The sequence below is a fragment of the Actinoallomurus oryzae genome, from assembly GCF_039541955.1.
Lineage (GTDB): Bacteria > Actinomycetota > Actinomycetes > Streptosporangiales > Streptosporangiaceae > Actinoallomurus > Actinoallomurus oryzae.
Genome location: NZ_BAABHF010000009.1, coordinates 470,291 through 526,617, shown reverse-complemented (window position 1 = coordinate 526,617; position 56,327 = coordinate 470,291). Strand labels below are relative to the sequence as shown.

Below are 56,327 nucleotides of genomic sequence, written 5' to 3'. Positions count from 1 at the left end.
ACCTGCCGTCCGAGGCGAGGGCCCACATCGGGAATTCGGCCGTCGGACTCTGGGGTGGTTCTTCGCACTGCCGACGGCGCTGGCGGTCATCGGTGTCGGCATCGCGGCGCTCGCCACCGCCGACCGGCACTCGTCCCGAACTCCGGGTACCTAGTCCGCGTCGGCGGCGATCTCGACGAGCCGGGCGACCACGAGCAGGTCTCGCACGCGGTGGTGGGCCGCCCGGTCGTTGCCCCACGGGCCAGGGTCGCTCCGCCGGCGCAAAAGTTCGGTGAGGCAGCCGGCGAGCGCCCGCCGGTGTCCGGGCGTCAAGGGGCCGCCCGACTCGAGTGAGGCGGCCACGCAGGAGTCCAGTTGTTCGGTGAGCCGGTCGGGTGGCGTCAGGAGAGGCGGCAGGCGGTCGCGCCGCCAGGCCTCCAGAGCACGCACCGCCGCCTGCCGCGCCACGCCGTACCAGTGTTCGGGGCCCCGGTTCGGGTTCGGATCTCCCGGGCGCGGACTCCGCCGGCCGTGGCGCTTCTCTTCCCGGCGTACGGCGGCGTACGCGCGGACGTGCTCCATCCAGCGCTCGCGGCTCGACTCCAGCACCTCCAGCGCCCGCAGGAGGCACGTCTCATCCCGCCGGATGGGGCCCGTCAGACCCTCGAGCACCCTCCAGGTCGCCTCGTAGCCGGCCGGCCGGTACATCTCCACGCACGAGCTGAACGCCGACACCCGCCGGCCGTACGGCAGGGAGCCGTTCCGAACCTTCCGGGCGTACGTGCCGAAGCTCACGCCAGGAGGCTAACCCTCCCGGCGTCGCCGGGCACGGCCGTTGAGGCGACCGCCAGGGCGGCGACGCGAGCCCCGCCATGACGCCTCCGGACTCTAGAACCGTGTTCCTCGCCAAAGCACGCCTCCGTGTGATCAGCGGCGACCCGCCGGAGGAGAACGCTGCTGCGGATCCCGCTGCCGGCGGTGACAACCCCGCAGGTCCCGAGCGTCGTACCGCGAGCGACGCCTCACCCGTCTTGCTTGACCGAGCAAACCACGCTACGGTCTTGCTCGTGCAAGCAAGAATTAGCGCAGCCAAGCAAAGAGAGCGCCGGGGCGGGCCGTCGTTCACTGAGACGGGCCGCCGCGCCCAGATCGTCGCGGCGGCGATCGACGTCATCGCCGAGGCCGGGTACCGCCGGGCCTCGTTCGCGAAGATCGCGGAGCGCGCGGGGCTGAGCAGCACGGGGATGATCTCCTACCACTTCGACGGGCGGGAGGACCTGATGCGTGAGGTCGTCGTCGAGGTGGTGCGACTCGCGGACGAGTACGTCCGCCTCCGCGTCGAGGCCCACGAGAGCCCCGCAGCACGGCTGCGCGCCTCCATCGAGGGCGAACTCGACCTGATCGCCGAGTACCCGAACCACCTCGCGGCGATTCTCGAGATCATCGGCAACCTCCAGAGCGGCGACCCCGGCATGGTCGACTTCTTCGACAAGAGAGAGGCGACCCGCGCAATCCAGGTGGAGCAGATCCGCAAGGCGCAGGGCGCGGGCGAGTTCTGCGATTTCGATCCGTGGGTGATGGTCCGGGCGATCCGCGCCGCCCTCGACGACGTGGTCCGCCACGCGGCCCACGATCCCGACCTCGATATGCGAGCCGCAGGCCGGGAGCTGGCGGACCTGTTCGACCGCGCCACCAGGAGGACGTCATGACCGCACCGGAGACAAGGACACACACCATGGAAACGCGCCGGGCATCGCAGACCGACACGGACGAAGCCGCCGTTGCGTCGGATCGCCGCCGCCGCACCGCGGCGCTGCGCCGGCAGCTCGCCGCACAGTTGCTCTTCGAGCTCGTCCTACCGCTCGGCTCCTACTACGCGCTGCGCGCGGCCGGCGCCGGCCAGTGGCTCTCGATGGTCATCGGCGGTGTTCTGGTGCTGCCGTGGATCGCCTACGGATTCGTACGGCACCGGCGCCTGGAGACGATGGCGGTGTTCACACTGAGCGTCGTGGTGGTCGGGACACTGCTGTCCTTGATCACCGGCAGCCCGCGGGTACTGATGATCCGGGACAGCTGGCTGACCGCCGCGGTCGGCCTCTGGATGCTCGGCACGCTGCTCACCCGGCGTCCGTTCATCATGGCCGCCTCGCGCGGCATCGTCATCGCCAAGGTCGGCGAGGCCGGACTGGCCGACTGGGAGGCGAGCTGGGACACCGACCCGACGTTCCGTCACCACCTGCGGCTGGTCACGACGGTGTGGGGCGCGGGCCTCCTGCTCGACGCGGTGCTGCGAGTGGTGCTGGTGTACACGATCCCCCTGGACGCCTTCCCACTCATCAGCACCCTTCTCTTGCTGGCGCTGCTCGTCGGGCTCAGCGCGTTTAACAACTGGTACTACAACCGGCACGGTCTGAAGCTGTAGGACGGCAGTGGACACCGGCTTCGAGGTGCTGATCGCGGGGGCGATCCCGACCGGCCTGCTGCTCGCCGAGGAATTGCGCCTGGCCGGGCGCGCCCGGGGCGGACGGATCGAGCCGGCGCCGCGTGCGCCGGCAAGGCGCAGCATTTGGAAATGCCTCGGCCGTTCAGGGCGGAAACAAGAGGAACAGCAATGACGTACACAGGGGTCGCCGGGCGTACGTACGTCGTGACCGGCTCGGCGTCGGGCATCGGGGCCGCGACCGCGGCGCTGCTCCGCGAGCGCGGCGCCGAGGTCATCGGTTGTGACCTCGGCGAGGCCGACATCCAGGCGGACCTGTCCACGCCTGCCGGCCGGCAGGCGTTGGTCGACCAGGTGACCGAGCGTGGGCCCATCGACGCGGTGCTCGCCATCGCCGGGGGCGGCAGGACGGGGCTACTCGAGACGAACTACTTCGGTACCGTCGCGACGCTCGAAGGGCTACGACCGCTGCTCGCGCAGAGCGAGGCACCCCGGGCCGTGGCCGTGTCGTCGACCGCTTCGCTGGACCCTGCCGACGAGCGCGTGGTTCAGGCATGTCTCGACGGTGACGAGGCCGCCGCCGTCGCCCTCGTCGAGGCGGAGCCGTCCATCGGTGGACCCACCGGCGCCTACGGCATCGCCAAGCGCGCGTTGAATCGCTGGGTGCGCGGAGCCGCACCGACGCCCGAATGGGCGGGGGCCGGCATCGCCCTCAATGCGGTCGCACCCGGCGTCGTCGACACACCTGCCGCCGCCTGGATCCTGGCGAGCGAAGACGTGCGCACCGCCGTGGAGACCGCGGCGCCGCAACCGTTCGGTGGTTTTCCCGGGCGGCCACAGTGGGTCGCCGAGCTCATCTGCTGGCTCGCCGGCGCGGACAACCGCTTCGTCACCGGACAGATCATCTTCGCCGACGGGGGTGCGGAAGCCACGATGCTAGGAGATCTTCATTGGCGCTGACCAGCGGATGGGTCGCACTGCTCGCCCGATCACGAACGTCCAAAGACGAATCGGCGGCCCGCGCATGGGGCGGCAGTCACGTTGACTCCTGAGGCTGCCGCTGTCGGGTGCGGGTGACCGAGCGTCAGCTCATTAAGCGCCGGTGCGGGACGGTGACGAGGGCCGAGCCTTCGGCCGGGGTGGAGGCGCCGGTGCAGTACGGCCCGGGACCGGGCGAGCGGCAGCGTTGACGGTGTACGCCGCCGACCCGGCGCCGTCGGAACCACCGCTTCAGGCCGCGAGACCGATGACCAGGGATCCGACGACCGGCGCCACGTACATCAGCGGGAACGGGATGTGGGAGAACCAGCGCGCCCGCAGGACGGTGACGACGGCGCCGGCGAAGTACAGCACGAGGCAGATCCCGGCGGCCGTGCCGATGGCCGGGACGAACAGGCCGGCCAGCAGGCCCACCGCGCCCGCGGCCTTGGCCGTGCCGAGCCAGGGCCGCCACGAGCGAGGGATGCCGTAGTCGGCCAGGGGCTTCACGACCCACGCCGCGCCGGCGAACACCGAGACCGCGGAGAAACCGACCATGGCGGCGGCCAGGATGGTGACGACGATGTGTGCGATGGACATCGCGGATGCTCCTCCCGTACGGATGCCGGAGCGGGTCCGCCCCGGCCGAGCGTGTCGCGCTCGTCACGAACGCAGACGGATCGGAAGGAACGGTTTGTGACATGACGGCCGGCGCCCGGACGGCCGCCGTCGCGCCTTCGGACGCGGACCGGCCCTGACCTCGGTGGTCAGGCGTGCTCCGGCGCCTCGCCGGTATCGACGACTCTGCGGGCGATCTCGCGCAGCTTGACGTTGCGCCGCTGCGACGCCTGCGACAGCATCGCGAACGCCTGGTCGGCGGACAGCTTGTGGCGCTCCATGAGGATGCCGACGGCCATGCCGATGTCCTGGCGGCTGGAGATCGCGATGTGCAGGTCGGCGTCGGCGCGGGCACTGGCGAACGCCACGGCGGCGTGGGAGGCCAGCAGCCAGCCGATCCGCTCGGAGTGTTCGGTGAGCGCCCCCGGCCTGGAGGAGTACAGGTCGAGCGCGCCGAGGTTCTGCTCCTCGGTGAACAGCTTGAACCCGAGCATGCTGCCGATCCCCAGCTCACGCGCGCGCGGCGCGTAGCGCGGCCAGCGCTCGGCCTGGTCGTTCAGGTTCTCGATGCGGTAGGACTCCGCGCCGGTGCGGGCCGCGTCGAAGCAGGGGCCCTGTCCGACCTCGCCCTGGATCCGGTCCGAGGTGAGGACGACGTCGTCGGTGGCGGCGAGCGTGCGCACCCGGCCGCCCTGGAGAATCATGATGCCCGCGCTCTCGCAGCCCTGGACCAGGTCGACCGCGTGCCGCACGATCCGGTCGAGGGTCTGCTGCAAGGAGCCCTGGGCCAGCAGGTCACGTGCCATTTCCGCCAGTGCGGTGGCCAGTTCGGCCGACACCTCGTCATTCGTCATGGGCACCTCTGTTCGTCACGACCAATCAACCTCATACCGCGTGACTCCGGCCGATAACCATGAGGAACCCTAGGGTGGGTCAATCCACTCTTCAGGAGCGCGGCGTACGGCCGGGTTACGGTGGCGACATGCCGTGGTCGTCATATGGGTCCTTTCTGGTATTCGCCGTTGTCCTCGTCCTGATTCCGGGGCCTGACTTCGCGGTGGTGACCAAGAACACGCTCGCGGCCGGCCGATGGCGCGGCGCCTGGTCCGCGGGCGGTGTGGCCGGGAGCAACGCGGTGCAGGGCGCCGCGGCGGCCACCGGCCTGGGCGCCTTGGTCGTACGGGCGCAGCCGCTCTTCATGGCGATCAAGTGGGCCGGCGTCGCGTACCTGGCGTTCCTCGGCGTGCAGGCGGTCCGATCGGCGATCCGCGGCGACTACCCGCCGCTCGGCGGCGACGCCGGCGACCGGCGCGCGGCCGGAGCGGCGTTCGGGGGATGGCGGCAGGGGTTCCTGTCCAACATCACCAACCCGAAGGTGCTGGTCTTCTACCTCGCCGTCCTGCCGCAGTTCATCGGCGACGGCGAAGGGCTGCCGGTGCTGTTCGTCTTCGCGCTCAGCCACGCTCTGCTGTCGCTGTCGTACCTGCTGGTGCTGACGGCCTTCCTCGACCGGCTGCGCGGGGTGCTCACGCGCCGGCGCGTACGGCGCGGGCTCGACGCGGTCACCGGTACGGCGCTGCTCGGCTTCAGCGCGCGGCTGGCGGCGGAACGCTGACCTCGAGCAGCGTCTTGCCCACGGTGGCCCGCGACTCGATCGCCGCATGCGCGTCCGCCGCCCGTTCGAGCGGGAACCGCTGCCCGATGACGGGGCGGAGCCGCCCGGCGGCGGCCTCGGCCAGCGCGCTCGCGGTGAACGACCGCGCCTGCTCCGGCCTCATCCGGGGCCGTACGAGCGTCACCCCGCGCGACGCCGCCAGCTCGTCCGGAATGTCCGCCCACGTGCCGCTCGCGAGGCCGTACGTCAGCATCCGGCCGCCACGGTCGAGCAGTTCGAACGCCGACCGGGCCACCGAGCCGCCGACACCGTCGAAGACCACATCCACTCCGCCGACCGCCTCGCGTACGCACGCCTCCCAGCCGGGCTCGCGGTAGTCGACGCTCACGTCGGCGCCCAGGTCGCGGGCCAGGGCGGTCTTGCGCGCGCCGCCGGCGACCGCGACCACCACGGCCCCGGCCGCGTGCGCGAGCTGGACCAGCAGCGTCCCCACGCCGCCCGCGGCCGCCTCGACCAGCACCCGGTCACCGGCGGCCGGCCCGGCCTCGTGCAGGAGGAACGTCGCGGTCCGCCCGTCGGCCAGCAGCGCCACCGCGGCGTCGAGGGTGAGGCCGGAGGGCACCTCGACGAGGGCGTCGGCGGCCACGACGGCACGCTCGGCGTACCCGCCCGAACCCCCCAGACCGCCGACGACCCGGCGCCCGGTCAGGTCCGGTGAGACGCCGTCACCGACGGCGGAGACGACGCCGCCGACGCCGTTCCCCATCACGATCGGCGGCCGTATCGGGAACGGCCCGCCGCCCCTCCGCATCTGCGTCTCCACGAAGGTGATGTTGGCGTACGCCACGTCCACCAGCACCTGCCCGGGCCCGGCCTCCGGCTCGGGCGCGTCTCCGGCGACGAGCACCTCCGGACCACCGAACTCCCGCAACCACACCGCGCGCATGCGACCCCTTTCGACGGACACCAGACTGGGACCTAAACCTTGGTTCAGGTCAAATCGCCGGCGTGGGAGAGGCGCTCGGCCTCGGTGACCGGGTCGCCGGTCAGTAGCCGGGCGCCGGCCGCCCGGGCCGTCGCGGCGTCCGCCCCGTGGCCGCCCAGCGCGAGCGGTGCGACGCCGGCCAGCCGCAGCAGGTCGTCCTCCAGCCCGGCGAACCGCCCGGGGTCGACCGCCGACAGGACGATCAGCTGGGGCGGCGACGCGGTGGCGGTGCGCAGCAGGTCGGGCATCGGTGTGTCGGCGCCCAGATAGCTGACGCGCCAGCCGTTCCGGTAGAGGACGACGCCGAAGGTGAGCAGCGGCAGGTCGTGCAGCTCTCCGGGTGCGCAGGCGAGCAGCGCGCGCGGACCCCGGCCCCGGCCCCAGCCGCGGCCGAGCGCGGCGATGCGGGCGCGCAGGACGTTGCTGGCGAAGTGCTCCTGCGCGACGGTGACCTCCCCGCGCTCCCAGCGCTCGCCCAGCTCGTGGAGGTAGGGCAGCAGGACGTCGCGCAGCACGGTCTCGGGAGTGAAGTCGGCGAGGAGCCGGTCGAGCGTCGCCTGTGCCGAGGGTTCGTCGAACCTTTCGAACGCCTCGGCGAGCGCGCGGTCGACGCCGGACAGCGCCGGCGGACCCGCGGCGGGCTGCGGACCTGGGGACCGCGGGCCAGCGGCGGTCTCCCGGAGGGTGGCGCGTGCCGCCTCCGCCGCGGACAGGCCGTGGGCGAGATGCGCCTGCATGACGCGTACGCGGTGCTCGTCGGCCTCGGAGTAGAGGCGGTAGCCGCCGGACGATCGCTCGGGCTGGAGCAGGCCGTAGCGGCGCTCCCAGGCACGCAGGACGTGGGCGCTGACCCCGAGCCGCCGGCTGAGCTCGCCGATCCGGAGCATCGCCGACCCGGGTTCCATGCTTCCCAATGTACAGACCTTAGACAGACATTTGACAATCCTGAGGCGCGTGCATAGCGTCGCAAATGAGGCCTGAACAGGGGGTTTGCCGGAGCTGGGCGTCGCGGCGAGCATCCGGTCACCGGGGGCACACACCGGAGGCCGCGGTCCATGAGCTCGGCGCGCTTGCTGAGGCCTCGTGGGGGGAACCGGGGGAGGCGGGCGGCGTAAGCCGTCCGTCTCCCCTGCGGGAGGAGAGCGCGCCCCGGCCGCTTCCAGACCCGGAGCGGTCGGGGTGACCACCTCTCATCTCCACACCGGTGCGCGCGCGGATCGCGCCGGCGATCGCGCGCGGAGCCCGGCACGTCGCCTCCCGCGAGGGGCGGCCTCGGCCGACGGCGATGTCCGCGGGAGCGGGGCGCCGGCGGCGGAGGCGCGTCCGAGCGGCGGGAGGCCGGGCGCGACGAGCCGGGCACGTGGCCAGACGGGGTTCCCCGGCCGTGCGGACGGGCGCGGTTCCCCTCGGCCTCGCCTGGCCACCAACGACTGGACGGCGCCGGATGACCGGGGGCTTTTCAGGCCGCCTCAGGTCGCGGCCAGCGCCGCGTCCACGTCGTCGTACATCGGGAGGCGCTGCGCCAGGCCGGTGATCCACAGGACGCGGGCGCTGCTGTACTGGGCGCCGGCCAGTACGAGCATGCCGTCCTCGGTGGACGAGAGGCGCTTCCAGTACGACACGACGGTGCTGAGGGCACTGGTGTCGATGAAGCTCAGGCCCGAGAGATCAAGGATGATCTTGCGGCCGTGCTCGCGGATGACACGGTCCAGATGAGCGGTGAACTGGGTACGGCTGATGATGTCCAGCTCGCCCTTCACCGCGACGACCGTACGGTCGCCATGGCGAGTGGAGCTGAGTTCGAGCGCTGCCACGGTGACCTCCACGGAAACTCAGGACGCCACCGTACAGGTCAGGCGTAACGCGGTGGGAGGGGCATCTCAAGTCGGACGATCGTTCCACGTTCACCTGCGATGATGTGAACGGCCGAGCAGATCTGGCGCGTCACCCACAGGCCCATGCCGCCTTCGGCGTCCGTGGACGGGGGCGTCTCGCCCGCGTCCGAGGGTACCCAGTGACCCTCGTCGCGCACCTCGGCGTACACGCGTCCGTTCGAGGCCCACATACGCAGCTCGGCCTTGGGGGATCCGTGCCGGACGCCGTTCGTGGCGATCTCGTTCACGGCGATCACCAGGTCGCCGACCGAGTCCTCGTCGAGTCCGCACTTACGGGCGTGCGCCGCGACGAACCGGCGTACCCCGGGTAGATGGTCCACGGTGAAATGCATCTCGTCTACCTGATCCCCCGTCTCCTCCGGCATGGGCTGGCGGTGCCGCATGGTGGGGTACGGAGGCGCCATGCGAAGAGTTACCACGTTGTCCCACCTTGCTCATCCGTCGCACGATCAGGCTGCCGTCCTGCTTGTCGTCGTCCGTCGCAGTGCTACGTGTGGTGTCGTACCCATTTGCCGCGCTTTGTTGCATCTTTGTGGGCAAGCCGACGGACTCGATACATGTTCGGTATAAGAGGGCAGCGTGGACCGCGGACGCGCGTACGCGTGAGGGGGCCCGTTCACCGTACGGCGGAAGGCCTCGCGCCGCAGCGGAAGCGGCGGCCTGGGCGACGTGTTTGTCGTGGTGAGTCGCAGGCAGGGCGAAATGTCCGGTAACCCTGGCGACCCGTACGGGGTCGCCAGGGGACCTTCGCGACGGTCAGCGACCGACGCGTACCTGTCCACGCGCGTCGGCTGCGAGGCGCAGGGAGTCGCCGTCGCGCAGCGACGTCTGCTCGCCCGGCTGCAGCCGCCGGTCGTTGACGAACGTGCCGTTCGTGGACCGCTCGTCGCGCACCCACGGCTGGCCGCTGTTGTCGATGCCGAGCGTCGCGTGCCGGCGTGAGACGTTGTCGAAGCGGGAGAACGTGCTGGCCACCGGCGAGTGCACCGGGTCACGGCCGAGCACCAGCTCCTGTCCCGGCTGGACCTGCAGGTCGCCCGAGGAGAAGGTCACCGTGACGTTCACCTGCTGGGGGCCGCCGGCACCCGGGCCGCCCTGGTCGTGCAGCGGGCGCAGGCACTGGACGCAGACCGGGTTGCCCACGTCGGGGATCTCGGCGCCACAGTGCGGGCAGAACGGCGTGAACGCCGCCGTCGACTCGCCTCCGGATCCGGTCATGGTGGGCTCGCGCGGCGGCGGGGGCACGTGCGGAGCGCTCGGCGAGCCGTAGCCGCCGGTGTTGTACCCCTGCTGTTGCTGGGGCTGCGGCTGGTACGGCTGCTGCTGCCCGTAGCCCTGGTCCTGATGCTGCGGCGGCGGGTAGCCCTGGTCCTGTTGCGGCGGGTAGCCCTGGTCCTGCTGTGGCGGGGGCGGGTAGCCCTGGTCCTGATGCTGCGGCGGGTAACCCTGCTCCTGCTGCGGCGGGTAGCCGTGCTGCTGCGGAGGCGGATACCCCTGCTGCTGCCGGTCCTGCGGCGGCGGGTAGCCCTGGTCCTGCGGCGGCGGGTAGCCCTGGTCCTGCGGCGGCGGGTAGCCGCCCGGCCGCTGCTGGTCGTGGGGCGGCGGGTAACCACCCTGATCGTGCTGCGGCGGGTACCCCTGCTGCTGCGGGGGCGGGTAGCCGCCCTGCTGCCGGTCCTGCTGGGGGTAGCCCTGCTGAGGGGGGTACTGCTGGTAGGGCTGTTGTTCTTGGCCCTGGTACCCCTGCTGCTGAGCGTAGGGAGACTGGTCCTGTGGCGGATACCCGTGCTGCTGGTCCTGCTGCGGTGGGTACCCCTGCTGCTGAGGTGCCTCGCGCCTGGCGAGGTTGGCCCCGCAGTTGATACAGATCAAGTCTCCCTGTCGTACCGGAGCGGCACAGACCGGGCATGTCAGGGACGCCATGACACCTCCCCGCCGTGGACTCCGGAGAGCGAGAGTCGCTCTGTCAGCCGCTCCATGTCGCCCCTCCGTGGAATCCCGATGTAGTAAACACGATCGGCTTCAACCGATATCTGCATGTGCGGCCGCGTTTCGCCGCCCTCCGCGTCACCATAGCGTTTCTCGCCTAGCTCACTAACAGGGATGATGCGCTGATTGGCCGAGCCGCGCCAGATGTGTCCGGAGTCTGGGGAGTTCAGGCGGTCGATGTACGGCCCCGTGACCACGGCGTCGCACAGCGCGAGAAGTTCGCGTGACCATGCGGAACCGCGCAGCCGTGACAATGCGTATCCGCTGTACACCAGAACGTCCACCTCCGGCGGTGCCCAGGCACGGATTCCGAGGAGCAGCTCGCGCAGCGCCTCCGGCTGCTGGAACGGCTCTCCCCCGGAAATCGTCACGCCGTCCACCCGGTCGAGCGACCTGAGCCAGCCGAGCACGGCCGAAACCGGGATCGCGGTGTCGGGGTCGGCGTCCCACGTGTCGCGCGACAGGCAGCCCGGGCAGTGCAGAGTGCACCCCTGGGTCCAGATCCCGGCCCGCCGTCCGGGCCCGAGCGTCGTCACCGGATAGTGCGCCTTGGCCAGCAACAGCTCACTCGTGCCCGCCCAGCCCCCTGCCGGCTGCTCGCCCTTCAGCTGCTGGCCGGGCTTACCTCCTCGCTCGCTCCGCGGACGGCTCGTCCCTCGCCGGCCGCTCCACTCGCTCCTCGGCTCGCCCTTCATCTGTTGGCCGGGCTCACCTCCTCGCTCGCTCCGCGGACGGCTCGTCCCTCGCCGGCCGCTCCACTCGCTCCTCGGCTCGCCCTTCATCTGAGGTCCACGACGGTGATATTTCCCTCACGGCGGATATCGGTGACGGTCACCTCGGCGGCCGGTCCGCGGTCGAACAGGGCGCGGGCGAGCGGGTTGATGAAGAACGACTCGAGCGCCATGCCGATGCCCCGGCCGCCCTTGTCGAGCTCGCTGGTGCACCAGTCGCGGAGCGTGGCCGTCACCTCGTCCGACAGCAGGAGCTTCATGTGGTGTTCGTCGCTCACCCGCCGGCAGATGTTGGCGAGTTGGAGGTCGAAGATGCGCCCCGCCGCCTCCGGCCCGATGAAGTCGAAGATGACGATGTTGTCGCCGAACCGGTTGAGCAGCTCGGGGCGGTTCAGCTCGGTCGTGAAGTGCTCGGTGACGGCGCCGCGGATGGAGCTCTCCAGGTCCTCGTACGGCATGCCGGGCCGTACGCCGCGCGTGCCGAGGTTGGAGGTGAAGACGAGGACCGACTCGGAGAAGAACGCGGTGTTGCCGCGGCCGTCGGTCAGCCGGCCGTCCTCCAGGATCTGCAGGAACTTGTCGAGGATGCGCGGGTGCGCCTTCTCGATCTCGTCGAAGAGGATGACGCGGAACGGGTCCTCGCGCACGGCGTTGGTCAGCTCGCCGCCGGCCTCGAAGCCGACGTACCCGGGCGGTGAGCCGATCAGCCGGTCGCCGGCGTGCTCGGCGGAGAACTCGCTCATGTCGAAGCGGAGGTAGGCGTCCTCGTTGCCGAAGACCAGCGAGGTGATCGCCTTGGCCAGCTCGGTCTTGCCCACGCCGGTCGGCCCGGCGAAGAACAGCACGCCGCGCGGGCGGCTGGAGGCGCGCGCCGCCTGGGCGCCGGACAGGCCGAGGACGGCGCGCTTGAGGATGTCGAGGGTCTTGGTGACGGCCTGCGGCTGGCCGACGACCCGTGACGGCACGCGCTGCTCGCCGTCGACGATGCGCCTGCGCAGGTGCTCGCGCTTCCACGGGTTGTCCAGCACGCCCAGCTTGTAGGTGCGGACGGCGTCGGGCAGGTCCTCCAGCGCGACGTCGCGCTCCTTGGCGAGCCGGGTCACCTCGATCATCGCCTGGAGCGTGAGGCCCTCGGCCTCCTGCGCGAAGTCGTCGGTCACGTCGACCAACGGGTCGGTGGCCTCGAACGCGCGCGCCAGCAGCCGCGCGGTCTGCTGGCGGTCGCCGAGGTGCGGGCGCGGCACCGAGATCTCGCGGACGGCGTCGTTGTCGGCGGTCAGCCAGGGCGGCAGGTCACCGGGACGGCGTGCGAGCCAGATCACCGGGTTGTAGAGCGGCTTGGGGCGCTCGCCGTCGGTGCGCACCGGTGTGGCGGTGCGCGAGAGCTTCTCGCAGAAGACGAAGAAGTCCTTCTCGGCGGGTTCGAGCTCGGTGGGGTTGCGGGCGATGCGCGAGGCGTAGTCGATGACGAAGGCGGCGCGGATCGGACGGGTCGGCCGGGCGAGTGAGCTGAGGTAGGTGCGCAGGCCCTCCAGCGAGGGCACCTTGCGCTCGTCGACCCGGCTGCCGAACAGGCTCGCCGCGGCGTCGGCCGCCGCGCGGTCATCGGCGGGGTGCACGCGCATGCCGTCGACCTGGTCGTACACGATCATGAAGGAGTAGCCACTGCGGCGCAGCGTCTCCCAGAGCAGGTCGCGCAGCGGGAACAGCCGGCCCTCCTGGGGCACCAGGAAGCTGTCGTGCAGGTTGCCCCACAGGACGTACTGCGGGTGCACCGAGAGCGTCGCGTCGAGCTCCCGGACGAAGGCGGGAAAGCCCGCCAGTCGCGTGTCGTCTGGTGGGCCCGGCTGCGTCGTCACCTGATGAGCGTAACCGCAACACGGGTCGGGTTTCGGAAGGACGACGACCGCGTGACCGCCCGGCGCGGGCGGTCACGCGGTCGTGGCCACGAGCGGTCGTCAGCCGCCGATCATGTTGCTGGGGACGTTCTTGTCCTTGAAACCGGCGCCGGCGCTGCCGGCCGTGCCCCGGGTCTTCTCCAACGCGCCGGAGGCGGCGCCGATCGCCGTCGGGTCGGCGCTGCCGCCCTTGAGCCTGTCGACGGCGTTCTTCATGACGTTGCTGAGGTTCTGCAGGGGGGCGGACAGCGTCCTGCACAGCGTCGGGTCGGCCTGGGCGTTCGCCTTGGCCCGGCGCAGCTGGTCGAGGGTGAACAGGCCGGCGGCCGCGGCCTTGACGATCGCGCGCTTGTGGCCCTTGGCGTCGCTCTTGAACGCGCCCTTGCGGAACGGGTCGTAGATGTAGCGCTTGAACGCGCCCGCCGCGAGGCCGGCGTTGGCGACGAAACGGGTCTTGGCGAGCTTACGGGTCTTTCCGGTCGGGCACGCCTGCGGCGATGCCGTGGCGGCCGGCGCGCCGCCCGGAGCCGCCGGGGCCCCGATGCTGGGCGCCGCACCCGTCTGGGCGGTCTCCTTGGTCTTGGTGTTGCTGCACCCGGTGAGTGCGAGCAGGACGATCGGAATGATGACGAATGTCTTCCGGAGCATTGAGCTTCCCCCGATACAATGCCACTGTTTCGGACAATTCCTCTGCGAGTTTACGAGCGTCGGCCGCATCGCTCTTCTTTTTTACCCTGCGGAAGGCGCTTGAGGTTAATTCCGATGAATGATTTGCGCAGCGTACCGGGCCAATAGTGCGCTATCGTCATTCGGTATGACATCGCGGAGACTGATCGTCGCTGCGGCCTTCCTGCCCCTGGCCGCGGTCGTGGGCTGCGGTGGAGGCGGCGGCGACCGTGCCGTCAACGGCTCCAGCCCGTCCTATGCCGCGCCCACGCCGGGCTCCTACAACGCCGACCAGCTCACCCAGGCGCTGCTCACCGACATTCCCGGATACGTACGGTCGGGCGCGCCCCAATGGGGTGAATACGGATCGCTCGCCGCCGTACAGAATCTCAATCAAATGCAGCAGGCGGTCAAACTCGACAAACCACAGTGCGCGTCGTCGACCCATGCCGTGTCGCAGGAAAAGGCGGTGCAGGCCGCGCCTTCCGCGCTGGTGGCGTTCACCAAGGGCGACAAGCAGAGCGTCACCGAGACGCTGATGGCGGTCGGGCCCGACGTCGCCGCCCGGCAGGTCAAGGTCCGGGCCCCGGCGGGCTGCCGCAGCTTCCGCGTGAAGGTCGGCGGCTCCTGGGTCTCCGACCGGATCTACGAGCCGTCGGGCACGCGCATCGGCGAAGGGTCGCGTACGGCGGGGATTCTGACGTCTTCGGGCACCACGAGCGTTCGTACGTGGTTCGTCGTGTTGCGCTCGCGCGGTTACCTCGCGACGATCACCTTGTACGGACCGGGTGCCACCCGGGTCGAGGCCGAGCGGTTCGCGCGCCAGGCCTATCAGCAGGCGGAGCGGATCCTGCCCTGAGAGAGTGGGTGGCGCGCGCGTGGGCGAAGGAGGACGCCGTGGTCGGCAGGCAGGGCCGGGTCACCGGCAAGATCGGACCGGGCCTTGTCGGCGAGGTGATGATCCCGATCCGGGGCGGCGTCGAGGCGTTTTACGCCTATTCGGCCATCCAGGGGGAGGAGATTCCGGTGGGATCTCTCGTCGTGGTGATGGATTACCACCCACCGCGAACCGTTTACGTCTCCTCTGCGTCTATTTGACGTCATCATCCCTGCATCCGAGGAGGAGCGATGCCGATAGTCGCCGTGGCGATCGGCGCCGTCGTCGCGATCATTGTTCTGATCATCATCTTCAAGGCGATCTGGCGCGTCGCCGAGCCGAACGAGGCGCTCATCATCTCCGGCCTCGGGGCCAAGGCGCACAACCGGGACACCGCGGAAAGTCTCGGATTCAAGATCACCACGGGCAAGGGCACGATGGTGCTTCCCGGGTTCCAGACCTGCCGCCGCCTCTCCCTCGACACGCGTGTCTCCGGCCTGGAGGTCACCTGCGTGACGTCGCAGGGCATCAAGGTGCACGTCCGGGGCGTGGTGATCTACAAGGTCGGTGACGACTTCTCCTCGATCGCCAACGCCGCGCGGCGCTTCCTCGATCAGCAGAAGATGATGGACGACAAGACCCACCAGCTCTTCGCCGGCCACCTGCGGTCGATCGTCGGCAACCTGACCGTCGAGGACCTCCTGCGCGACCGCGACCGGCTCACCAACCAGGTGCGCACCTCGTCCGCGGATGAGATGGGCAAGCTCGGCCTGGTGGTCGACTCGCTGCAGATCCAGGACATCGAGGACGAGGTCGGCTACATCGACAACCTCGGCAAGCCGAACTCCGCCGCCGTCGCGTCCGCCGCCCGGATCGCCGAGGCCCAGCGTAACCAGGAGGCGACGCAGGCCGAGCAGATGGCCGAGCAGGCCAACGCCGCGCAGATCCGCGACACCGAGATCAAGAAGCGCCAGTACCAGGGCCAGGTCGACCAGGCCGCCGCCGAGGCGCGCCAGCAGGTCATCACGAAGGAGACCAAGAACGCCGAGCTGGAGGCCGACCGCCGCGAGAAGGCCCTGGAGGCCGAGGTCCGCAAGCCGGCCGACGCGAAGGCGTACGAGCGGGTCACCCTCGCCGAGGCCGAACGCAAGGCGGCCGTCGCCCAGGCCCAGGCCGAGGCCGAGGCCACGAAGATCAACGGTCAGGCCGAGGCCGAGGCGACCCGCATGAAGGGCATCGCCGAGGCCGAGGCGATCAAGGCGCGTGCCGACGCGCTCGCCGAGAACCAGGAGGCGGTCATCGCCCAGCAGCTCGCCGAGCGCTGGCCGGAGATCGTCGAGGCCGGGGCGGGCGTCTTCGGCAACGTCGACAACATGGTCGTGCTCAACGGCGCCGAGGGCGTCGAGGACATGCTCGCCAAGGCGCTCACGCTCGGCGGCACCGGCCTGGGCGTCGCCCGGCAGCTCCTGTCCACCATGAACGGCCAGCGGTCCGCCGACGCCTCGGCGAGCAACGGCAAGCTCGTCCCGGTCGAGTCGGATCCGGACACGAAGTAGCCGCGAACGGAGGAAGGGCCCGGAGCGCTCGCTCCGGGCCCTTCGCGGGTCCGCGGCGGGTGACGCTAACGTGCGGGGCATGACCGTTGCGCGGGTTGCCGTCACCGTCGATCTCGTCGTTCTGACGGTCCGCGAGCAGCAGCTGTCCGCCCTCGTATGGTGGCGCGACCGTCCGCCGTACGCGGAGAGCTGGTCGTTGCCCGGCGGGTTCGTCCAGCTCGACGAGGACCTGCCGGTCGCCGCCCATCGGCTCATGGCCGAGCGGGCCGGCCTGGCCGACGTGCGGGTTCACCTCGAGCAGCTCGCGACGTACGGCTATCCCGACCGGGACCCGCGCCAGCGCGTCGTCAGTGTCGCCTACCTCGGACTCGCCCCCGACCTGCCCGCCTCGACCCGCGCGCAGGTGATGTGGCGGCCGGTCGCCGACCTGACCGAGAAGGGCCGGATCGCCTTCGACCACCGGCGCATCCTGCTCGACGGCGTCGAGCGCGCCCGCGCCAAGCTGGAGTACTCCCCGCTGGCGGCGGCGTTCTGCCCGCCGGAGTTCACCGTGGCGGAGCTGCGCCGGGTCTACGAGATCGTCTGGGGCCACCCGCTCGACCCGCGGAACTTCCACCGCAAGGTCACCGGCGCCGAGGGTTTCCTCGTCCCGACGGGACGGACGACGACGCGCGACGGCGGCCGGCCGGCCCGGCTCTACCGCCGCGGGGACGCCGAGTCGCTCCACCCCCCGATGATGCGCCCTACTTGGTAAGGCAGCCTTCGTTAGATAGCTCTGCGCTATGTACTGTTAGTCGTGGCTGTGACCTTCCACTCCAACGGCGACATCACGTTCCAGTGTGCATTCCAGGTGGTGTGGTGCCCCAAGTACCGTCGCCGCGTGCTGGCTGGCCCGATCGAGGCACGACTGAAGGAGATCGTGCGGGAAGTCGTCACCGAGAAAGGCGCCTGGCTGGTGGAGATGGAGGTTATGCCCGACTACGTGCACCTCTTGGTGGAGGTGGACCCACAGTTCGGTGTGCACCGGCTTGTTAAGGCGATTAAAGGATGTTCGTCCCGCGTGCTACGCGAGGAGTTTCCGGCGCTGAAGTCTCGACTGCCGACGCTGTGGACCAACAGCTACTTCGTCGCCACCGTTGGTAGCGCACCACCGGAGGTCATGAAGAAGTACGTCGAGGACCAAAAGAGCCGTTGAGGGGAGGGAACATGCTGGCAGGCCGCAAGTACCGGCTGAAGCTCACCGATGCGCAGGCCGAGATGTGCGAGAAGTTCGGCGGCATCTGCCGTGCCGTGTGGAACACCGCGCTGGAGCAGCGGCGCGAGTATCGCAGGCGTGGGGCGTGGATGAATTACGTGCCGCAGGCCGCCGAACTCGCCGACGCCAAACGCGAGCACGAGTGGCTGCGCATCGCGCCCTCCCACATCCTCCAGCAGACCCTCCGGGACCTGGATCGGGCATGCCGGACCCACGGCACGTTCAAGGTCCGCTGGCGCTCCAAGACCCGCTGGGCCCCCAGTTTCCGCTTTCCGGTAGGGAACCTCATCGTCGTGGAACGGGTGAACCGCAAGTGGGGTCGTGCGAAGCTTCCCAAGCTGGGCTGGGTTACTTTCCGCTGGACCCGGCAGCCTGGCGGTGAGATCCGCTCTGCGACTGTTTCTCGCAAGGCCGGGCACTGGTATGTGTCGTTCCTGGTCGAGGACGGCGTCCTCACCCCCGGCCATCATGCGGGTACGCCCGTCGGTGTCGACCGGGGCGTTGTTGTCGCGGCGACAACCAGCGGCGGTGCGTTCCACGACCGCGAGTTCGCCACTGCCGGGGAGACGACCCGGTACCGGCGTCTTCAGCAGCGGCTCGCCCGGTCGAAGAAGGGCTCGGCGAACCGTCGTAAAACAATCGCGGCGATGAACCGGATCATGGGCCGGGCCACCGACCGGCGCGGCGACTTCACCGCCTGGACGGCGAACCGGCTCGCCACCCGGCACAGCGTCATAGTGCTGGAGAATCTTCGTACGAAGAATATGACTGCCTCCGCCAGGGGCACCGTCGCCAGACCTGGCCGGAACGTCCGTCAAAAGGCCGGGCTGAACCGGGCCATCTTGGGTAAAGGCTGGCACCGCATGGAGCTGGCCATCCGCAACGCAGCCAGACAGACCGGCACCGAGGTGGTGTTGGTCAATCCCGCGTACACCTCGCAGATGTGTAACCGGTGCAAGCACGTGGACGGGAAGAGCCGTAAGAGCCAAGCGGTCTTCGTATGCACAGCTTGCGGCCACCGAGACCATGCCGACGTGAACGCAGCCAAGAACATTCTCAGTGCCGCAGGGCATGCGGTGCCAGCCTGTGGAGACCTCGGGGTTACCCGGTCTGCGAAGCAGGAACCGGCGGCCTCGCGAGAGGTACCGCACCAACTAGCCTTCGAGCTGGTTTGAATCTCCGGGCATTGGCCGCGGGGAGGAAGCCAACCCGTAAGACGTCACCAGGGAGGACAAGGGTGTCCGAGCAGCGCAGTCCCCGCTTCCGTTCCGTGCTCGACGAGTACGTCGCCTACCGGCCCGGCAAGGTCGCGCGCTCGCCCGAGGGCCGGTCGTACAAGCTGTCCTCGAACGAGTCGCCGTACGGCCCGCTGCCGTCGGTGCGTGAGGTGATCGCCGACGCGGGCGGCCTGGTCAACCGCTATCCGGACAACGGCTGCACCGCGCTGATCCAGGCGATCGCCACGCGGTTCGGCGTGCCGGAGGCCCATATCGCCGTCGGCTGCGGCTCGGTCGGCGTCACGCAGATGCTGCTCGAGTCGATCGGCGAGCCCGGCGTCGAGGTCGTCTACGCCTGGCGCTCGTTCGAGGCGTACCCCACCCTGGCCGACCTGTCCGGGGTGACCTCCGTACGGGTGCCGCTGACCGACGAGACCCACGACCTGGCGAAGATGGCCGACGCCGTGAGCGACCGCACCCGGCTGGTGTTCGTCTGCAACCCGAACAACCCGACCGGTACGGTCGTCCACCGCCGCGAGCTGGAGGCGTTCTTCGACCGCGTGCCGGAGGACTGCCTGATCGTGCTGGATGAGGCCTACACCGAGTACGTCCGCGACCCGGAGGTTCCGAACGGGCTCGACCTGTACGCCGACCGGCCCAACCTGGCGATCCTGCGGACGTTCTCCAAGGCGTACGGCCTGGCCGGGCTTCGCGTGGGCTTCATGGTGGCGCCCGAGCCGATCGCCGCCCAGGTGCGCAAGACCTACCTGCCGTTCACGGTGAGCTCCGTCGCGCAGGCCGCCGCGATCGCCTCGCTGCAGGCCGAGAGCGAACTGCTCGATCGTGTCGAGTCCACCGTCAAGGAGCGTGGCCGGGTCTACGACGCGCTCGTCGCCCAGGGCTGGACGGTGCCGCCCGCCGAGGCGAACTTCGTGTGGCTGCGTCTCGGCGAGGACACCATGGCCTTCTCCGCCGCCTGTGACGCGGCGGGCGTCAGCGTACGCCCGTTCGCCGGGGAGGGCGCCCGGGTGTCGATCGGCTCGCCCGAGGAGAACGACGCCTTTCTCGCCGTCGCCGAGGCGTACCGGGCGGCGCGGGAGCGGTGACCTCCCCGCGCGGGCGGCGCTCGGTCGAGACGACGAGCCCGACGCCGAGGATGATGATCAGGCCGCCGGCGACGATCGTCCACGTGGCGTTCTCGCCGGCGAACGCCACGCCGAGCAGCACGGCCACCGCCGGGTTGACGTAGGCGTACGTGCCGACCAGTGAGATCGGCGCGTTGCCGAGCAGCCAGACGTACGACGTGAAGGCGACGAGCGACCCGAAGGTCACGAGGTAGGCCAGGCCCAGCCAGGACGCCTGCGAGACCTCGTGCAGGTGGAGCCGCTCACCGCGCCCGAGCCCGATCACGAGCAGCGTCACGCCGGCGGCGGCCATCTCGTACACGCTCGCCACGAACGGGTTCGCGGGCATCGGCAGCCGGGCGGACAGGAACGACCCGACCGACCAGGACAGCGCCGCGCCGAGGACGATCGCCACGCCGAGCGCGCTGCCCGACCCGCCGCCGCGCGTGAGCGTCAGCAGCGCCAACCCGCCGAAGCCGACGAGGACGCCGGCGATCGTGCTCACCGCGGGGCGGTCGCCCGTGGCCCACCGGAACACCACCAGCCACAGCGGCACGCTCGCGACCAGGAGCGCGGCCAGGCCGGTGGACATGTGCTGCTCGGCGACACCGATCATGCCGTTGCCGCCGGTGAGCAGGAGTACGCCCGCGAGCGCGGCGGTGCCGAGCCGCCGCCACGGCACGCGCAGGACCCGTACGCCGCCGCTCCGGATCGCGAGCACCGCGGCGAGCAGCACGGACGCCACGACGAACCGGATGCCGGCGCCGACCATCGGCGGGATGGTCTCGATGAGGTAGTGGATGCCGAGGTAGGTCGATCCCCACACCACGTAGACGATGGAGAGGGCGACCCAGACGAGCGAGGGGCGGGAGTCAGCAGTCTGTGAGCTCATGGCTCATTACACGCTAGATGATTCGTGCCGATTTCGCGCGGCGATTTTTCACCGGCACACGTAGTCGAAGGCGGCCGACGCCGTGCCGTCCGGGCCCGCCGGTGAGACGACCTCCAGCGTCGCGACGGCGTGCAGGGCGCCGGGGCCCTGGACCGTCCAGCGCAGCGGAACCCGGATCGAGCGCCGCCCCCGCGACATGCCGTCGGTGAAGACGCCGGAGTTCTGACCGTCGCTGCGCTTCCAGCGGTACGACACGTCGCCCGCCCCGCCGTTCGTGTGGATCACACCGACGACGGTCGCCGTCGTGCCGCAGCCCTGCACGCCGGTCGGCGCGGTCACGGTGACGCCGGTGACCTGGACGGACGGACCGCCGCGCAGGAGCCACCAGACCGCCAGGCCGGTCAGCACCGCCAGCCCGAGCGTCGCCAGCCCACCGGCGATCCGCCACGGCAGCGGGCGCCCGCGCGGACGGCGGGACCGCCAGACCTCCGCCACGCCCGGCGGTACGCCGGGCCCGAACCGCAGCGTCACCTCACCGGCGGAGGACCGTCCCTCCGGCCACGTGTCCGCATCGTCCTGCGTCCCGCGGCCGCCCGGCGCGCTGGAGCCCCGGGTGCCGGAGCCCTGTGTGTCCGGGCCAGGCGTGCCGGCGTCCCGGGTGCCGGCGTCCCGCTTCGTCTCGTCCATGGCCTACTCCGGCTGGCAGGTCGTCTTCGCCTCGGCGGTGCCGCCGAGTGACGTGGTCACGGTGACGCGGGCCGCGGGACACCGCTCGCCGTAGTCGTGCGTGAATGTGAGGTCGTGCGGGCCGCTGCCGCTCACGGTCTGCGCACCGGGGTCGCCCGCGGTGGCCACCTGCGCGGCCGGAGTGTCCTCGCTGAAGTCCGCCGACACGGTCACCGTGCCGGGGCCGCTCAACGTGACCGTCACCTGAGCGGTCGCGACCGTCCCCGCGAGCGTGAACGAACCGATCTGGAGTGCGGTCACCTTCGTGGGCGGCGTTTTCGGTGGGTCCTTGCCGACCAGCGGCCGGGGGAGCGTCGTCGTCGGCGACGGGGCCGCGGACGTGCCGCCGGTCGGGGACGTCGTGGGACCGGTCGTCTCCGGACCGGCGGAGGCGCTCGGTGACGCGCTCGGCGAGTCCGCCGGAGGCGTGCTCGGCTCGGCGACCGGGACGGGGCTGGACGTCGCGCTCGTGTGCGCGCCGATGCCACGGTGGACCCCGGCGAGCACGGCCGCGCCTCCCCCGCCCGCCACGACGGCGGCTACGAGCGCTCCCGCCGCCATCGCCACACGCCGGCGGCCGAGCCGGGTGAGGGCCAGCGCGGTGCCGGCCCGCGGCGGTGAGCCGGCCAGCGGGAACAGCGAGGCGAGCAGGGCGGCCAGCGCCGCGAGCCGCACGCGCCCGCGTTCCTCCCAGCCGGGCCCGTACGCGGCGAGGGCGACCTCCTCCAGTTCCTCCAGGAACACGGCGGCCGAGCGCGGCCGGTCGTCGGGGTTCTTGGCCATGCCGTACGCGATCAGCTCGCGCAGTGGCCGTGGCACCCGCTCGACCGGGACCGGGCCGGAGCGGTGTGCGGCGGCCAGCGCCCAGTGCCCCTTCACCGGAAACGGCCGCTCGCCGGTCAGGCACTCGTAGCAGACCGCGGTGGCCGCGTAGACGTCCGTGGCCGCGCTGACCGCACCGGTGGTCCACTGCTCGGGAGCCATGTACGCCGGAGTGCCGGACGCGCCGGCCTCCTCCCCGGCGCGGACGGCGATGCCGAAGTCGGCGAGCTTGCTGTGCCCGTGGTCGTCGACGAGCACGTTGGCCGGTTTGTAGTCGCGGTGCACCACCCCGGCCCCGTGCGCGGCGGCGAGGCCGAGCAGCGACCCCTTGAGCACCAGCAACGCGGCCTCGGGGCCGGTCGCGCCCTCGGCCCTGATGACGTCCTTGAGCGTGACGCCGTCGACCAGCTCCATCACGAGCGCCGCGGAGCCCGGCCTCTCGGCGTACTCGTAGAAGCGGACGACGTGGGGATCGTCCAGCCGCGCCATCAGCCGGGCCTCCGCGCGGAACCGCCGCAGGAAGTCCTCGTCGGTGCGGAGCCGCTCGGAGAGGTACTTGATGGCCACCGGAGCGCGCGTCGCCTCGTGGACCGCCAGCATCACCTTTCCGGAGGCACCCTCGCCGAGGGGACGCACGTGCCGATATCCCGGAACCGTCCAGTCACCATCCATGGCGATACTCCTCAAAGCGACGCATGCGTCGTTCGACCTGAGCGACCGCTATGTGTGCGACGCCTGAAGAGGGAAACTGGTTGGTGCCCCCCGCCGCTGTGACCGGATGCGGCCACGTTCCGTGACGATCCGGACACAGCGACGGAGAAAACTCAGTTCGCGTTCTTCGGCCCGAGCTTCTCGACGATCAGCCGGTAGAGCTGCCGTGGACGGCCCGGCTGAGGGGTTCGGTTGGGCGGTAGCGGCCAGGCGAGACCCTCCTCCACGAGGGTCCGCAGCAGCCGTCGCGCGGTGCGCGGGGTCACGCCGAGCATGTTCCCGGCGTTCTCCGCGTCGACGATGAGCGGCTGCTCCTGGTCGCCGAGCCGGTCGGCCAGCCGCGCGAGGATCTCCAGGCCCTTGGGCTTGGCCGGAGACTGCGCGCGCGGCGGGGTGCGGGGCGCGGGCACGAGCGCCCGCCCGTCGCGGTCGAGTGCGAAGCCCTGCGCCCGCTGCGAGGTCTGCGACCGTGCCAGCGCCGCCCGCGCGTGGCTCTCGGCCTCCTGAGCCGTACGGCCCATGCCGATGCCCACCTCGATGGACAGGCCCAGCTCCTCGCGTACGCGCTCGACGAACGGCGGGGTGCGGAAGCCCTCGGTCGCCGCGGCGATCGAGCCGCGGGTGGCGGTGACCAGGTAGCTGTGGTCGTCGAGCGGCCACACCGCGGCGCTCATCCGGTGCGCCTCCTGGAGCAGGAGCCGCTGGAGCGACAGCTTCAGCTCCTCACGCCAGTAGCGCGGAGTGACCCGCCGGGGCGTCTCGCGCAGCGTCGGCACGTCCACCAGGACGACGACGAGCTGGGACTCCTCCAGGCGATGGTGTGCCCCGAGCAGTGCCGACGTCTGCAGCGCCGACCGGATCGCGGCGCCCGTCGGCCGGATCCGCAGCGTCGGCACGCCGGCCAGCTCCAGCCGCTCGGCGGTCGCGTGCACGCAAGTGAGCGCGACACTTGTGGCGCCGCGCCGCCACAGACGCTCGTGAAACGCGGCCAATGTGCCCGGCCCGGCAGCTTCCTCACGCAAGTGCACATGATCGGTGTTGAGGTCGATCTCGCTGAAGGCCTCTTCGACCTCGGCGCGGGTGAGCACGTCGATGCTCACCCGCTCGGGCTCGTGCCGCTCGTCGAGCGACGCCCGCAGGAGCGCGCCCTGCAGGGCCGCCCCGTTGAGCGGCACGTACGTCGCGGGCATGGTGAGCACGCCCGCCTTACGCGCGAATTCGTACGGCACCGGGCTCGCGAAGAGGCAGACGTCCACCCCTGACCCGAGCCGTACGACCTTGTCCGCCGCCTCCTGCTCGTCGCGGTACGCCGCCGCGACGAGCCGGCTGGGCACCGATGTCGGGCCGTGGCCCATGAGCATGACCCGTTCGACCAGGTCATGAGGACCGACGACCCCGATTGTCAGATCCGGAGTTACCGAACCACTCCGCGGACCGCTCATGTAAGCCCCCTCCTGGCTTCGAGCGATCGTGGGTGGTCCCCATCCGGTGAGGCCTGTCTCTCGCCCCCATTAGCGTCCGTCCTTGGACGGCCTCCACCCAACGCATGACTCATACCTTTGACGCCCCTGTCCGGTCGACAGCCCCTGCCTCCGTGTACTTCGTTCCTCCATTGGGCAGATCGGCCGGAGACCACGAGATGTGACGCCTCTGAGCAAAATCGGTTAAGAGCACGTTGAAAAACTACTAGTAGGGCGGATCCGGTGAGGAACTTATTACTAACCGGACAGGTAACAAACCGTCGGGTATCCGTCTGACAGATACCGGTCAGTACGCGTCAGGCGATACGTTCAATCTCCGCGCCGAGCGCCGTGAGCCGCTCCGCGACGTGCGCGTGGCCCCGGTCGATGTAGTAGCCCGACGTGATCGTGGTCTCGCCCTCGGCGGCCAGGCCGGCGAGCACCAGCGCGCTGCCGGTGCGCAGGTCGTGCGCGACCACCTCGGCGCCGCGCAGCGGGGTCACTCCGTGGACCTTCGCACGGTTGCCGTTCACCTCGACGTCGGCGCCCATGCGCACGAGCTCCTCGGCCAGCCTGAACCGGCCGTCGAAGATCCGCTCGTAGATGTAGCTCTCCCCCTCGGCCTGCGACGACAGCGCCATGATCGGCGACTGCAGGTCGGTGGCGAAGCCCGGGTACTCGTCGGTGATGACGTTGATCGGCCGCAGCGGCCGGTCGCGGTGGACCTGGAGCACCGCGCCCTGGGAGTGGAACTCCACGCCCATCTGCTCCAGCTTGTCGCCCGCCACCCCGAGGTGCTCCAGCGAGGCGCCGACGAGGCTGATCTCGCCACCGGTGATGGCCGCGGCCATGACCAGCACGCCGGTGTCGATCCGGTCCGGCATGACCGTGTGCTCGACCGCGGTGAGCCGGTCGACGCCCTCGACGGTGATGAACCCGGTGCCGCCACCGGTGATCCGCGCGCCCATGCGCTGCAGGAGTGTGATCACATCGAGGACCTCGGGCTCCAGCGCGCAGTTCTTGATCAGGGTGGTGCCGTGGGCCAGCGAGGCCGCCATGAGGAGGTTCTCGGTGCCGGTGTGCGACGGCGTGTCGAGGTAGAGCGTGCCGCCCTGCAGGTGGCCCGCCTTGACGTGGATCGAGCCCCGGCCGTCGTCGGTGACCTGCTCGGTCACCGTGGCGCCCATGCGCTTGAAGCCGTTGTAGTGGAAGTCCAGGTTGCGGCTGCCGAGATTGCAGCCGCCGACACCCTCGATGATCGCCTCGCCGAGCCGGTGCAGCAGCGCCGGCACGAACAGGAACGAGCCGCGGAAGCGGGCGGCGATCTCGGCGGGCAGCACCGGGCTGGTCAGTGTCGAGGCGTCGATCACGAGAGTGCGCTCGGCCTCGTGCAGCTCCGCCTTGGCTCCGATGGCCTGGGCCAGCTCGACGGCTCGCCGTACGTCTTCGATGATCGGGACGTTGCGCAGGACCGTACGGCCCTTCGTCGCCATCAGCGACGCCCCGATCATGGGCAGGACGGCGTTCTTCGCGCCCTGCACGAACACGGTGCCGCGCAGCGCGCGGCCGCCTCGTACGCGGTAACGGACCTCGTGGCCCAAGCTCATAGCGCCGATACTCCTTTGATGCGGGGATTGACTTGACCTGCCCGCTCTTGTGTCGTCAGCGGGTCACGAGTGCCCACACACGGTGTGTGCCGCGTGGGGCACAGTATTCCACCGGGTCTGCTGTGGCATGACCGAAACATCCGGTCTTGTGCGCCCACTCGATCTTTTAGAGACGCCCCGCCGGGGATTGGTTCGGACCCGGTGGCGGCCGTCTCAGGCGTCGTCGGCGGTTCAGCATGTTCTCCGAGTGTCTCATGTGGGCGAACGTCGCGTAGAGCCCCATACGGCGTCACCTGGGCAAATGTTGTTAAACGTGCGTGGGATGCCGTTCTGGCGGAAGGAACGTCGCAGGGCTCGGGGCGTCCCTGCGATCGAAGCGGTGCATGACGAACCTGCACAGGCGGCCCTCGTACGCACGCCGTCCGAGGCGAGTGGTAGCGGTCACATCCACGGCCACGAGAGGCACGGCCGGAACGCCTCCCACGGGCGCGTACGGCGCAGGGCTCTGGCGTCGCGGTCACCGAGGCCCGTACGGGTCGTCAGGGCCGTACGCCGGGCCGTGATCTTGCCGGTGTCAGAGTGTGCGCCGGGCCGAGGCTCGTACGGTGTCCCCTACGCGAATGGTGCCGAACGCGCGCGGGATGGCGTTCTGGCCGAAGAACACCGCTTGGCCGCCGCCGTCCTTGGGCATCGTGCGGTACGTCGCGAGCGTGCGCAGCGGCTCCCGGCCGCGCAGGCCCGTCTCCTGGTCCGTGGTGGTGATCACGCAGCGGTCGCAGGGCTTGACGATCTCGATCTCCACCGGGCCGATCCACAGCCGCTCGACCCGGTCCTCGCCGAACGCTCCGAGGCCCTCGACGACGAGGCTGGGGCGGAAGCGGTTCATCGGCAGCGGCTCGTCGAGCCGGGCGTTCAGGTCCGCCAGCGACTCGGCCGAGATCACGAGCAGCGGGTACCCGTCGGCGAAGGCGACCGTGCCGCCGCCGCGCGAGGTCTCCCGGCGGCCCGTGAACCGTACGAGGCGGCACTCGACGTCGAGCAACGCTCCGAACCAGTCGGCCGCCTCGTCACCCTGGTCGACACCCTGGCACATCGTCGCGGGCAGCCGGACGTCGCGGACCGGCCCGTCGGAGAACGCCTCGTGGACGAGCGGCGTCACCGCGTCCACGGAGTCCACGACGAGCTTCTGGCCGTCGTAGGAGGGCCGCAGCCGCGCCATTCGCGCCACCTCGCGCTGGGAGAGCCGCGCTCCGTCGGGCCGGATGAGGACGAACTCACGGTCGTGCCGGATGCCGGTCGGGGTCACCTCGGCGCTCGTCAGCGCCGTTCCCCCGCCGCTCTTCAGCGGATAGACGTTCAGCTCCCGGACGACGGCTCTCACGTCAGGGCCGCCAGGCGTTCGAACATCCCCGACAGGCGCTCGACGTAACGCTCCGGCCGGCACACCTCGTCGAGCCGTGCCTCGTCCAGGGTCTGCCCGGCGTCTGAGGCGTGCCGGCGCAGGGTCTCCCGGAACGGCACCCCGGTCTCCCAGGTCTCCATCGCCGCGCGCTGGACCAGCGGGTACGCCTCGTCGTCGCGTGACATCCCGGCGTTCACCAGTTCGAGCAGCACCGTGCTCGTGTAGATCAGGCCGCCGGTGGAGTCGAGGTTGGCCCGCATCCGCTCGCGGTCCACGACGAGGCCGGTGACCAGCCGCTGCGTCAGGTTGAGCATGTAGTCGAGGGCGATCGAGGCGTCCGGCAGCGCGATCCGCTCGGTGGAGGAGTGGGAGATGTCCCGCTCGTGCCACAGCGGTATGCCCTCCATCACCGGGTTGACCTGGGCACGCACGATCCGTGCCATGCCCGCCAGCCGCTCGGACATGATCGGGTTTTTCTTGTGCGGCATGGCGGAGGAGCCCTTCTGCCCCCGGCCGAACGGCTCCCACAGCTCGCGCACCTCGGTGCGCTGGCCGTGCCGTACCTCCAGCGCGATCGCCTCGCACACGGTCGCCATGATCGCCAGCGCGGACGTCCACTCGCTGATGCCGTCACGCATCACCACCTGCGTGGACACGTCCGCCGGACGCAGCCCGAGCGCCTCCGCGACGTACCGCTCGACCTCCGGATCGATGTTGGAGTACGTGCCGACGGCACCGGAGATCGCGCACAGCCCGACGGCCTCGCGGGCCCGCCGCAGCCGGTCGCGCGAACGCGCCATCGCGAACGCGAAGTCGGCCACCCGGTGCCCCCACACGTCGGGCTCGCCGTGGATGCCGTGCGTACGGCCGACGCGCAGCGTGTCGCGGTGCTCCAGCGCGTGGTCGCGCAGCGCCGCCACCAGCGCGTCCGCCTTGGCCAGCAGCAGGTCGGTGGCCTCGGTGAGCTGGAGCGCCAGCGCGGTGTCGAGCAGGTCCGAGGAGGTCATGCCGAAGTGGACGTACGCCGCGGCCTCGCGCGGGGTGGTGTTGTCCGCCCAGGCGCTGAGGAACGCGATCACATCGTGCTGGGTGGTCGCCTCGATCTCGGCCACCCGCTCGGGAGCCGGCGGCGGAGCGGACCGAACCGGCTCGACCGCGTCGGCCGGGACGGTGCCGGCCTTGGCGTGCGCCTCCAGCACAAGGGTCTCCACCTTGCACCACAGCTCGTACTTGTGCGCGTCACTCCAGACGCGGCCCATCTCCGGAAGGGTGTAGCGCTCGATCACAATCCACAGTCTCCCAGGTCCGACCCGGGAGCCGGTCAGCGCGGTCAGCCAGAACGCCATGCCCCGGCGTCGGGATCCGGCAGCGGAAGTGGCGCCGCAGGCCGTGGATGACTCAGGCGCGTGCCGCGATGTCCGTGCGGTGGTGGGCGCCGCGGATGCGGATGCGGTCGACCGCCGCGTACGCGCGCGTGCGGGCGGTGGCCACGTCGGGGCCGGTGCCGACGACGCTCAGCACCCGGCCGCCGCCGGTGACCGGCAGGCCGCGTTCCAGCTTGGTGCCGGCCTGCAGGACGTACGCGCCCTCGACCTCGGCGGCCTCCTCCAGTCCGGCGATCGGGTCGCCGGTGGTGGGCTTGTCGGGGTAGTTCTCCGCGGCGATCACGACGGTGACGGCGGCGCCGGGGTGCCACTCGATCGGCGCAACCGAGCCAAGGGTGCCGACCGCGCAGGCCTCCAGCAGGCCGGCGAGGGGCGTGGCCAGCCGGTCGAGCACGACCTGGGTCTCCGGGTCGCCGAACCGGGCGTTGAACTCGATCACGCGCGGTCCGTCGGCGGTCAGCACGAGGCCCGCGTACAGCACGCCGACGTACGGCGTCTCGCGGCGGCGCAGCTCGTCGACGGTCGGCTGAATGATCTTCTCGACCACCTCGGCGGCCAGGTCCGGCGGTGCCCAGGGCAGCGGGGTGTAGGCGCCCATGCCGCCGGTGTTGGGGCCCTCGTCGCCGTCGCGGGCGCGCTTGAAGTCCTGCGCCGGCAGCAGCGGCACCACCGTGACGCCGTCGGTCAGCGCGAACACCGAGATCTCCGGCCCGTCGAGGTACTCCTCGACGACCACCCGGTCGCACGACTCGGCGTGCCGCTCGGCCAGGGCGCGGTCGTCGGTGACGACGACGCCCTTGCCCGCGGCGAGACCGTCGTCCTTGACCACGTACGGCGCGCCGAACGCGTCGAGGGCCTCGCGTACCTCACCGGAGTCCTCGCAGACGCGCGAGGCCGCGGTCGGGACTCCCGCCTCGGCCATGACCTCCTTGGCGAACGCCTTGGAGCCCTCGATCTTCGCCGCTTCGCGGTCGGGCCCGAAGCACAGCAACCCCGCCTGGCGTACGGCGTCGGCGACCCCGTGGACCAGCGGAAGCTCGGGTCCGATCACGACCAGCCGGGTGTCGAGCCGCTGGGCGAGCTCCACCACGGCGACCGGGTCGGTGGGATCGAGGACGTGGTTGTCCGCGAGAGCGGCCGTACCGGGGTTGCCGGGGGCGCAGTGCAGCGCGGTGACGTTGGGGTCGAGGGCGAGGGAACGGACCAGCGCGTGCTCACGTCCGCCCGAGCCGAGAACGAGGACTCGCACGCCCAGAGCCTATCCAGAACCGCATACCCCGCAGCGCGCGGTCACCGGAGGGAAGTGATGCGACGATGAGCTTGTTGTACGGGGGGTATGCCGGTCGGCCGGTTCACCGACGGGGACAGGGAGCCGAAAAGTCACCGGTAAAAAAGTTGAGGAACATGTGAACCAGGTGCCCCACATGGGCGTCTTCCTACCCGGTATAGCCTTGAGCTCGGGCTCTGGCGCCAACGGACCTAAGGAGGTGGTTGTGATGAGTCCTGGTGATCCTTGCGGAAACGCCGAGATTCCTCCTAGTACCACCCCCTCTACTCGGCGTCCGGCCGCTCGCGGCGCGCGTTCCCCGTTCTAGCTCGGGCCGACGCGCGAGCACGCGCGTGTGCCGGGCCGGGGAAGGACCCCCGATGGCCATGACAAAGGTTCGTCCGACCCGCGCTACCCGCGTTCTCCTCAAGCCCCTCGCTCGTCCCGGCCGCGGCGCCCCGCGCGTCGCCGCCCGCCGGAGCTCGGCCGTCATCGACTGGGGCGCCTACATCGACGGCAAGCGCGTCGACACCCCCGACGTCGCGGACGCCGTGCAGCTCGTACGCGCGCCGGACTCCTCCGACTACGCCACCAACCTGCACACCGACGCCGACAGCCGCTTCGTGTGGGTCGGCCTGCACGAACCCGACGCCTCCGAGCTCGAACGCCTGGCCGAGATCTTCGGCCTGCACCCGCTCGCCGTCGAGGACGCCATCCACGCCCACCAGCGCCCCAAGTTCGAGCGCTACGACGACGTGCAGTTCTTCGTCATGAAGACGGTCGGCTACGTCGAGCGCGGCGACGCCGACGTGGTGCAGACCGGCGAGATCGCGATCTTCTGCGGCCCCGACTTCGTCGTCACCGTGCGCCACGGCGACCACGGCGCCCTCGGCCCCGTGCGCATGCGGCTGGAGGAGAGCCCCGAGCGGCTCGCCCTGGGGCCGGCGGCCGTCCTGCACGCCATCGCCGACCGGGTGGTGGATGAGTACATCTCCGTCGCCGCGGCGGTGCAGGAGGACATCGACGACGTCGAGGAGTGCGTCTTCTCCGCCGACTCCACCAACCAGGCCGAGCGGATCTACCGCCTCAAGCGCGAGGTCATCCACCTCAAGCGCGCCGTCGGGCCGCTGGCCGGCCCGATGCGCAACCTGGCGAGCCGCCGGTTCGTGCCCGCGGAGATCCGGGAGTACTTCCGCGACGTCGACGACCACCTCTCGCGCGTGCGCGAGCAGGTCGAGTCGTGCGACGAGCTGCTCACCCCGATCCTGCAGGCGCACCTCACGCAGGTGACCGTGACCGACAACCACGACATGCGCAAGATCTCCGCCTGGGCGGCGATCCTCGCGCTGCCCACCGCGATCACCGGCATCTACGGGATGAACTTCTCCCACATGCCGGAGTTGCACTGGAAGTACGGCTACGCGCTCGTGCTCGGCATCATCGCGGCCTCCTGTTTCACCCTCTATCGCCGTTTCCGGCGCACCGGCTGGCTCTGACCACGACGGCGGGCTCCGGATGACACTCTGGGCCTGTGTGGGAGAGCGTCACGATCGGCCGCGGCGGGGCGCGGGTCAGCCGCCGCGGCGGGGTCTACCGCAAGGAGTCCGACGACCCGCGGATCGATCTCGTCGCGGAGGGCGAGCGCCTGACGTGGCTGCGGCGGCAGGGCATTCCCGCCGCCGAGGTGCTCGACTGCCGGCCCGGGCTGCTGGTCACCGCCGAGGTGCCGGGCCGGTCGGCGGCCGAGCCGTGGCCGGTGGCGGACCGTCCGCGCGTCGTCGACGCGCTCGCCGGCCTGGCGCGTGCCCTGCACGCCCTGCCGGTCGCGGACTGCCCGTTCGACCGGCGCCTCGCCGTGACGGTGCCGCGGGCGTCGGCGGCCGAGGTCGATCTGGACGACCTGGACGACGAACGCCGCGGCTGGACCCGCGAGCGACTGGTCGCCGAGCTCCTGGCCACCCGGCCCCGCGAGGAGGACCTCGCGGTCTGCCACGGCGACCTGTGCGTGCCGAACGTGCTGTTCGATCCCGACACGTGCCAGGTGAGCGGCGTGATCGACACCGACCGCCTCGGCGTCGCGGACCGCTGGAACGACCTGGCGATCGTCACGCGTTCGCTGACCGCCGACTGTAACCCGCAGTACGGCCCGTGGGCCGCCGACCGATTCCTCGATCGCTACGGCGTCGCGCCGGACCCGCGGAAGATCGCGTTCTACCGGCTGCTGGACGAGTTCTGCTGACGCTCCCGCGTGTCCATCCGGCCGTGGGATCTCTGGCAAGAGGTCTCAGGAGACCGTCGCCCACTCGGTGATCGCCGCGACGGCGGCGGCCGGGTCGGCGGCGCGCAGGTGGATCCGCCGGTAGCGGTCGCCCGGCTCCGGGAGCCGCGGCGGCCGGTCGTACCTGCGGGGTACGAGCCAGATCCAGGTGCCGCCCCGGCGGCGCCTGGCCGACGCGAAGACGTGCTCCCCGGACAGGAGGATCGCCACGTTCAGCGGTTCGCGGTACGGCGAGAGCTCGGCGATGCCGTACTCGGCCGCGGCATGCCCGTCCAGGCGTTCGGCCCCGGTGATGACGTCGCGGCGGATCCGGGTGGCCCCGTGGAACAGGGCCGCGTCGTGGACGACGAGTGCCTCCGCGCCGAGGGTGAGACGGGGGCGGCTCAGCAGCGCGCGTACCGTCTGCGCCTGCGCCGGTACGGTGGCGGCGGACGCCGCGCCGGCGAGCACCGCGACGGTGAGCTCCAGCGGCCCGCCCGCTCCGGCGACGGCGTCCGAAACGAACGCCACGGCCGCCAGGGGCAACCCGAGGCCCCACGGCAGCAGGGCGACGACGGCGAACACACCACGCCACCGCGACCGCAGGACACGTACGTGCACGGCCTCAGCTCCGGCGGCCGACCACGTCGCGGAGGCGGTCCGGATAGTCCGTGACGATGGCGTCGGCGCCGAACGCGACGTACCGCGCCATCTCCACCGGTTCGTTCACCGTCCACACGACCACGGCGAGCCCGCGGTCGTGGGCCGCGGCGACCAGCTCCGGCGTGACCATGACCCGCTTCGGCGAGAGCATCGTGGCGCCGGCGGCCGCCGCCGCGGCGACCAGGCCGCCGGCCGGGTCCTGCCCGGCCATCCACGACGCGTCGAGCGTGTCCGGCTCGACCAGCGCGACCCGCTCACCGCCGGGCAGCAACCCCCGGGCGACGCCGAGGACCCGCCAGTCGAACGCCAGCAGCCGCGAGCGCTCGGTGAGCCCGTACGCGTCGAGGACCTTCACCGCGGCCGCGGTGATCGTCTCGACCTCGGGCCAGGACGGGTCGGTCTTGATCTCGACGGCGAGCCGTACGTCGTGCTGGGCGAGGAGCTCGCAGGCCTCGGCCAGCGTGGGCACCTCGGCCCCGGGCAGCGGCGTCTGCGTCTCGGCGAACCGCGGGTGCCGGACCCCCGCGTCGACCGTCTTGACCTGCGCGAGCGTGAGCTCCCGTATCGGCCGGCCGACATAGGGGTACATCGGGTCCTGCGGCCGGCACGGCCCCCGGTCGCGTACGGTGTCGCCGCGCAGCGCCTGGTCGTGGTGCAGCACCGGCACGCCGTCGGCGGTCAGGCCGACGTCCAGCTCCAGCACGTCGACGCCGATCTCCAGGGTCCGGGCGAACCCCTCGACGGTGTTCTCCGGCCACAGCCCCCGCGCACCACGATGTCCCTGGATCTCCACGGTCGGTCACGTTAGCCGCCGGGCCTCCGGGCGGGCCAGCCCGGGTGGGCGGCATCCGGACGGCCCGCATCCGTCATTCGACTGGCGCGGGCCGCCGGAAAGGGGCGAAGGTCCGTGCTGTCAGAGGAGGGAGCGGAGCTGTACGGTCTGGTCGCGGCCCGGGCCGACGCCGATGGCGGAGATCTGCGCGCCCGCCATCTCCTCCAGCGCGCGGACGTAGTTGCGGGCCTTCTCCGGCAGGTCGTCGAAGACCTTCGCGCTGGAGATGTCCTCCTGCCAGCCGTCCAGGTAGTCATAGATCGGCTTGGCGTGGTGGAAGCCCGTCTGCGTCATCGGCAGCTCGTCGCAGCGCTCGCCGTCGATGTCGTACGCCACGCAGACCGGGACCTTCTCCAGGCCGGACAGCACGTCGAGCTTGGTCAGGAAGTAGTCGGTGACGCCGTTGACCCGGGTCGCGTACCGGGCGATCACCGCGTCGAACCAGCCGCAGCGCCGGTTGCGGCCGGTCGTCACGCCGTACTCCCCACCGGTCTTGCGCAGCCAGTCGCCGGTCTCGTCCAGCAGCTCGGTCGGGAACGGCCCCGAGCCGACGCGGGTCGTGTAGGCCTTCAGGATGCCGATCACCTTGCTGATGCGCGTCGGGCCGAGGCCCGATCCGGCGCACGCGCCGCCCGACGTCGGGCTGGAGGAGGTGACGAACGGGTACGTGCCGTGGTCGACGTCGAGCAGCGTGCCCTGCGCGCCCTCGAGGAGTACGACCTTGTCGTCGTCCAGCGCGCGGTTGATCACCAGCGACGTGTCGGCGATGTGGGGTGCCAGGCGCTCGCCGTAGGCGACGAACTCCTGCACGATCGCGTCGATCTCGATCGCCCGCCGGTTGTAGACCTTGGCGAGGATCTGGTTCTTCTCCCGCAGCGCGAGTTCGAGCTTCTGCCGCAGGATGCCCGGGTCGAGCAGGTCCTGCACCCGGATGCCCATCCGTGCGATCTTGTCGCCGTACGCCGGGCCGATGCCGCGGCCCGTGGTGCCGATCTGGGCCTTGCCCAGGTAGCGCTCGGTGACCTTATCGAGCGCCTTGTGGTGCGGCATGATCAGATGTGCGTTGGCGGAGATCAACAGGCGGTCGCACGAGATGCCGCGCCCCTCCAGTACGTCGATCTCCTCCAACAGCACACCCGGGTCGATCACCACGCCGTTGCCGATGACCGGTATGACGTCGGGGGAGAGCACCCCCGACGGCAGCAGGTGCAGCGCGTAGGACTGGTCGCCGATGACGACCGTGTGTCCCGCGTTGTTCCCGCCCTGGTATCGCACGACATAGTCGACGTCGCCGCCGAGGATGTCGGTGGCCTTGCCCTTGCCTTCGTCACCCCACTGGGCACCGACGAGCACGATGGCCGGCATCGGATTTTCTCCCTGACATCGACGAAGCCCCTGCGCAAGCAGCGACAGGGGCTCTTGCGATCAGAGCGTACCCGTCCGATGGCCACGAGGAAAACGGGAGAAGCCGGTCAGGTTGCGAGAACCTCGGCGGCCGCCGAACTGCTGTCCCGCAGGAACGTCCGGCAGCGTTCGGCCTCTTCCTCCTCGCCGATCGCGGCGGCGGCGCGCGCGAGCGCGTGCAGGGACCGCAGGAACCCGCGGTTGGGCTCGTGCTGCCACGGGATCGGTCCGTGGCCCTTCCAACCGGCGCGGCGCAGCTGATCCAGCCCCCGGTGGTAACCGGTACGGGCATACGCGTAGGACTCGATGACGTCGCCGTTTCCGAACGCGCGGTCGGCGAGGTCGGCCCACGCCGCCGGGTGGGCGGGGAATCTGGCGGCCACTTCGAACGGGTCCACGCCGGCCTCGAGAGCCTGGCGGGCCTCCGGGTTGTCCGGCAGCTCGGTCGGGGGCGGCCCTCCGAGGAGGTTCTGTTGCTCCATAGTGCACATCCTGCCCAATCCGCGGCGGATCTCCTATCCCGCTGATCGGCAAACTGATCAAGAATCTTCGCGGGCAGGACTCAGGTGGGCGGCACCGGCGCGGCCGCCCACCGTCGAAACGCTCGCCTCAGCGAAGCTTCTTGCCCGCGGACAGGAGGTTCTCGCAGGCGTGGCTGATGCGCTCGGCCATCCCCTGCTCGGCCGCCTTGCCCCACGACCGCGGGTCGTAGCTCTTCTTGTTGCCCACGTCACCGTCGACCTTGAGCACGCCGTCGTAGTTCTTGAACATGTGGTCCGCCACCGGACGCGTGAAGGCGTACTGGGTGTCGGTGTCGATGTTCATCTTCACGACGCCGTACGAGACGGCCTCGCGGATCTCCTCCAGCGTGGACCCGGAACCGCCGTGGAAGACCAGGTAGAACGGCTTTTCCTGGCCGTGCTTGGCGGCCACCGCGTCCTGGATGTCCTTGAGCACCTCGGGCCGCAGCTTGACGTGCCCCGGCTTGTAGACGCCGTGGACGTTGCCGAAGGTGGCGGCGAGGATGTAGCGCCCGCGCTCGCCGAGGGCGAGCGCCTCGACGGTCGCCATGGCGTCCTCGACCGTGCTGTAGAGCTTCTCGTTGATCTCTCCGACGACGCCGTCCTCCTCGCCGCCGACGACGCCGATCTCCAGCTCGAGGACGATGTTGGCCTTGCGCGCCTCTTCGAGCAGCTCGGTGGCGATGGAGAGGTTCTCCTCCAGCGGCACCGCCGAGCCGTCCCACATGTGCGACTGGAACAGCGGGTTCTGCCCGGCCGCCACACGCTCCTGCGAGATCTTCAGCAACGGCCGTACGAAGCCGTCGAGCTTGTTCTTCGGGCAGTGGTCGGTGTGCAGCGCGATGTTGACCGGGTACTTGTCGGCCACGACGTGCGCGTACTCGGCCAGTGCGGTGGCACCGGTGACCATGTCCTTGACCGTGCTGCCGGAGAGGTACTCCGCGCCGCCCGTCGACACTTGGACGATGCCGTCACTCTCGGCCTCGGCGAAGCCGCGCAGCGCGGCGTTGAGCGTCTGGCTCGACGTGACGTTGATCGCGGGGTAGGCGAAGCCCTCACGTTTTGCCCGGTCGAGCATTTCCGCGTAGACCTCAGGGGTCGCGATGGGCATGACTATTCCTTCCTTAGGGCTGTGGCTCCCGGCGGGCTCGCTTCCAGTATCTCGAAATCGTTGCCGTGCCGAGACCAGGGCACACCTACCGGTACGCTCGGCCCGTGGCACTCGCCGTGAACGTCATGGATCCCAAGTCCCTCATCGAGGCCTTCGGGCTCATCGGAGTCCTCGTCATCATCTTCGCCGAGACGGGGCTACTCGTCGGGTTCTTCCTACCCGGCGACACGCTGCTGGTCACGGCGGGCATCTACACCGCGGCGGGCACCACGCTCGCGCACCCGCTGCCGCTTCCGGTGCTCATGATCGGCGCGCCGGTGGCGGCCGTCGCCGGTGCGCAGGTCGGGCACTTCCTCGGCGCCCGGTACGGGCGGAAGCTGTTCGAACGCCCGCAGTCTCGGATCTTCCGCCAGGAGCACGTCGACAAGGCCGAGCACTACTTCAACAAGTTCGGGCCCGCCAAGGCCGTCGTGCTGGCGCGGTTCGTCCCCGTCGTGCGCACGTTCCTCAACCCGCTCGCCGGGATGCTTGAGATGTCGGCGATCAGATTTTTTGTGTGGAATGTCGTCGGCGCGGTGCTCTGGACCGAAGCGATCATCTTGCTCGGCCGTTTCCTCGGCGACCGGGTCAAGGGGATCGACAAGTATGTGCTGCCAGTGGTGGCTTTGGCGGTGCTGGTATCGGTGGTGCCCGTGTTGCGTGAGGTGTTCCGCGGCCGCCGCCAGGATTCGTACAAGCCGCCCAAGACGCAACAACCAACTGGCCGTCACCGTCGCTGACAAGGCCCCGTCACCGCTAACCTCCCTCTGTGGGACGTCACCGGTCGGACCCAATGGGTCTCGCGCGCATCGCCATCGCGGTGCTCGCCGTCGTGCTGGCCTGCGGTCTGCTGGTCATCGGTGGCATGGCGCTGTGGGGGGCGCTCACCGGCAAGGACGACAAGAACAAACCGAGCGCCGCGTCAACGCAGGCGAGCAGCACGGCGGGGTCCGGCACGGACACCAAGCCGAGCGCGTCCGCCAGCCAGGTCGGCAACACGATCACCGTCCGCTGCCTGGTCGCGCAGTGCCCGGTGTTCGTCTCGGGTCCCGGCGCCAACGACGTGCAGTTCAACGGCAACCTGCGCCAGAACGAGACCCGCATCTTCAACGAGACCCGGCTGACCGTCGCGGTTCAGGACGCCGGCGGCGTCACCGTGACGATCAACGGGCACGTCCAGCCGCCCGGACGCCACGGTGAGGCCAAGACGTACGAGGCGCCCACCGGGCAGTGAGCCCGGCGTTCCGTATCAAGAAGGTCCGCGACGCCTACACCACGTTGAAGGCGAATATCCGCGCTGGGAACCTCGGCAAGCCGGACTCCCATCGCCGCGTCAAGGCCGAGGCCAAACCGATCGTGTTCCGCCCGGCGGCGCAGCCGTATGACGACCGGTGCTTGTCCTGGCAGTACGACGCCGCCACCGTGTCGGTGTGGACCGTCGAGGGCCGGGTGAAGAACATTCCCTTCGCCTGCTCAGCGGGTGCCCTCAAGACGCTGCAGGCCCACCGGCAGGGCGAATCCGATTTGGTCCGGCGTGATGGGGTGTTCTATCTGATCGCCACGTGTGAGGTGCCCGAGGCTGAGCGGTATGAGCCCGGGCGGTTCATCGGTGTGGACCTGGGCATCGCCGCCATCGCGACCACTTCGACCGGTTACAAGGCCGCGGGGCGGGGACTCAACCGGCACCGCAAGCGGCAGCTCGAACTACGCCGTAAGCTCCAGAAGAAGCGCACCAAGTCCGCCAAACGGCTGCTCAAGAAGCGCAACCGGAGCGAGAAGCGCCACGCCGCGAACCAGAACCACATCATCGCCAAGACGATCGTGACCGTGAGTCACGCGTCCCTGCCACCCCATAGCGGTGGCTGGACGGAGGAGCCCACCCAGCAGCCAGCCGGGAGCTACCTCCAAGCCCGGCCCTTCAGGACCGGGTCAAGTTGACTCCAATCCCAGGTCGGTGAGGGTGAATACCGACCGGTACTCCAACCCCGTCTCGGCGATGCGCGCCTGTGCCCCCCGTTCCACGATGGTGGCCACACCGGCGATCTCCGCGCCGGCCTCCCGCAGCGCCTCGACCGCGGTCAGCACCGAGTTGCCGGTCGTCGAGGTGTCCTCCACGGCGAGTACCCGCCGCCCGGCGACGTCCGGGCCCTCGACGCGCCGCTGCAACCCGTGCGCCTTGCCCTGCTTGCGGACGACGAAGGCGTCCAGCGTCCGCCCGCGTGCGGCCGCCGCGTGCAGCATCGCGGTGGCGACCGGGTCGGCGCCGAGCGTCAGCCCGCCGACCGCGTCGTACCCGAGGTCCTCGGTGAGGTCGAGCATCGCCCGGCCGACGAGCGGCGCGGCCCGTCCGTCGAGCGTCACCCGTCGCAGGTCGACGTAGAAATCGGCTTCCCGGCCGGACGACAGGACCACCCTGCCGTGCACGACCGCCTTGCTCTTGATCTCCGCGAGGAGATCGTCCCGGTCCGTCATGCCTGAAACTTTAGTCATGACACCGGGCACGCTCGTCCTCCTGCACAGTCCGTTGACCACCGCATCGGCGTGGGGCTCACTGTCCGCGGCGCTCGGCGCGTACGACGTGGTGGTCCCGGAGATCACCGACGACGACCGGCCGCCGTACGCCGCCCGTTACGTCGCACGCGCCGCGCTGGAGATCACCGCCGCCGGGGCCAGGCCGCCGCTGGTGCTCGTCGCGCACGGCGACGCGGGGCCGCTCGTGCCGCCCATCGCGGCGGCGCAGCGGGCGGCCCACCGGCTCGTGGGCGGCTACGTCTTCCTCGACGCCCGGCTGCCCGGTTCCGGGACCAGCCGCCCGTACGGGGAGGGGGAGGTGCCGGCCGGCGTCACGGTACGTGATCGCGGCGGTGACTTCCTCGCGGAGGAGCCGCCGATGGCCCAGGACTGGCCGGACGCGCCGTGCGGATACCTGGCCACCTCGGGGCGTTACCAAGATCAAGTACGGCAGGCGCGGATGCGTGGCTGGGAGGTCCGCGAATGCCCGTTTTCGCACTTCTCGGCGGTGGTCGACCCCACAGGTACGGCGGAGGCTCTCACCGCCCTCATCTCGGCTCTCTGAGATGTTCCGCCGCTTCAGAATCGGGTGATACCGTCGCCGAACGGACGTACTGACTATCGAGCTTCGGAAGTCACACTGTGTTGTCAGGTGACTCGTCCTACAGTGTCGAGCGACCGAGTCAACGTGACACGCCGGAGTGGTCTTGCCAACCGAATCGAAGTAAGCCGCATTCGCCCCATAGTCCTCAGGAGACTCCAATTACTGGATCGCCATACGGCAGCGGCGGACTTCACTACGCTTTGGTTGCCCAAGGTCGCTCGCCGGCTCGAAAGTTCACCCGTAAGTCATCGATATAGGGTCTCGTGCCGAGGAAGGGGCGGTGTCGCGTGGATCGCTGCGCGCTGTTCGTTGATGCCAGCTATCTCCTGGCGGACGGCGCGATGGCGGTGCACGGAACCCGCCGTCGCGAGTCCGTCTCGTGGGACTACGCCGGCCTCCTCCAGCTGCTCGGCAACCTGGCGCGTGAGCGGACCGGCCTGCCGCTGCTGCGCTGCTACTGGTACGAGGCGACCGTCGAGGGTCGCCGGTCGCCCGAGCACGACGCCCTCGCCGACCTGCCCGGCATCAAGCTCCGTCTCTCGCGCATCCGCCCCGGCCGCCGTGAGGGCGTCGACACCGAGATCCACCGCGACCTGATGACCCTCGCCCGCAACGGCGGGGTCGCCGACGCCGTCGTCGTCAGCGGCGACGAGGACATCGCCCAGGTCATCGCCGACGCCCAAGACCACGGCGTCCGCGTGAGCGTGCTGCACGTCGCGGTGGACGGCAACTGGACCATCTCCCGGGTGCTCCGCCACGAGTGCGACGACCTCATCGAGATCGGCTCCGGCCACCTGCGGCCGTACGTCAACCTGCTGGCCGGCATGGACACCTCCTCGCCGCCGCTGTCCAACGGACACGGGAGCAGCACCACCGGCGGCGCGCTGTCCCCGCTGCAGCCGTCGACACAGCATTCGAGCCCGCCGCCGAGCACGCCGATCACCGCGCCGCCGCCGCAGCTCGGCGGCTCGTCCACGTCCTCCTCCTCCACGTCGGGCCTGGGCCAGCCGTCGACCGCCGGCCCGGTGATCCCGGTGCCGCCGCTGCGCTCGGCGCCGACGCACTCCGCGCCGCCGATCATCCCGCCCAAGCCCGCGAGCTCCCCGCCGTCGTCGAGCCCGCCGTCGTCGGGAGGCTCGTCGTCGAACGGCAACAACAGCGGCCCGCAGTACGTCCAGCAGCCCGTCGGTCCCTACACCGGCCCGCAGCAGATCCCCCCGCCGCAGCCGCAGCAGTCCACGCCGACGCTCTCCGACGCGGTCAAGGCCGCCCACCAGGAGGGTCAAGATTTCGGCGAGTCGGTCGCCCGCGACGCGCCGGCCCTGTGGCTCGAGGCCGTGCTCGCGCGCAAGCCGCGAATGCCGTCAGACCTTGAGGCCCGGCTGCTTCAGGGGTCCTCGCTGCCGATCGACTTTCTGCTGCACGACGAGGTGCGACACGCCCTCCGGCGAGGGTTCTGGGATGCGCTCGAACGCTCACGCCGCGTATAGCCTTCTCGCGGCGGGGGCCGTCCCGTCCGGCGAACCCTTGTGACGTGTCGCGGGGATGATGCGAAATGACCAGATTCGCAGGAGGTCCGCCGGGTAGCGTCTAGAAGGTGACGCATGTGACCGAAGACGATCTCGATGACATGGAGTTCGACACGCTCCGCACGGGCGATCACGCATCGGCGGCGAAGCGTTTCGTCGAGCTCGCCGAGACGGTCTCAGGCGGCGTGTCACGCGCCAGCCTGTTGCTGCGTGCGGGTGAGCAGTGGCAGCACGCGGGAGACCACGGCAAGGCGGCGGAGACCTATCGCGACGCGCTCGCCGACGGCGGCGACACCTACGGCGATCCGCGGATCTATCTCGCCGGCGCTCTGTTCGAGCTGGGTGAGCTGGACGAGGCGCGGGGGCTGATCGCACAGGTCCGTGCCGACTCGCCGCAGGACCCCGAGGTCCACCGCGCGGTGGCCGAGCTGCTGTACGAGCAGGGCGAGCTGGTCGCGGCGCACGACTGGGCCACGGAGGGCGCCGATCTGGCGCGGGCGGGCGACCAGGAGAGCCTTGAGGGTCTGCTGCGCATCCGCTACCGCTGCCGGCTCGACCTGCGCCGTCCGGAGGACCGGTACGACGCGCTGCTGGACGAGCTGCTCAAGAAGACCGACGACGCGCCAGGCCGCCAGTTCCGCTGAGCACGGCGCGGACGGCGGGTCGCGCGTCAGGGGGCTCGCCGTACAGGAGGGCCCCGATCAGCCGCGTAGCCTCTGCAGCTGCCGCGCGGTCAGCGAGGCGGCCCGCTGTGTACGGCTCCACGCCTCCGACGTCTGGGCGCCGGGGTGGTCGTCGAGCTCCACCGCGACCTCGACGACGACATTGCTGTCCCGGAACACGATCGAGTCGAACTCCCCGCCGAACGCCTTGGGCACACGCATCGCCTCGTCGCCGTAGCCGGACACCGGCGTGCCCGCGGACCGTACGGCACTGCTGCCGTCCGTCTCGGAGACGAGCCACTGATGCGCGTTGCTCTCCGCGGAGCGCAGCAGGCCACGCCCGGTCCGCCGCGCGCGGACGGTCAGGTTGGCGCTCGTCTTCTCCAGCCCGGCGTTCACCGCGACCAGGTTGCTCCACGTGCAGGTGGACTCGCCGTCGCCGTCGCCGGGCGGACTCCCCTTGGGCAGGCCGTGCGGCACGAGCGTCGCGGCGTCGGCGGCGGGGAGCAGCGCACAGGCCCAGATGACCTTCGGATAGGCGCCGCCGGAGATCGTCGCCAGGTAGACGCCGCCACCACCCCCGACGAGCACGACGAGCGCGGCGATGACGATCAGAGCGACCGGCGGCTTCCGGGCGGGAGACGCGGACGGAAGCGGACGCCCCGGCGGCATTCCGGGAGGCGCCGGAGGCCCGCCCGGAGGCATGGGAGGCCCGCCGGGAGGCATGGGAGGCCCGCCGGGAGGCACTTGAGGTCCGCCGGGAGGCATTCCAGGTCCGAAGCGCGGGCCATTTTGCGGTGGCCAACCTGGCGGGGTGCCGGGGATCGACATCGAGACCAGCCTTCCGGCGACGGATAAGTCCCGAAATGTATACCGGCCCAGCGCCTCGGCGGAGAAGCGCTTCGCCGAGATCGCCGAGACGGAAGAGGGAGCGACGGCGGCCCCGACCCGCTGAGCGGCGGAGCCGCCCTCAGAGGACCTTCGACAGGGACGCGTGGTCGAGTTCGCGGAGCGCCCCGTCGGGGCCGACGGCCTCCCAGCGTACGGTCGCCGTGGACCCGTCCACCGCGAGCGTGGCGACGGCGTTGTCGAACCAGGGGCCGTGGCTCAGCCGCCATCTCATCGGGGCCCTGGGCACCCGGGCGAGCCGGGCGAGGGCGCGGGCCGGCCCGTCGGTGAGCCGCCCGTACGCCGCGCGCTGGAGCAGCCGGAACTTCAGCGGCAGGTGGTTGCGCATCGGCGAGCAGACCACCTGGGAGATCGGTGTGCCGGTGCCGGCGACCCGCGCGAGGTAGGAGTAGTGGACGTCCCCGGAGAGCAGCGTGATGCTGTGCGGGCCGCCCTCTCGCCGCGCGACCTCCAGGAGCGTGTCGGCGAGCGCGCGGAAGGACGCCTCGAACGCGGCCCAGTGCTCCAGGTCGGCGCCCTGGCGGACCCTCTCGCCGAGCCGGGCGAGGCGGCGCCCCCACGCGCCGCCCGCGATCGCCTCGTCGAACGACTCCAGATGGTGGATGGTGGCCGGTAGCAGGAACGGCAGCGAGGTGGCGACGATGAGGTGGTCGACGTCGCCGCGGCACTGTTCCTGCACCCACGCCAGCTCGGTGTCGTCCAGCATCGACCGCCGGCCGTCGTGGAGCACCCGCCCGCAGCGGCTGTCGACCACGACGAGTCGCGTACGCCCGTAGTCGTGGGCGTAGCTCCACCGGGTGCCGTCCGGCTGCTCGTCAGCGCGTACGGCGAACTCGTCGACGATCGGCCCGGCATCGCCGTCCGCCGCCAGCACCCGCCGGTAGACCGGGTCCGCGGTCCGCTCGGCCGCCGACATGTTGCCCAGATGCTGGTAGATCCAGTACGCCCCGAGCCCGCCGGTGATCCGGTCGTGCCACCAGGACCGGGCGCGGATGTCGCGCAGCCAGGCCGCGGAGGTGTTCCAGTCGTCCCGGATGTCGTGGTCGTCGAAGATCATCAGGCTGGGCACGGTGGACAGCAGCCACCGCACCATCGCGTCGTCGGTCCAGGCGAGCCGGTACAGCCGGGCGTACTCCTCGTAGTCGGCGACCTCGAGGCCGGGAGGTTCGCCGGTGTCGCGGCGGCCCTTGATGAACTCCCGCATCTCCGGCCCGGTCTCGTCGGCGTAGACCTGGTCGCCGACCATCAGCAGCAGGTCGGGCCACTCGTGCCCGTCCGCCAGCCGCCGCGCGAACGCGCCGAGCGCGTCCGGCCCGTGGATGCTCTCCACACCGGGGGCGACGCGGCACGACCCGAAGGCGATCCGCTGCCGGGCGCCGGGCTCGGGGATCCGGATCCGGCTGGGCGGTGAGCCGGGCTCGGGCCAGACGGTCTCGCCGTCGAGCGCGACCTCGTACTCGGTGTCCGAGCCGGGGGCCAGGCCCTCGACCTGGACGAGCGCGTAGTGGTGCCCGTGGACGGTGAACGTCGGGGCGGTCGCGTCGAGCACGCGCACGTCACACGGCTGGTCGGTTTCGAGCCAGATCGCGGCGGTGTCCGGCCCGACGTGGCGGAGCAGGGGGCCTACGACGAGTTGGGGCATGTATCTGATTACGCCACATCGCGCGCGGACGCACTCACTTCATGTGGGTAGCGATCGGTTTCCATGGCGGATGCCCCTCCTGCTTCGGATCACACGCCGGTGGTGATCAGGGTCTTGCCGAACGCGGTGCGGCCCTCGATGGCGGCGTGCGCCGCCCCGGCCCGCTCGAGCGGGAACGTCTGTCCGATGACCGGTGCGATCACGCCTGCGGCGGCCTCGCGCAGCGCCTGCTCGACATAGCGCGTGCGGTCGCGGTCGGACAATTGCACCGCCTCGATACCGGTCACCGAGACCTCTCGCTCGTCGGCGGCCCGCCGGTCGATACTCGCGAAACGCCCGCTGGGCATGCCGTGGGCGGAGAACCGTCCCGCGCGGGCGGTGAGTGTGAAGCCGGCCTCACCGAGCGCGCCGCCGACATTGTCCAGCACGACGTCGGCGCCGTGCTCGCCGAACACCGCCCGTGCCTGCTCCACCCAGTCCGGCCGAGCAGAGTCGATCAACGCGTCGGGACCGAGCCGTGCGACCCGCTCCAGCTTCGCGCCACGGGCGACCGCGACCACCTTCGCCGCGCGGGCACGGGCGAGTTGCACACACAGCAACCCCAGGCCACCGCTGGCACCGATCACGAGCACTCCGTCGCGCGGGCCGACCTTCGCCGTGTCGAACAGGGCCAGCGCCGTCACTCCGTCATGCAACAAGGCCGCGGCCACCGTGAGGTCAACGCCGTCGGGCACCGCCACCGCCGCCTCCACCGCGACCACGACACGATCGGCGTAACCGCCCTCCCCACCGGTATGAGCCACCACTCGGCGACCACGCAGACTCTGGTCGACACCCGCACCGACCCGCACAACGCGACCGGCGACCCCGTTTCCCGGCACGTACGGCGGGCGCATCGGCCAAAAGCCCTGGCCCGCCCCTGAGCGCACCATCGTCTCCAGCCACAGGGTGTCGATCACCTCAACACCGACCAGGACCTCCCCGGCGCCCGGCACCGGATCGGGCGTCTCGACCAGTTCGAACACCTCCGGCCCACCGAACCTCGACACCGTCGCTGCACGCACCACGCCCACGCGCCGTTCTCCCAACAGGGCTGACCGCTGGCTCTCGCTTCGCGGTGCCCGTTACGCTAGGAGTTCAACATTGGTTGAAGTCAAGCGTGTGGGAGTTCACCATGACGGCCGGCGTCACCGAGCAGGCGTACTTGTCAGTCGGGGACCTGGCACGCGCCAGTGGGGTGGCACCCTCGGCCGTGCGGTTCTACGAGGCCCACGGCCTGCTCACCGGCGAACGTACCGCCGGCAACCAACGCCGATTCCGTGAACCCGATATCTGCCGGACAAAGATCATCCGTGTGGCCCAACGCGTCGGTCTGTCCATCGCTGAGGTCGGGGAGCTCTTCGCCGAACTCCCCGCCGAGCCGGAACTCGCCGACTGGCAGCGCCTGACCGTGCGCCTCATGACAGAGGCCAACCAGCGGATACAACAGCTGCAGCGCGTTCTCGCGGACATCGCGAGCGGAGAGAAGCTCTGTGAACTCCCACCCGCCGACCCGGATTCCTGACCTCCCTGCTTCGGGCACGCCCGCAGGGCGTGCCCGAAACGAGTGCTGACCCGTCCCGGCGATCGACCGACCGCATCAGGGGCGAGCGGACGTCATTCCCCCGCGCACTGCGCGTGGACGGGTCAGGCGGCCGGGACGGTGGGCTTGACGGTCAGGCGGTCGGCCGTCGGGTCGGCGTCCACGACGACCTCGTCGCCGTCGCGGATCTCGCCCGCCAGCAGCTCGCGGGCGAGCTGGTCGCCGATGGCGCTCTGCACGAGCCGGCGGAGCGGCCTGGCGCCGTACGCCGGGTCGTAGCCGGTCAGCGCCAGCCAGTCGCGGGCCGCGTCGGTCACCGTCAGCGTCAGGCGGCGGTCGGCCAGGCGCGCGGCGAGCCGGTCGACCTGGAGATCGACGATCTTCGTCAGCTCCTCGGTGGACAGCGCGTCGAAGATGATCACGTCGTCGAGGCGGTTGAGGAACTCCGGTTTGAAGTTCGCCCGGACCGCGCCCATCACGGCGTCGCGCCGGGCCCCGTTGTCCAGCGACGGGTCGACCAGGAACTGCGAGCCGAGGTTCGACGTCATGATCAGGATCGTGTTGCGGAAGTCGACCGTACGGCCCTGGCCGTCGGTCAGCCGTCCGTCGTCCAGCACCTGCAGCAGCACGTCGAAGACCTCGGGGTGGGCCTTTTCGACCTCGTCCAGCAGCACGACGCAGTACGGCCGGCGGCGGACCGTCTCGGTGAGCTGACCGCCCTCCTCGTATCCGACGTAGCCGGGAGGCGCGCCGACGAGCCGGGCGACGGAGTGCTTCTCGCCGTACTCGCTCATGTCGATGCGCACCATGGCCCGCTCGTCGTCGAACAGGAAGTCCGCCAGCGCCTTGGCCAGCTCGGTCTTGCCGACACCGGTCGGGCCGAGGAACAGGAACGAGCCCGTGGGCCGGTCGGGGTCGGCGACGCCCGCCCGCGCCCGGCGTACGGCGTCGGAGACGGCCCGGACGGCGTTCGACTGGCCGATCAGGCGGCGGCCCAGTTCCTCTTCCATGCGCAGCAGCTTGGCCGTCTCGCCCTCGAGCAGACGCCCGGCCGGGATGCCGGTCCAGGCGCCGACCACCTCGGCCACGTCGTCGGCGGTGACCTCCCGCTTGACCATGGCGTTGGGGTTGTTGGCGGCCTCCGCCGCGGTCTCGAGCTCGTCCTGGAGCCGCTCGATCTCGATCGCGATGTCGCTCGGCGGCTTCCAGTCGCCGTCGATCTGCGCCTGGCGGAAGGCCTGCTCCCGCCGGCTCTCGGCCTCGTCGATGCGCTTCTTCAGCTCACCGACCTTGTTGAGGCCCTCCTTCTCCGCGTGCCAGCGCGCGTTCAGGTCGTTGAGCTGCTCCTTGCGGTCGGCGAGCTCGGCCTTGATCCGCTCGAGACGCTGCTGAGAGGGCGCGTCGGACTCCTTGCTGAGCTGGTGCTGCTCCATCTCCAGCCGGTCGACGACACGCTGGAGCTCGTCGACCTCGACCGGCCGCGAGTTGATCTCCATGCGCAGCCGGGACGCGGCCTCGTCGATCAGGTCGATCGCCTTGTCCGGCAGGAACCGGGCGGTGATGTACCGGTCGGAGAGCGCCGCCGCGGCGACGAGCGCCGCGTCGGTGATCACCACCTCGTGGTGTGCTTCGTACCGGCCCTTGAGCCCGCGCAGGATCGCGACGGTGTCCGTGACCGACGGCTCGCCGACGAAGATCTGCTGGAACCGGCGCTCCAGCGCCGGGTCCTTCTCGATCCGCTCGCGGTATTCGTCCAGCGTGGTCGCGCCGATCATGCGCAGTTCGCCGCGGGCCAGCATGGGCTTGAGCATGTTGCCCGCGTCCATCGACCCCTCGGCCGCGCCCGCGCCGACCACGGTGTGCAGCTCGTCGATGAAGGTGACGATCTGCCCGTCGCTCTGCTTGATCTCGCTCAGGACCGCCTTGAGGCGCTCCTCGAACTCGCCGCGGAACTTCGCGCCGGCGACCATCGCACCGAGGTCGAGCGCCACGAGCCGCTTGTTCTTCAGCGTGTCCGGGACGTCGCCGTCGACGATGCGCTGGGCGAGGCCCTCGACCACCGCGGTCTTGCCCACGCCCGGCTCGCCGATCAGCACCGGGTTGTTCTTCGTGCGCCGCGACAGGACCTGCACGACGCGGCGGATCTCGTTGTCACGGCCGATGACCGGGTCGAGTTTGCCCGCCTGGGCCTGCTCGGTCAGGTCGACGCCGTACTTCTCCAGCGCCTGGTAGGTGTCTTCGGGGTTCTCGCTGGTCACGCGGGCGTTTCCGCGGACCCTGGGGAACGCCTCCAGCAGGGCGTCGGGGGTCGCGCCGGCCTCGCGCAGCAGCTTCGCGACCGGCCCGCCGTCGGCCGCCAGGGCCACGAGCAGGTGCTCGGTCGAGATGAACTCGTCATCGAGCTGCCGGGCGCGGTTGGCCGCGGTGTTCAGCACCACCAGCAGCGCCCGCGAGGTCTCCGGCGCGCCGACCGTGGCGCCCGCGGCCTTCGGCAGCGCGGCGATCTGCTCCTCGGCCTGGCGGCGCAGCGCCTGCGGATCGGCGCCGACCTCCTTCAGCAGGCGCTGTACGGTGCCTTCACCCTGCGACAGCAGCCCGACGAGCAGATGAGCGGGCTCGACGTGCGGGTGCCCTTCGGTCGCCGCCCGGCGCAGGGCGGCGGAGAGCGCCTCCTGGCTCTTCTCGGTCCGTTTGTAGTCCACTTATTCCTCCCCGCGTGAGCGCCACACGACCACACTCGTCTGACGGATCGGCACCAGCTCGGCGCCGGCCGTCGACTCGGGGGTGTTCTTCAGCCGGGCGAGCCGGGCGGCCACCGCCCGGGTGGACTCCAGCTCGTTGCCCAGCTCCTCGACCAGCCCCCTGAGCCGTGCGACCTCGGCCCGCAGGGCCTCGGACTCACGCTGCAGGTCGAGGATGTGCTTGATGCCGGCCAGGTTGATGCCCTCGTCCTGGGACAGCCGCTGGATCTCCCGCAGCAACACGATGTCGCGCATGGAGTAGCGGCGGCCGCGGCCGGACGTACGACCCGGTGAGACCAGGCCCATCCGGTCGTACGTACGGAGCGTCTGCGGGTGCATCCCGGACAGCTCCGCGGCGACGGAGATCACGTAGACCGGGCTGTCGTCGCCGAAAGGGTCCATGATGTTCACTCCTCTCGCGCCATCCGGATCAGGTCGCTCCGTACGCCGTCACCACCGAGGCTGCCGGCCATCTTCTCCAGCGCCTCGCGGGTGGTGTCGTCGATCTCGCTGGGAACCTGCACGTCGACGGTGACGAGCAGGTCGCCCCGGGTGCCGTCGCGCCGTGGGGCGCCCTGGCCGCGGACCCGCAGCACCCGTCCGTTGGGCGTGCCCGGCGGGATCCGTACGGTCTTGGGCTGGCCGCGGTGGATCGGCACCTTGATCTCGGCGCCGAGCGTGGCCTCCGGGAAGGTGACCGGCACCTTCAGCGTGAGGTTGTCGCCCGTACGGCCGAAGACCTTGTGCGGCTTGACGTGCACGATGACGTACAGGTCGCCGTTCGGCCCGCTGTTTTCTCCCGGCGCGCCCTTGCCCTTGATGCGGATGCGCTGCCCGTCGTGCACTCCCGCGGGGATGCGCGCCTGGATCGTGTGCGTGCTCTGCGCACGACCGCTGCCGTAGCACGTGCCGCACGGGTCGTCGACGACCAGGCCACGGCCGTGGCACTCGCGGCAGGGCTCGGAGAAGGCGAACCCGCCGGCGTTGCGGCTCTCCTGCCCGGTGCCCTCACAGCGGGGGCACACCCGGGGGACCGTGCCGGCCTTGGCGCCGGTCCCCCGGCAGGTCGGGCAGGCCGCCTCGCTGGTCAGCCGGAGCGGGACCGTACGGCCGTCGAGCGCCTCGCCGAACGTCAGCGTTATCTCCGACTCGACGTCGGTGCCACGACGCGGCCGCTGACCCGCCTGGCGGCGGCCGAACAGCCCGCCGAACAGGTCGCCGATGCGTTCGCCCGTGCCACCCGTGGTCGAGCCGGTGCCCGTGTTCCCGAACAGGTCGCCCAGGTCGAAGCCGAACCCGCCCTGGGCTCCTCCCCGGGGGCGCGCACCGCCGAACAGGCTGCGAGCCTCGTCGTACTCCTTGCGCCGTTTCTCGTCCGACAGCACGTCGTAGGCCTCGGAGATGTCCTTGAACTTCTCCTCGGACTCCGCGTCGCCCTTGTTGGCGTCCGGGTGGTACTGGCGAGCGAGCTTGCGGTACGACTTCTTGATCTCGTCCTGGGTGGCGGTCTTCGTAACACCGAGGACCTTGTAGTAGTCCTTCTCCAAATAGTCCTTGGTGCTCACCGGCGCCCCTTACCTCGTTTCGTTGTCGCTCGTCGGTCAGTCCTCGTCGGCCGTCTCGGCCTTGGGCGGCGTCTCCGCCTCGGTGCCCTCGGCCTCGGCCGTCTCCTGCGGCTCCGGCTCCTCGGGCTCCTCCGGCTCGGCCGGCCCGGCGTCACCGCCCGGCTCGGCCACGGCGACGCGCGCCGGCCGGAGGATCCGCTCGCCGATGCCGTAGCCCGGCTGCAGGATCTGCACGGCCGTCGGCTCGGTGACGTCGGCGGAGTAGGAGTGCATGAGCGCTTCGTGGATGTTCGGGTCGAACGGCTCGCCCGGGCTGCCGAACGACTGCAGACCCAGCTTGCCGGCGATGCCCTCCAGGCCCTCGGCGACCTGCTTGAACCCGCCGTTCAGCTCGTCGTGGTCGCGCGCCCGCCCGATGTCGTCGAGCACCGGCAGCAGCTCGGTCAGGACGTTCGCCAGCGCCTGCTCGCGCACCATGACCCGGTCGCGCTCGACCCGCTTGCGGTAGTTGGAGTACTCCGCCTGAAGCCGCTGGAGGTCGAGCGTGCGCTCGGCCAGCTGCCTCTTGAGGTCCGCGACCTCTTCGTCGGCCGCGGTCTCGGGAGCGCCCGGGGCGGACCCGGGAGCCGGCTCCGCCGACTCCCGGGCCTTGCCCGTCTTGGGATCGATGCGCCGCTTGTCGCGGATCACCGGACCCTCGCGCTCCTCGGCGTCGTCACGACGCTCCGTCACGCTTCCTCCTCGCCTAGCGGCTCGTCAGCGCGTGACGAACCGTGCTGTGCTTTTTGGTTCGCTCCGCTCACGTTTCCTCCTTCGCGAAAAGGGCCAAGGCGGAGAGGGGAGTGCGGCTCACGCCGCACCGCCTTCGCGCTTGTCCTTGTCGTCGTCCACGATCTCGGCGTCGACGACCTCGTCCTCCTGGGCGGTGCCCTGCGCACCCGCGCCGGCGTCGGCGGTGGGCGCGCCCTCACCGGGCTGGTTCTGGGCGTACATCGCGGCGCCCATCTTCTGGCTGACCTGGGCGAGCTTCTCTGACGCCGAGCGGATCGCGTCGATGTCGGTGCCCTCGAGGGTCTTCTTGACCTCGTCCAGCGCCGTACGGACCTCGGTCTTCACCTCGTCCGGGATCTTTTCGTCGTTCTCACCGAGGAACTTCTCGGTGGAGTAGGCGAGCGTGTCGGCGTTGTTGCGGGTCTCGGTCTCCTCGCGGCGCTTGCGGTCCTCCTCGGCGTACTGCTCCGCCTCGCGCATCATCTTGTCGATGTCCTCCTTGGGCAGCGCCGAGCCGCCCGTGATGACCATCGACTGCTCCTTGCCGGTGCCGAGGTCCTTCGCGCCGACGTTCACGATGCCGTTGGCGTCGATGTCGAAGGTGACCTCGATCTGCGGCACGCCGCGGGGCGCCGGGGGCAGGCCCGTCAGCTGGAAGGTGCCGAGCTTCTTGTTGTACGCCGCGATCTCGCGCTCGCCCTGGTAGACCTGGATCTCCACGGACGGCTGGTTGTCGTCGGCGGTGGTGAAGACCTCCGACCGCTTGGTCGGGATCGTGGTGTTCCGCTCGATGATCTTGGTGAAGATGCCGCCCTTGGTCTCGATGCCCAGGCTCAGCGGGGTCACGTCGAGCAGCAGGACGTCCTTGACCTCGCCCTTGAGCACGCCGGCCTGCAGGGACGCGCCGACCGCGACGACCTCGTCGGGGTTGACGCCCTTGTTGGCCTCCTTGCCGCCGGTCAGCTCCTTGACCAGGTCGGCGACGGCGGGCATGCGGGTCGAGCCACCGACGAGCACGACGTGGTTGATGTCGCTGACCTTGATGCCGGCGTCCTTGATGACCTGCTGGAACGGGACCTTGCAGCGGTCGAGCAGGTCAGAGGTCATCTTCTGGAACTCGGCCCGGGTGAGCTTCTCGTCCAGGTGGAGCGGGCCCTCGGCGGAAGCCGTGATGTAGGGCAGGTTGATGCTCGTCTCCGAAGAGCTGGACAGCTCGATCTTGGCCTTCTCCGCGGCCTCACGGAGCCGCTGCAGCGCCATCTTGTCCTTGGACAGGTCGACGCCGTGGGCGTTCTTGAACTTGGTGACCAGCCAGTCGACGACCTTCTGGTCCCAGTCGTCACCACCGAGGTGGTTGTCGCCGTTGGTCGCCTTCACCTCGACGACGCCGTCACCGACCTCGAGGAGGGAGACGTCGAAGGTGCCACCACCGAGGTCGAAGACGAGGATCGTGGCCTCGCCCTCCTTCTCCAGGTGGTACGCCAGCGCCGCGGCGGTCGGCTCGTTGATGATGCGCAGGACGTTGAGGCCCGCGATCTGGCCGGCCTCCTTGGTGGCCTGCCGCTGGTGGTCCGAGAAGTACGCCGGGACGGTGATCACCGCGTCGGTGATCTTCTCGCCCAGGTACGCCTCGGCGTCGCGCTTGAGCTTCTGCAGCACGAAGGCGCTGATCTGCTGAGGAGTGAAGTCCTTGTCGTCGATCTTCTGCTTCCAGTCGGTGCCCATTTCGCGCTTGACCGACCGGATGGTGCGGTCGACGTTGGTCACCGCCTGGCGCTTGGCGACCTCGCCGACGAGAACCTCACCGTTCTTGGCGAAGGCGACGACGGACGGCGTGGTCCTCGACCCCTCCGCGTTGGCGATGACGGTGGGCTCGCCACCCTCCAGGATCGCGACGACCGAGTTGGTCGTCCCAAGGTCGATACCGACCGCTCGTGCCATGAGTTGGTTCCTCCGACCGTGCTCTCTTGTCCATGAAGCTGAGTCCAGCAGACGCAAGGTTGCCCGAGCCGTTTCGGCTTGTCAAATGACTTGAGTCTGTCGCACTCAACTTTGCTGACTGGTTCAACGTGGGAGCGCGGCGCGGTGTTCCCGCGTACGACAGGAAATCTGTGGTGAATGGGTCCGTGGATCCGGCGCCGCCGGTCCCCTGGGCTAGCGGCGGGAGATGTAGTGCATGCCGGCGCCGCTCTGCAGTGCCTTGGCCAGCACCTTCGCGGGCAGCGTGTGGGTGCCGCCGGTCGGCCGCCAGGGGTCGAAAACAGTGATCATCCCGGTGTTCTGGTCGTAGCCGTACGCGAGGATGGCGTGCCCGATCCAGTGGCCCCTGAGCCGCCCCTGGTTCCAGGGCAGCCTCTCCATCCACACCTGCATGATCGGCGCCCGGCGCAGAGTGCCGACGTCGTAGGAGACCCGCTGCATGAGGATCTGGGGACGGCCGACGACGTCGCCGACGATCCGGTCGTCGTACCGCCGCGGGTGCAGGTAGCCGTCCATGACCGAGGCGGCGTTGTCGCCGCCGGTGCCGCGGATCGTGGTCTTCATCTTCCTGGCGAGGGCGTCCTGACTGACCTTGATCCCGAACGTCGACAGGCTCATCGCCGTGGAGGCGGGGACGCAGTAGTAGTTCGTGGTCTGGAACTGCGCCTGGAGAACCAGCCGGTACGCGCGGGGCATCGCCCGGAGTCCCGCCGCGGCGGTGGTCGGCGTGGCGTGGGTGGCCAAAGTGGCCGTTGTGGCGGCGGTCCGGGCCGCGGTGGTGGCGTTGGCCGGCGGGGAGGCCCCCACCAGCAGGGCGGCGACGGCGAGACCCACCGCCGGCCGCAGGCCGGGCGCGTTCTTCACTTGCGTCCCCCAGACGTCACGGGGCCCGATCGGGGCCGTGTCGGCGGTACCTGCAAGACGGTCCAAGCGAATGTCGCTATATGCGCATGTAACGCGTTGTAGAACTCTATTTACTCATATGGGCGGCCATGCGTGCTTAGCCGGAGTGTCGGTCGGGTGACACGCGCGACCTCGACGTCGGCGCGTGGCGGTGCGGGGTACGGCCGATGGCGTCGCCGTCCGGTGCCGTGTGAAAGCTGAGGGGTGCTCCGCCGGAGTACCGGTGTAAGCCATACCGATCACCGGAAGGTGACCTCGATGACGGAGCCCCCCGCGTGAGGGCCGGGCCGCGGACGCCGCCCTCGGCCGTCGGACCGGACCTGCCGCAGGACGCAGGATCACACCTGCCGCAGGCCGTGTTCGCCGACCTGTACGACCAGCACTTCCACGAGATCTACCGCTACATCGCCGGCCGGCTGGGCCGCGACGTGGCCGACGACATCGCCGCCGACACCTTTGTCGTCGCCCTGCGGAAGCGGAACACCTTCGACGCCTCCCGCGGCGGCGTACGGCCGTGGCTGTTCGGCATCGCCACGAGGCTCGTCGCCGAGCATCGGCGGAAGGAGACACGGCGCTACCGCGCGCTCGGCCGTCTCCGGCCCGACGAGGTCACCGAGAGCCACGAGGGCCAGGTGGTCGACTGGGTGGCCGCCGAGAGCCTCCGGCCGCGCCTGGCCCGGGCCATCGCCGCGCTTTCGCGCGGGGACCGTGACGTCCTGCTGCTGGGCGCGCTCGGCGACCTGTCGCACGAGGAGATCGCTCAGGCGCTCGGCATCCCGTACGGCACGGTCGGCTCGCGGCTCAGCCGGGCCCGTAAGAAGGTGCGCTCCGCACTGGAGGAGGACAGCCATGGATGAGATCCGCATGATCCGGAGCCTCCTTGGGGAGGCCCCGCCGTCGGACGAGGTCGTCGCGGAGGGCCGCCGGCGCCTGGCCGCCCACGCGCCGGCGCGCTCGGCCCGTACGCGCCGCCGCCTGTGGGGAGGCCTCGCCCTGGTCGGGGCCGCCACCGCGGTCGCGGTCGCGATCGGCCTGACCGGTGGCGGACCACCGGCCACCAGGAGGACGGAGGTCCGGCCGCTGACCGCCCGGCAGATCCTGCTCACCGCCGCGGACAAGGCCGCGTCCACGCCGGTTGGCCGGTACTGGCACACCCACGTGATCTCCAGCGAGGGCTACCACGTCGACCGCGGCGACTACATGATCTTTGGCGCGCGGCACGAGATCGACCAGTGGATCGCGCGGAGCGACAAGGACCCGGACGTGTTCCGCAGCCGGTTCGCCGGTGCCGTTCCGCAGACGGCCGCCGACCGGGCGGCCTGGAAGAAGGCGGGGTCGCCGTCGACGTGGCGTGTCCTGTCGAACGGCCAGACGATCAGGCAGTCGGCCAGGTCCCATGCCTGGGACCTGGTGCGCATGACTCCCGCGCAGAAGCGGGGGGAGCGGCGGCTCGAGGCGAAGATGGCCGCGCGGTGTGCCAAGAAGCCGCAGGCCTGCCCGCCCGCCCAGCCGACCGACGCGCAGCGGGAGGCCATGGCCCGTGACCCCGAGGCCCTCAAGCGGTACCTGCTCAAGGCCGCCGGGGGTGGTGGGTCCAGCTACCTGCTCAGTGTGGCCGGGCGATTCCTGCTCGACCCGTCGTCTCCGCAGCTGCGGGCGGCGGTCTTCCGCGTGCTCGCGGACGTGCCGGGCGTGCGCAGTCTGGGGGCGTCGCGGGACTCGCTGGGACGGCCCGCGACCGTGCTGGCCGGCCGGATGACGCAGAACGGCAACGTCTACGACAGCGAGCTGCTCCTCGACCCGGTCACGTACGTCCCGCTCGGCACCCAGATGGTGCTCGTCCACGGCAACGGCGGCAGGACCGTGCCGCCCTCGCCGGGCATGCCGCCCGCCCAGAGCGGCGGCCTGGAGACGAAGGGCATGAAGCCGGGCGCCATCACCCACAGCGAGATCTACCTGACGATGGGTTGGACGAACACCGCGTACGGCGGCTGACGTCCGGCGGC

57 protein-coding genes are annotated in these 56,327 nt (G+C 70.6%); 23 read left to right on the top strand and 34 right to left on the bottom strand.

Going from position 1 to position 56,327, the window contains the following annotated elements; translation table 11 throughout:
- Positions 1-150: 150 nt before the first annotated feature.
- Positions 151-774 (bottom strand): hypothetical protein, encoded by a 624-nt coding sequence (locus tag ABEA10_RS04300; protein WP_345457725.1) that lies wholly within the window; start codon positions 772-774, stop codon positions 151-153.
- 272 nt (positions 775-1,046) lie between these two features.
- Here ABEA10_RS04300 and ABEA10_RS04295 point away from each other — a divergent pair, with 272 nt between their 5' ends.
- From ABEA10_RS04295 to ABEA10_RS04280, 4 genes are read left to right on the top strand one after another with little or no spacing between them, the layout of a single operon-like run.
- A complete protein-coding gene (locus ABEA10_RS04295; protein ID WP_345457722.1) occupies positions 1,047-1,688 on the top strand; it encodes a TetR family transcriptional regulator in 642 nt (213 codons plus the stop codon).
- Between the two features lie 26 nt (positions 1,689-1,714).
- Positions 1,715-2,401, top strand: a complete 687-nt coding sequence (locus ABEA10_RS04290; protein WP_345457719.1) for a VC0807 family protein — start codon at positions 1,715-1,717, stop codon at positions 2,399-2,401.
- A gap of 7 nt (positions 2,402-2,408) precedes the next feature.
- On the top strand, positions 2,409-2,594 hold the full coding sequence (locus ABEA10_RS04285) for a hypothetical protein (RefSeq protein WP_345457716.1): 186 nt from the start codon (positions 2,409-2,411) through the stop codon (positions 2,592-2,594).
- A complete protein-coding gene (locus ABEA10_RS04280) occupies positions 2,591-3,379 on the top strand; it encodes an SDR family oxidoreductase (protein ID WP_345457713.1) in 789 nt (262 codons plus the stop codon). Before ABEA10_RS04285 ends, ABEA10_RS04280 begins: the two co-directional genes overlap by 4 nt.
- A 270-nt stretch (positions 3,380-3,649) precedes the next feature.
- On the opposite strand, the gene ABEA10_RS04275 is transcribed toward ABEA10_RS04280, so the two are convergent.
- Both ABEA10_RS04275 and ABEA10_RS04270 read right to left on the bottom strand, forming a co-directional pair.
- Complete coding sequence (locus ABEA10_RS04275) at positions 3,650-3,997, bottom strand: DoxX family protein (RefSeq protein ID WP_329249660.1); 348 nt, start codon at positions 3,995-3,997, stop codon at positions 3,650-3,652.
- Between the two features lie 167 nt (positions 3,998-4,164).
- The gene (locus tag ABEA10_RS04270) at positions 4,165-4,869 is read right to left on the bottom strand and encodes a GAF and ANTAR domain-containing protein (protein ID WP_345457707.1); all 705 of its coding nucleotides are present in this window, start codon (positions 4,867-4,869) and stop codon (positions 4,165-4,167) included.
- Between the two features lie 206 nt (positions 4,870-5,075).
- On the opposite strand from ABEA10_RS04270, the gene ABEA10_RS04265 reads away from it, so the two are divergent.
- A complete protein-coding gene (locus ABEA10_RS04265; protein ID WP_345457704.1) occupies positions 5,076-5,630 on the top strand; it encodes a LysE family translocator in 555 nt (184 codons plus the stop codon).
- Here the strand turns inward: ABEA10_RS04265 and ABEA10_RS04260 are convergent.
- From ABEA10_RS04260 to ABEA10_RS04225, 8 genes are all read right to left on the bottom strand, one after another.
- Positions 5,602-6,576, bottom strand: coding sequence for a zinc-binding dehydrogenase (locus ABEA10_RS04260; RefSeq protein WP_345457701.1), 975 nt, complete (start codon positions 6,574-6,576; stop codon positions 5,602-5,604). The two genes, ABEA10_RS04265 and ABEA10_RS04260, sit on opposite strands and share 29 nt — an antisense overlap.
- 44 nt (positions 6,577-6,620) lie before the next feature.
- Positions 6,621-7,520 carry a MerR family transcriptional regulator gene (locus tag ABEA10_RS04255; protein ID WP_345457698.1) on the bottom strand — a complete coding sequence of 300 codons (900 nt, stop codon included), beginning with the start codon at positions 7,518-7,520 and terminating at the stop codon, positions 6,621-6,623.
- A gap of 564 nt (positions 7,521-8,084) precedes the next feature.
- On the bottom strand, positions 8,085-8,429 hold the full coding sequence (locus tag ABEA10_RS04250; RefSeq protein WP_345457695.1) for an STAS domain-containing protein: 345 nt from the start codon (positions 8,427-8,429) through the stop codon (positions 8,085-8,087).
- A gap of 38 nt (positions 8,430-8,467) precedes the next feature.
- Positions 8,468-8,842: an ATP-binding protein gene (locus ABEA10_RS04245; protein ID WP_329249676.1), complete on the bottom strand. Its 375-nt coding sequence runs from the start codon at positions 8,840-8,842 to the stop codon at positions 8,468-8,470.
- Between the two features lie 424 nt (positions 8,843-9,266).
- The gene (locus tag ABEA10_RS04240) at positions 9,267-10,382 is read right to left on the bottom strand and encodes an FHA domain-containing protein (protein ID WP_345457689.1); all 1,116 of its coding nucleotides are present in this window, start codon (positions 10,380-10,382) and stop codon (positions 9,267-9,269) included.
- 38 nt (positions 10,383-10,420) lie between these two features.
- A complete protein-coding gene (locus tag ABEA10_RS04235; protein ID WP_345457686.1) occupies positions 10,421-11,059 on the bottom strand; it encodes a 4Fe-4S single cluster domain-containing protein in 639 nt (212 codons plus the stop codon).
- Positions 11,060-11,277: 218 nt separating this feature from the next.
- On the bottom strand, positions 11,278-13,089 hold the full coding sequence (locus ABEA10_RS04230; protein ID WP_345457683.1) for an AAA family ATPase: 1,812 nt from the start codon (positions 13,087-13,089) through the stop codon (positions 11,278-11,280).
- A 99-nt stretch (positions 13,090-13,188) separates the two neighbouring features.
- Positions 13,189-13,776, bottom strand: a complete 588-nt coding sequence (locus ABEA10_RS04225; RefSeq protein ID WP_345457680.1) for a hypothetical protein — start codon at positions 13,774-13,776, stop codon at positions 13,189-13,191.
- Between the two features lie 166 nt (positions 13,777-13,942).
- Here ABEA10_RS04225 and ABEA10_RS04220 point away from each other — a divergent pair, with 166 nt between their 5' ends.
- The 7 genes from ABEA10_RS04220 to hisC all read left to right on the top strand — a co-directional run bounded on the left by ABEA10_RS04220 (position 13,943) and on the right by hisC (position 19,805).
- Positions 13,943-14,653 (top strand): hypothetical protein, encoded by a 711-nt coding sequence (locus ABEA10_RS04220; protein ID WP_345457677.1) that lies wholly within the window; start codon positions 13,943-13,945, stop codon positions 14,651-14,653.
- Positions 14,654-14,691: 38 nt separating this feature from the next.
- Positions 14,692-14,892, top strand: a complete 201-nt coding sequence (locus tag ABEA10_RS04215; RefSeq protein ID WP_285629426.1) for a hypothetical protein — start codon at positions 14,692-14,694, stop codon at positions 14,890-14,892.
- Positions 14,893-14,922: 30 nt separating this feature from the next.
- Entirely contained in the window at positions 14,923-16,227 is a 1,305-nt protein-coding gene (locus ABEA10_RS04210) for a flotillin family protein (protein WP_345457669.1), read from the top strand.
- Positions 16,228-16,306: 79 nt separating this feature from the next.
- Complete coding sequence (locus ABEA10_RS04205) at positions 16,307-16,981, top strand: NUDIX hydrolase (RefSeq protein WP_345457666.1); 675 nt, start codon at positions 16,307-16,309, stop codon at positions 16,979-16,981.
- A 42-nt stretch (positions 16,982-17,023) separates the two neighbouring features.
- Positions 17,024-17,422 carry an IS200/IS605 family transposase gene (tnpA, locus tag ABEA10_RS04200; RefSeq protein ID WP_345457663.1) on the top strand — a complete coding sequence of 133 codons (399 nt, stop codon included), beginning with the start codon at positions 17,024-17,026 and terminating at the stop codon, positions 17,420-17,422.
- Positions 17,423-17,433: 11 nt separating this feature from the next.
- Complete coding sequence (locus ABEA10_RS04195) at positions 17,434-18,657, top strand: RNA-guided endonuclease InsQ/TnpB family protein (protein ID WP_345457660.1); 1,224 nt, start codon at positions 17,434-17,436, stop codon at positions 18,655-18,657.
- 62 nt (positions 18,658-18,719) lie between these two features.
- Positions 18,720-19,805, top strand: a complete 1,086-nt coding sequence (hisC, locus tag ABEA10_RS04190) for a histidinol-phosphate transaminase (protein WP_345457657.1) — start codon at positions 18,720-18,722, stop codon at positions 19,803-19,805.
- Here the strand turns inward: hisC and ABEA10_RS04185 are convergent.
- From ABEA10_RS04185 to purD, 8 genes are all read right to left on the bottom strand, one after another.
- Entirely contained in the window at positions 19,693-20,715 is a 1,023-nt protein-coding gene (locus ABEA10_RS04185) for an EamA family transporter (RefSeq protein WP_345457654.1), read from the bottom strand. The two genes, hisC and ABEA10_RS04185, sit on opposite strands and share 113 nt — an antisense overlap.
- A gap of 48 nt (positions 20,716-20,763) precedes the next feature.
- Positions 20,764-21,402: a hypothetical protein gene (locus ABEA10_RS04180; protein ID WP_345457651.1), complete on the bottom strand. Its 639-nt coding sequence runs from the start codon at positions 21,400-21,402 to the stop codon at positions 20,764-20,766.
- Between the two features lie 3 nt (positions 21,403-21,405).
- Positions 21,406-22,935 (bottom strand): serine/threonine-protein kinase, encoded by a 1,530-nt coding sequence (locus ABEA10_RS04175; RefSeq protein ID WP_345457648.1) that lies wholly within the window; start codon positions 22,933-22,935, stop codon positions 21,406-21,408.
- 152 nt (positions 22,936-23,087) lie between these two features.
- A complete protein-coding gene (locus ABEA10_RS04170) occupies positions 23,088-24,350 on the bottom strand; it encodes a transcriptional regulator (protein ID WP_425550865.1) in 1,263 nt (420 codons plus the stop codon).
- Between the two features lie 401 nt (positions 24,351-24,751).
- Positions 24,752-26,041, bottom strand: a complete 1,290-nt coding sequence (murA, locus tag ABEA10_RS04165) for a UDP-N-acetylglucosamine 1-carboxyvinyltransferase (RefSeq protein WP_345457642.1) — start codon at positions 26,039-26,041, stop codon at positions 24,752-24,754.
- Between the two features lie 574 nt (positions 26,042-26,615).
- The gene (locus ABEA10_RS04160) at positions 26,616-27,422 is read right to left on the bottom strand and encodes an MOSC domain-containing protein (protein ID WP_345457639.1); all 807 of its coding nucleotides are present in this window, start codon (positions 27,420-27,422) and stop codon (positions 26,616-26,618) included.
- Entirely contained in the window at positions 27,419-28,729 is a 1,311-nt protein-coding gene (gene purB, locus ABEA10_RS04155; protein WP_345458066.1) for an adenylosuccinate lyase, read from the bottom strand. The genes ABEA10_RS04160 and purB overlap by 4 nt, the downstream gene beginning before the upstream one ends.
- Before the next feature lie 112 nt (positions 28,730-28,841).
- Positions 28,842-30,077 carry a phosphoribosylamine--glycine ligase gene (purD, locus tag ABEA10_RS04150; protein WP_345457636.1) on the bottom strand — a complete coding sequence of 412 codons (1,236 nt, stop codon included), beginning with the start codon at positions 30,075-30,077 and terminating at the stop codon, positions 28,842-28,844.
- Between the two features lie 404 nt (positions 30,078-30,481).
- On the opposite strand from purD, the gene corA reads away from it, so the two are divergent.
- Together corA and ABEA10_RS04140 are read left to right on the top strand one after the other, a co-directional pair.
- The gene (gene corA / locus ABEA10_RS04145) at positions 30,482-31,591 is read left to right on the top strand and encodes a magnesium/cobalt transporter CorA (RefSeq protein WP_345457633.1); all 1,110 of its coding nucleotides are present in this window, start codon (positions 30,482-30,484) and stop codon (positions 31,589-31,591) included.
- 35 nt (positions 31,592-31,626) lie between these two features.
- Positions 31,627-32,334: an APH(3') family aminoglycoside O-phosphotransferase gene (locus ABEA10_RS04140; protein ID WP_345457630.1), complete on the top strand. Its 708-nt coding sequence runs from the start codon at positions 31,627-31,629 to the stop codon at positions 32,332-32,334.
- A gap of 45 nt (positions 32,335-32,379) precedes the next feature.
- On the opposite strand, the gene ABEA10_RS04135 is transcribed toward ABEA10_RS04140, so the two are convergent.
- The 5 genes from ABEA10_RS04135 to fbaA form a co-directional block, all read right to left on the bottom strand.
- Positions 32,380-32,973 (bottom strand): hypothetical protein, encoded by a 594-nt coding sequence (locus ABEA10_RS04135; protein WP_345457628.1) that lies wholly within the window; start codon positions 32,971-32,973, stop codon positions 32,380-32,382.
- A 4-nt stretch (positions 32,974-32,977) separates the two neighbouring features.
- Entirely contained in the window at positions 32,978-33,808 is an 831-nt protein-coding gene (locus tag ABEA10_RS04130; RefSeq protein ID WP_345457626.1) for a glycerophosphodiester phosphodiesterase family protein, read from the bottom strand.
- A gap of 120 nt (positions 33,809-33,928) precedes the next feature.
- On the bottom strand, positions 33,929-35,212 hold the full coding sequence (locus tag ABEA10_RS04125; RefSeq protein ID WP_329249734.1) for an adenylosuccinate synthase: 1,284 nt from the start codon (positions 35,210-35,212) through the stop codon (positions 33,929-33,931).
- Between the two features lie 107 nt (positions 35,213-35,319).
- Positions 35,320-35,733: a DUF3151 domain-containing protein gene (locus tag ABEA10_RS04120; protein WP_345457623.1), complete on the bottom strand. Its 414-nt coding sequence runs from the start codon at positions 35,731-35,733 to the stop codon at positions 35,320-35,322.
- A 127-nt stretch (positions 35,734-35,860) separates the two neighbouring features.
- Positions 35,861-36,883, bottom strand: coding sequence for a class II fructose-bisphosphate aldolase (gene fbaA / locus ABEA10_RS04115; RefSeq protein ID WP_345457620.1), 1,023 nt, complete (start codon positions 36,881-36,883; stop codon positions 35,861-35,863).
- Between the two features lie 104 nt (positions 36,884-36,987).
- On the opposite strand from fbaA, the gene ABEA10_RS04110 reads away from it, so the two are divergent.
- The 3 genes from ABEA10_RS04110 to ABEA10_RS04100 are packed head-to-tail and all read left to right on the top strand — an operon-like array spanning position 36,988 to position 38,860.
- A complete protein-coding gene (locus ABEA10_RS04110) occupies positions 36,988-37,662 on the top strand; it encodes a DedA family protein (protein WP_345457617.1) in 675 nt (224 codons plus the stop codon).
- Between the two features lie 53 nt (positions 37,663-37,715).
- Positions 37,716-38,156, top strand: a complete 441-nt coding sequence (locus ABEA10_RS04105) for a hypothetical protein (protein WP_345457614.1) — start codon at positions 37,716-37,718, stop codon at positions 38,154-38,156.
- Positions 38,153-38,860 (top strand): hypothetical protein, encoded by a 708-nt coding sequence (locus ABEA10_RS04100; RefSeq protein WP_345457612.1) that lies wholly within the window; start codon positions 38,153-38,155, stop codon positions 38,858-38,860. Before ABEA10_RS04105 ends, ABEA10_RS04100 begins: the two co-directional genes overlap by 4 nt.
- On the opposite strand, the gene pyrE is transcribed toward ABEA10_RS04100, so the two are convergent.
- A complete protein-coding gene (gene pyrE, locus ABEA10_RS04095) occupies positions 38,852-39,394 on the bottom strand; it encodes an orotate phosphoribosyltransferase (protein WP_345457610.1) in 543 nt (180 codons plus the stop codon). The two genes, ABEA10_RS04100 and pyrE, sit on opposite strands and share 9 nt — an antisense overlap.
- A 16-nt stretch (positions 39,395-39,410) precedes the next feature.
- Between pyrE and ABEA10_RS04090 the strand changes: the two genes are divergently transcribed.
- From ABEA10_RS04090 to ABEA10_RS04080, 3 genes are all read left to right on the top strand, one after another.
- Entirely contained in the window at positions 39,411-39,998 is a 588-nt protein-coding gene (locus ABEA10_RS04090; RefSeq protein ID WP_345457608.1) for a hypothetical protein, read from the top strand.
- A gap of 326 nt (positions 39,999-40,324) precedes the next feature.
- The gene (locus ABEA10_RS04085) at positions 40,325-41,527 is read left to right on the top strand and encodes an NYN domain-containing protein (protein ID WP_345457605.1); all 1,203 of its coding nucleotides are present in this window, start codon (positions 40,325-40,327) and stop codon (positions 41,525-41,527) included.
- A gap of 116 nt (positions 41,528-41,643) precedes the next feature.
- Positions 41,644-42,210, top strand: coding sequence for a tetratricopeptide repeat protein (locus tag ABEA10_RS04080; RefSeq protein ID WP_329249748.1), 567 nt, complete (start codon positions 41,644-41,646; stop codon positions 42,208-42,210).
- A gap of 57 nt (positions 42,211-42,267) precedes the next feature.
- Here ABEA10_RS04080 and ABEA10_RS04075 read toward each other — a convergent pair whose 3' ends face one another.
- The 3 genes from ABEA10_RS04075 to ABEA10_RS04065 all read right to left on the bottom strand — a co-directional run bounded on the left by ABEA10_RS04075 (position 42,268) and on the right by ABEA10_RS04065 (position 45,852).
- Positions 42,268-42,900 carry a hypothetical protein gene (locus ABEA10_RS04075; RefSeq protein ID WP_345457601.1) on the bottom strand — a complete coding sequence of 211 codons (633 nt, stop codon included), beginning with the start codon at positions 42,898-42,900 and terminating at the stop codon, positions 42,268-42,270.
- Positions 42,901-43,198: 298 nt separating this feature from the next.
- Positions 43,199-44,779 (bottom strand): alkaline phosphatase D family protein, encoded by a 1,581-nt coding sequence (locus tag ABEA10_RS04070; RefSeq protein ID WP_345457598.1) that lies wholly within the window; start codon positions 44,777-44,779, stop codon positions 43,199-43,201.
- Between the two features lie 89 nt (positions 44,780-44,868).
- Entirely contained in the window at positions 44,869-45,852 is a 984-nt protein-coding gene (locus tag ABEA10_RS04065) for a zinc-binding dehydrogenase (protein ID WP_345457596.1), read from the bottom strand.
- Between the two features lie 101 nt (positions 45,853-45,953).
- On the opposite strand from ABEA10_RS04065, the gene ABEA10_RS04060 reads away from it, so the two are divergent.
- A complete protein-coding gene (locus ABEA10_RS04060) occupies positions 45,954-46,343 on the top strand; it encodes a MerR family transcriptional regulator (protein WP_345457594.1) in 390 nt (129 codons plus the stop codon).
- 122 nt (positions 46,344-46,465) lie between these two features.
- Here the strand turns inward: ABEA10_RS04060 and clpB are convergent, their stop codons facing one another.
- The 6 genes from clpB to ABEA10_RS04030 all read right to left on the bottom strand — a co-directional run bounded on the left by clpB (position 46,466) and on the right by ABEA10_RS04030 (position 54,282).
- Positions 46,466-49,063: an ATP-dependent chaperone ClpB gene (gene clpB / locus ABEA10_RS04055; protein WP_345457591.1), complete on the bottom strand. Its 2,598-nt coding sequence runs from the start codon at positions 49,061-49,063 to the stop codon at positions 46,466-46,468.
- Positions 49,064-49,504, bottom strand: coding sequence for a heat shock protein transcriptional repressor HspR (locus tag ABEA10_RS04050; RefSeq protein WP_329249764.1), 441 nt, complete (start codon positions 49,502-49,504; stop codon positions 49,064-49,066). It lies immediately after the preceding gene.
- Between the two features lie 5 nt (positions 49,505-49,509).
- On the bottom strand, positions 49,510-50,667 hold the full coding sequence (gene dnaJ, locus ABEA10_RS04045; protein ID WP_345457587.1) for a molecular chaperone DnaJ: 1,158 nt from the start codon (positions 50,665-50,667) through the stop codon (positions 49,510-49,512).
- A gap of 36 nt (positions 50,668-50,703) precedes the next feature.
- A complete protein-coding gene (gene grpE / locus ABEA10_RS04040; RefSeq protein WP_345457584.1) occupies positions 50,704-51,399 on the bottom strand; it encodes a nucleotide exchange factor GrpE in 696 nt (231 codons plus the stop codon).
- Between the two features lie 117 nt (positions 51,400-51,516).
- Positions 51,517-53,379 carry a molecular chaperone DnaK gene (gene dnaK / locus ABEA10_RS04035; RefSeq protein ID WP_329249771.1) on the bottom strand — a complete coding sequence of 621 codons (1,863 nt, stop codon included), beginning with the start codon at positions 53,377-53,379 and terminating at the stop codon, positions 51,517-51,519.
- A gap of 213 nt (positions 53,380-53,592) precedes the next feature.
- The gene (locus ABEA10_RS04030; RefSeq protein ID WP_345457581.1) at positions 53,593-54,282 is read right to left on the bottom strand and encodes a C39 family peptidase; all 690 of its coding nucleotides are present in this window, start codon (positions 54,280-54,282) and stop codon (positions 53,593-53,595) included.
- A 314-nt stretch (positions 54,283-54,596) separates the two neighbouring features.
- On the opposite strand from ABEA10_RS04030, the gene ABEA10_RS04025 reads away from it, so the two are divergent.
- Together ABEA10_RS04025 and ABEA10_RS04020 are read left to right on the top strand one after the other, a co-directional pair.
- Positions 54,597-55,178, top strand: a complete 582-nt coding sequence (locus tag ABEA10_RS04025; protein ID WP_345457578.1) for an RNA polymerase sigma factor — start codon at positions 54,597-54,599, stop codon at positions 55,176-55,178.
- Positions 55,171-56,316, top strand: coding sequence for a CU044_5270 family protein (locus ABEA10_RS04020; protein ID WP_345457575.1), 1,146 nt, complete (start codon positions 55,171-55,173; stop codon positions 56,314-56,316). Before ABEA10_RS04025 ends, ABEA10_RS04020 begins: the two co-directional genes overlap by 8 nt.
- Positions 56,317-56,327: the final 11 nt, after the last annotated feature.

What these genes read in the sequence shown, in the direction of transcription:
- dnaK (WP_329249771.1), bottom strand. Translation starts at nt 53,379, where the DNA reads ATGGCACGAGCGGTCGGTATCGACCTTGGGACGACCAACTCGGTCGTC.
- ABEA10_RS04220 (WP_345457677.1), top strand. Translation starts at nt 13,943, where the DNA reads ATGACATCGCGGAGACTGATCGTCGCTGCGGCCTTCCTGCCCCTGGCC.
- ABEA10_RS04270 (WP_345457707.1), bottom strand. Translation starts at nt 4,869, where the DNA reads ATGACGAATGACGAGGTGTCGGCCGAACTGGCCACCGCACTGGCGGAA.
- ABEA10_RS04225 (WP_345457680.1), bottom strand. Translation starts at nt 13,776, where the DNA reads ATGCTCCGGAAGACATTCGTCATCATTCCGATCGTCCTGCTCGCACTC.
- murA (WP_345457642.1), bottom strand. Translation starts at nt 26,041, where the DNA reads ATGAGCTTGGGCCACGAGGTCCGTTACCGCGTACGAGGCGGCCGCGCG.
- ABEA10_RS04290 (WP_345457719.1), top strand. Translation starts at nt 1,715, where the DNA reads ATGGAAACGCGCCGGGCATCGCAGACCGACACGGACGAAGCCGCCGTT.
- ABEA10_RS04280 (WP_345457713.1), top strand. Translation starts at nt 2,591, where the DNA reads ATGACGTACACAGGGGTCGCCGGGCGTACGTACGTCGTGACCGGCTCG.
- ABEA10_RS04275 (WP_329249660.1), bottom strand. Translation starts at nt 3,997, where the DNA reads ATGTCCATCGCACACATCGTCGTCACCATCCTGGCCGCCGCCATGGTC.
- ABEA10_RS04175 (WP_345457648.1), bottom strand. Translation starts at nt 22,935, where the DNA reads ATGGATGGTGACTGGACGGTTCCGGGATATCGGCACGTGCGTCCCCTC.
- ABEA10_RS04255 (WP_345457698.1), bottom strand. Translation starts at nt 7,520, where the DNA reads ATGGAACCCGGGTCGGCGATGCTCCGGATCGGCGAGCTCAGCCGGCGG.
- ABEA10_RS04185 (WP_345457654.1), bottom strand. Translation starts at nt 20,715, where the DNA reads ATGAGCTCACAGACTGCTGACTCCCGCCCCTCGCTCGTCTGGGTCGCC.
- ABEA10_RS04070 (WP_345457598.1), bottom strand. Translation starts at nt 44,779, where the DNA reads ATGCCCCAACTCGTCGTAGGCCCCCTGCTCCGCCACGTCGGGCCGGAC.
- ABEA10_RS04050 (WP_329249764.1), bottom strand. Translation starts at nt 49,504, where the DNA reads ATGGACCCTTTCGGCGACGACAGCCCGGTCTACGTGATCTCCGTCGCC.
- ABEA10_RS04105 (WP_345457614.1), top strand. Translation starts at nt 37,716, where the DNA reads ATGGGTCTCGCGCGCATCGCCATCGCGGTGCTCGCCGTCGTGCTGGCC.
- ABEA10_RS04075 (WP_345457601.1), bottom strand. Translation starts at nt 42,900, where the DNA reads ATGCCGCCGGGGCGTCCGCTTCCGTCCGCGTCTCCCGCCCGGAAGCCG.
- ABEA10_RS04205 (WP_345457666.1), top strand. Translation starts at nt 16,307, where the DNA reads ATGACCGTTGCGCGGGTTGCCGTCACCGTCGATCTCGTCGTTCTGACG.
- corA (WP_345457633.1), top strand. Translation starts at nt 30,482, where the DNA reads ATGACAAAGGTTCGTCCGACCCGCGCTACCCGCGTTCTCCTCAAGCCC.
- ABEA10_RS04125 (WP_329249734.1), bottom strand. Translation starts at nt 35,212, where the DNA reads ATGCCGGCCATCGTGCTCGTCGGTGCCCAGTGGGGTGACGAAGGCAAG.
- ABEA10_RS04245 (WP_329249676.1), bottom strand. Translation starts at nt 8,842, where the DNA reads ATGCATTTCACCGTGGACCATCTACCCGGGGTACGCCGGTTCGTCGCG.
- ABEA10_RS04195 (WP_345457660.1), top strand. Translation starts at nt 17,434, where the DNA reads ATGCTGGCAGGCCGCAAGTACCGGCTGAAGCTCACCGATGCGCAGGCC.
- ABEA10_RS04020 (WP_345457575.1), top strand. Translation starts at nt 55,171, where the DNA reads ATGGATGAGATCCGCATGATCCGGAGCCTCCTTGGGGAGGCCCCGCCG.
- ABEA10_RS04210 (WP_345457669.1), top strand. Translation starts at nt 14,923, where the DNA reads ATGCCGATAGTCGCCGTGGCGATCGGCGCCGTCGTCGCGATCATTGTT.
- ABEA10_RS04060 (WP_345457594.1), top strand. Translation starts at nt 45,954, where the DNA reads ATGACGGCCGGCGTCACCGAGCAGGCGTACTTGTCAGTCGGGGACCTG.
- ABEA10_RS04090 (WP_345457608.1), top strand. Translation starts at nt 39,411, where the DNA reads ATGACACCGGGCACGCTCGTCCTCCTGCACAGTCCGTTGACCACCGCA.
- pyrE (WP_345457610.1), bottom strand. Translation starts at nt 39,394, where the DNA reads ATGACGGACCGGGACGATCTCCTCGCGGAGATCAAGAGCAAGGCGGTC.
- fbaA (WP_345457620.1), bottom strand. Translation starts at nt 36,883, where the DNA reads ATGCCCATCGCGACCCCTGAGGTCTACGCGGAAATGCTCGACCGGGCA.
- ABEA10_RS04180 (WP_345457651.1), bottom strand. Translation starts at nt 21,402, where the DNA reads ATGGACGAGACGAAGCGGGACGCCGGCACCCGGGACGCCGGCACGCCT.
- ABEA10_RS04120 (WP_345457623.1), bottom strand. Translation starts at nt 35,733, where the DNA reads ATGGAGCAACAGAACCTCCTCGGAGGGCCGCCCCCGACCGAGCTGCCG.
- ABEA10_RS04260 (WP_345457701.1), bottom strand. Translation starts at nt 6,576, where the DNA reads ATGCGCGCGGTGTGGTTGCGGGAGTTCGGTGGTCCGGAGGTGCTCGTC.